The following is a 57,435-nucleotide window of genomic DNA, read 5'->3' on the forward strand; positions in this document are numbered from 1 at the left end:
GACATCGCGGCCTTCCGGGGTCTGGCCGATCGGATCCTTGGTCAGGTCCACGTTCAGGTCGCCCGCGATGGCATAGGCCACGACCAGCGGAGGCGAGGCCAGGAAGTTCGCGCGCACGTCGGGGCTGATGCGGCCTTCAAAGTTGCGGTTCCCGGACAGAACGGCGGTGGCGACCAGATCGTTGTCGTGGATCGCCTTGGAAATCGCCGGATCGCCCAGCGGCCCCGAATTGCCGATGCAGGTGGTGCAGCCATAGCCCACCAGGTTGAAGCCCAAGGCATCCAGATCCTCTTGCAGGCCTGCCGCTTCAAGGTATTGCCCCACGACCTGCGAACCGGGCGCCAGGGATGTTTTCACCCAGGGCTTGCGGTTCAGGCCAAGCTGGCGCGCCTTGCGGGCAACCAGTCCCGCCCCGATCATCACATAAGGGTTCGAGGTGTTGGTGCACGACGTGATGGCCGCGATCACCACGGACCCGTCCCTGATCGTGTAATCCGTGCCCTCGACCGGAGCCGTCCGCAGCGCGTCCCTGACCATCACCTCGCCATCGTCCTGCGCGCCCCCGCGATAGTCGGCGACCACCTTGCCGAAGGTCTGGGCCGAGTCGGTCAGCGGCAGGTAATCCTGCGGACGCTTGGGACCGGAAATCGCCGGCACGATGGTGCCCATGTCCAGTTCCAGCGTCGAGGAATAGACCGGGTTGTAATCCGCGCCGCGCCAGAAGCCGTTTTCCTTGGCATAGGTTTCGACCAGGCTGATCCGGTCCTCGTCCCGGCCGGTGTTGCGCAGATAGCGCAACGTTTCGTCGTCGATCGGGAAAAAGCCGCAGGTGGCGCCGTATTCGGGGGCCATGTTGGCGATGGTCGCGCGGTCGGCCAGCGGCAGGTTGTCCAGCCCCTCGCCATAGAACTCGACGAATTTGCCGACGACGCCGTGCTTGCGCAGCATCTGCACGACCTTCAGCACCAGGTCGGTGGCGGTGGTGCCCTCGACCATGCGGCCGGTCAGCTTGAAGCCCACGACTTCGGGGATCAGCATGGATACCGGCTGGCCCAGCATCGCCGCCTCGGCCTCGATCCCGCCGACGCCCCAGCCCAGCACGGCCAGGCCGTTGACCATGGTGGTGTGGCTGTCGGTGCCGACCAGGGTGTCGGGATAGGCGACCAGATCGCCGTTCTGGTCGGTGTCGGTCCAGACGGTCTGGGCCAGGTATTCCAGGTTCACCTGATGGCAGATGCCGGTGCCGGGCGGCACCACGCGGAAATTCTGGAACGCGTTCTGGCCCCATTTCAGGAACTGATAGCGTTCGATGTTGCGTTCGTATTCCAGATCGACGTTGCGCTGGAAGGCGCGGGGATTGCCGAACTCGTCGATCATCACCGAATGGTCGATCACCAGATCGACCGGGTTCAGCGGATTGATCTTCTGCGCGTCTCCGCCCAAGGCCTTGATGCCGTCGCGCATCGCGGCCAGATCCACCACCGCCGGAACGCCGGTGAAATCCTGCATCAGCACGCGGGCCGGGCGATAGTTGATCTCGCGCGGGTTCTTGCCGCCGAGGCTGGCCCATTCGCCGAACGCCTTGATGTCATCGACGGACACGGAAAAGCCGCCATCCTCGAACCGCAGCAGGTTTTCCAGCACCACCCTCAGCGCGGCGGGCAGTTTGGAAAAATCGCCAAGCCCGGCCTCGGTCGCGGCGTCGATCGAGTAATAGGCATATTCGCGACCGGCCGCGGTCAGCCGGCGGCGGGTCTTGGCGGTGTCGGTTCCGATCTGGATGGGCATGGGGGCCTCCCTGTCTGCAAAGGGGATGGGTCGGGCATGGATGCGCCTGCTTTGCCCCATGCCGCCATCCAGCGCAAGAGAGTTGCACGGTAATTTGTATGCAATCGCATACCATATTTGGCCGCCGTGTCGCGTCGGCCTGCATGGGGGTGCCGAAATGATTAACGAAGCCTTGATTTGTTCCCGCCCGGTGCGCGAGGCTAAGCAGGGAGGCGTGTTCACGACCAGGGATTCCCGAATGCTGGCTGCAACGGCCGCCTTTCGCAGCAGATGTCTGGCTGCAGCCGTGCTGTGCGGCCTTTTCGCCGGTTCGGCGGACATGGTCTTGGCGCAGGAAATCGGCCGTGACAGTCCGGCCGAGGCGGCCGGGGAACGCGGCGCCGTCGCCGGGCAACCCGACCCCGGCGCCGATCGTGACAACCCGCCCGTGATCGAGGCGCCGCACGATCCGGGACGATGGGCACCGTCCGCCGGCTATGCCCCGACCGAACTGGGCGGCGCCAACAGCTTTGCGGCCACGGACGTCCCCCCCATGGAAAGCTATGGCTTCAGCGATGCCGTGCCGGTGGTGGTCGAACTGTTCACCTCGCAGGGCTGTTCGTCCTGTCCGGCGGCCGATGCCATGCTGTCCGCGCTGGCGGACAAGGCCGACATCCTGCCCTTGTCCTATCATGTGGATTACTGGGACTATCTGGGCTGGGCCGACAGCTTTGCCCGGCCCGAGTTTTCGAAGCGCCAGGAAAGCTATGCCCGTGCGGCCGGCGAACATGCCGTCTATACGCCGCAACTGATCGTGGCGGGCAGCGATACCGCCCTGTCGCTGGGGCCTGCGCAACTGATGGGCCTGATCGACGCCAGCCGGTTCGCCCCCGCCCTGGTCAGCGTGCAGCGCAAGGCCACCCCCGAAGGCCAGGTCATCAAGCTGATGCCCTTGTCCGACCTGGGCGATCGGATCCAGATCCTGCTGGTCCGCTATGCCCCCCGGCGGACGGTCGATGTGACGGGGGGCGAAAACTATGGCAAGCGCATGACCTATGCCAACGTCGTGCTGTCGCTGGAGGTGCTTGCCGAATGGGACGGCGCGGCCCCCCTTCGCGTGACGGTCAAGTCCAGCGGGCTTGCCGATGACAGCTTTCCGGCCGACACGCGGCATGCGGTGCTGGTGCAGCGGGAACTGGGTCGCAGGGGACTGCCCGGCCCGATCCTGGCAGCCGTTCGGCTGGATTGACGGTCCCTCCGCAGGGGCTTGCCGCGCCGCGCGCGATCGGGGAAAACGGCCCTGCCCGATCTGAAAGGATGCCTGCCATGAAGGAACCGAAGCCCTGGGTGATCCCGGCCCTGGAATGGGGTCCGCTGATCCTGTTCTTTGCGGTCTTCATGCTGAACCGGGGCGGCGATGTCAGCCTGTGGGGCCGGGATTATTCACCTCTGGTCTTTGCGACGCTGCTGTTCATCCCGGCGATCCTGGCGGCGACGCTGATCCGCTGGCGGCTGACCGGGACGCTGGCGCCCATGCAGATCGCCACGCTGGTTCTGGTCGTGGTCTTTGGCGGGCTGTCCGTCTGGCTGAACGACCCGCGCTTCTTCAAGATAAAGCCGACCATCATCTATCTGCTGTTCGCCGGGCTGCTGGGATTCAGCCTTGTGACGCGGCGCAACTGGCTGGGGATGATCCTGTCCGAGGCGCTGCCCATGGACGCTGAGGGCTGGCGCAAACTGACCCTGCGCATGGCGATGATGTTCGCGGCCTTGGCGCTTGCCAACGAGATCGTATGGCGCACCATGTCCGAAACCGCCTGGGTCTATTTCAAGACCTTCGGAATGCCCTTTCTGATCTTTGCATTCCTGATGGCGAATGCGGGCCTGTTCAAGGCGCACGCGCTGCCTGCCGCCGAAAAGGACACGGACGGCTGAGATGGATGCGCGGACGGTGCTGCTGCCCGCAAGCCAGGCCCGGCTGGCGGTGTATCTGATCAACATGGACGGCGCCGACGAAAGAATGGCGGCCATGCAGGCCAAGCTGGCGAAGGCGAACCTGCCGTTCTTCCGGATTGCCGGCATCGACGGGAAGACGCTGCGCTATCCCATTCCCGAGTTCAGCGAGCGCAGCTACAGGTTGCTGCATGGCCGCCGCACATCCCCCGCGGAAATTGGCTGCTATCTCAGCCATGTCGCCTGCGCGCGGGCGTTTCTGGACAGCGATGCCGACCTGGCCCTGATCCTCGAGGACGACGTATCCTTTGCGCCCGATTTTCTGGACATCCTCGACCGGGCGGCGGGACAGCGCGACTTGTGGAACATCCTGCGGCTCAGCACGGTGAACGACGGGCGCAAGTTTGCGGTCCGCAGGCTGGGCCCTCGCCATGCGCTGGCCATCGCGCTGACGCGCGAAAAGGGGGCGGGCGCCTATGTCGTCGACCGCCGTGCGGCAGGCTGGATCGTCACCGATCTTGTGCCGATGCGGCTGGCCTATGACATCGCCTTTGACCTGGAGTATCTGGCGGGGCTACGTGCCTGCTTTGTGTTGCCGGTGCCCGCCAGCCAGGTGTCGGATCATCCGACCCAGATCCAGTCCACCCGTCTGGACTACAAGCTGCCGCGATGGCGGTATCTGACCGTGCTGCCGTATCGTGCATGGCTGGAACTGTCGCGCTTTGCCTGCCGGGGCTTGCGGCTGCTGGGCGCGCGCCTGCGATCAGGCGCGAAACGGCTGGGGCTGGGCAGGCCCGGCCAGCAGGCGTGACCATCGCGGCTCGATCCGGCCGGGCAGGCGGGTGCGCAGCATCGGCAGGGACAGCGCCCAGGGCTGGAACAGGGCGGTGCGATAAAAGTCGAACAACCCGCGCCGCAGATAGGGCGTCCAGTGCGACAGGCGCCGGGGATGGCGTTCCACCGGAAAACCCAGCCTGTCCAGCACGTCGAGGGTCGGTTGATCGTCGATCTGCACATCGACCCAGTTTGCCGCCGGGCGTGCCAGCCCGAACCCGATCGCGGATCGCCGGCCCCTGTCCAGCCATATCTCCATCGCGAAATCGAACAGGTCGTTCTCGCGCGAGGTGATGTTCAGCACTTCGGCCCGCCGTCCGGCCGGGCTGTCCAGCGCCGCGGCCGCCGTGTCCCGGAACTCGGCCCCGGCCAGCAGCACGATCCGGCCGATGCTGCCCGGATCGGCATGGTGAAGGGCCTGCAAGGCAACCCGCGCGCCCAGCGAATGCCCGATCAGGGCCACCGGCCTGCCGGTTTCCGCGGCGAGATCCGAAACAAGCGCTGCGACCCTGCGGCCCGCATCGCCCGCACGCCGATAGGCCCGGCCCAGCAGGCCCCGCGCCTCCCATCCGAAGGCAACGGCCAGCCCCTCGTCGTCACGTCCCGATCCGAATCCCAGGGCGCGCGGCCATGACAGGGTGCTGCCATGGGCCGGATCGGGGTCCAGCGACAGGATGTGCCGATGGGGATCGCATCGAAAGGCCGCCGGAGAATAGCGATAGCCGTGGATCATCACGACGATCGGGGCATGGGCGGGCAGGGAACGTCCATCCCAGCCCAGGGCGTCGGGCAGCGCGCGATCTGTAGCATCGACCTTGAGTACCGGCATGATGCGACTCCTGTGTCCTGAGCCGGAAATGGCCGAAGGGTGCAACATCGGCGTGAAAGAAGCGTTAAAGCTGCGTGACGGGCGTTGCCTGTGTCTGTCTTGCGCCAGCGGCGCAGGCTGGAACGCGCTGATCCGGGGCCAGACCTTTTTCGGCATTGAATTTTCCCTGTGATACCGCCTATGTTGCAACCATGCGCCGATGCGCCCACAATTTCGGGTTGCAGGCGCTCACAGTTTCGCAGCGCGGCACCTCTACCGGATCACAAGAACGGCGGCATGTGTCACGCGGAAAACCCCGCCCGTGATGCGCATCGTTGTGCGGCCGGGCGTATCGGACAGCGGCGCAGCGGCCTTGGCCCCGCGCCAGTTTCAAGGAACGACGCGATGACGCGCGCAAGGGACGGACAGGATCGGAACGGGGGGGCTGACAGCCCGTCCCGAACGACGGCCATGTCCCCTGCCGCGCCTGCGTCCCCATCACAACGCGGCCGGCCCCTGGGGGTGTCACTGGCACCGCCCGGCGCGCGGCTGCGCGAAAGACAAAACAATGGCAAAGAAAATGCTGATCGACGCCACCCATGCCGAGGAAACTCGGGTGGTCGTGGTGGACGGAACCAAGGTCGAAGAATTTGATTTCGAGACCGTAAACAAACGACAGATTTCCGGCAACATCTACCTGGCCAAGATCACGCGGGTCGAACCCTCGCTGCAGGCGGCCTTTGTGGATTACGGTGGAAACCGCCATGGATTCCTGGCTTTTGCGGAAATCCACCCGGACTATTACCAGATCCCGGCCGCCGACCGCGCGGCGCTGATGGCCGAGGAACGCGCCTATGCCGAGGCCCAGGAGGCCGAGGACAGCGCGCGTGCCAAGCGCCGTCAGGCAAAGGCCGAGCGCAGGGCTTCCGACGACGAAACCGTTCAGGACAGCGCCGAGCTGTCCGACGAGGACGCCGAGCGGGCCGATGACGCGGCTGCTGCCGAGGAAGACCGGCAGGCTGCTGGCGACGGGGCCGAGGACATGCCGTCCGAGGCCGCAGACAAGGACGACACCATCGAATCGGTCGGTGACGACGATGTGACCGAGGAGATCCACCGTTCCAAGAAGCCGCGGGCCCGCCGCTACAAGATCCAGGAAGTGATCAAGGTCCGGCAGATCATGCTGGTCCAGGTCGTCAAGGAGGAACGGGGCAACAAGGGCGCCGCCCTGACCACCTATCTGTCCTTGCCGGGCCGTTACTGCGTTCTGATGCCCAACACCGCGCGCGGCGGCGGCATCAGCCGCAAGATCACCAACGTCGCTGACCGCAAGAAACTCAAGGACATCGCGGCGGAACTTGATGTGCCGAAAGGGGCCGGCCTGATCATCCGGACGGCGGGCAGCCAGCGCACCCGGACCGAGATCCGGCGCGACTATGAATACCTGCTGCGGCTGTGGGAACAGATCCGCGACCTGACCTTCAAGTCCGTCGCCCCGGCGGCGATCTACGAGGAAGGCGACCTGATCAAGCGGACCATCCGCGATCTCTACAATGCCGAGATCGACGAGGTTCTGGTCGAGGGCGAGCGCGGCTATCGCACCGCCAAGGACTTCATGAAGATGATCATGCCGACCCACAGCCGGGCGGTGCAGCAGTACAAGGACCAGATGCCGCTGTTCGCGCGCTATCAGGTCGAAAGCTATCTGGCCGGGATGTTCAATCCGACCGTGCAGTTGAAGTCGGGCGGTTACATCGTCATCGGCGTGACCGAGGCGTTGGTGGCCATCGACGTGAACTCGGGTCGGGCCACCAAGGAAGGCTCGATCGAGGAAACCGCGCTCAAGACCAATCTTGAGGCCGCCGACGAGGTGGCGCGCCAGTTGCGCCTGCGCGACCTGGCCGGGCTGATCGTCATCGACTTCATCGACATGGAGGAACGGCGCAACAACGCCGCGGTCGAGAAGCGGATGAAGGACAGGCTGAAATCCGACCGCGCGCGGATTCAGATGGGCCGCATCTCGGGCTTTGGCCTGATGGAGATGTCGCGCCAGCGGCTGCGTCCGGGGATGCTGGAATCGACCACCCAGCCCTGCGCGCATTGCCACGGCACCGGCCTGATCCGGTCCGACGACAGCCTGGCACTGACCATCCTGCGCGCCATCGAGGACGAGGGCACCCGCAAGCGGTCGCGCGAGGTTCTGGTCAAGGCGCCGGTTGCGGTTGCCAACTTCCTGATCAACCAGAAGCGCGAGCATATCGCGGGGATCGAGGCGCGCTATGGTTTGTCGATCCGGCTCGAGGCCGATCCGGCCCTGATCTCGCCCGATTTTGCGATCGACAAGTTCAAGACCGCCACCCGCAACGTTCCCGAGGCCGGCGCTTCGGTCCTGTCCGTCGATGCCGACCTGATGGCCCAGATCGACGATGAGGACGAGGACATGATCGAGGAAGCGGTTTCCCCCGACGAGGACGAGGAAACCGCCGAGACACTGGCCGCCGAGGATGAGAATGGCGACGGCCCATCGCGCCGCCGTCGCCGCCGCCGCCGCAGGAAGGGAGGCGACCGGTCCCAGGACGAGGCCGCCGATGCGGGCGATGGTTCAGACGATGCCGGCGAGGATGCCGAGGCAGCGGATGCGGACGACGCCATGGATGCCGAGGGGAATGGCCGCCGCCGCCGCCGCTCGCGCCGCCGGCGCAATGGCGACCTGCCTCCGGCCGAAGGATTGCCCGAGGTCGTCGATCTCGAGGAACCCCCCCACCAGGCCGTCGAGGGCCTGCCCGGCCTGAATGCGCGGCCCGAAACGGCATGGGAGTCCGGGGCATCGGCGGAAGAGGGCGAGATCGTTCCCGTGACGGAACTCGCCGTCGAACCGCAGCCGGCCAAGGAACAGCCAATGCACGCGGACATCGTGTCCCAGCCGGTGCAGCCAGACACGACGGCCATTGCCGAGGCGGTTCTGCTTGACGCCACCACGGCCAGCGCGGGGGATCAATCCCCTGATCCGGTCGCAGAACCGGCACAGTCGGCCGAATCCAAATCGGCCGGGCCTGCCGCGCCCCTCGACCGCGAGCCTGAAATGGCCGAGGCCGATGCCGACCGCCCCAAACGCCGCGGCTGGTGGTCGGGCAACCGCTGAACCCGTGACGGGGCGCAGGATGACTGCGCCCCGCACACAAAGGCGTGACGCCATGCCCTATGGCCCGTGGCGTCCCAGCGGATAAGGTGCCGGTCATGCTGGGAATCGAGCTTGCCACCGCCGCCTTTCTGCCCGCCGCCCTGATTGCGCTGCTGGCGGGCATCCTGTCCTTTCTGTCGCCCTGCGTGCTGCCTATCGTGCCGCCCTATCTGGCCTATATGACCGGGGTCGGGGTGAACGGGCTGCAGGCGCGGGAACGCAGCGCGGTCTTGCCGGCCCTTTTCTTCGTGCTGGGCCTGTCCACAGTCTTTCTGGTGATGGGCTTTGCGGCCTCTGCCCTGGGTCGGACATTCCTGCAATACCAGGGCATCCTGTCCCAGATCGCCGGCGGGTTCGTGATCGTCATGGGCCTGCATTTCCTGCGGGTGATCCGAATTCCTTTTCTGGATCACGAGGCCCGCATCGACGCGGGCGCCCAGGACGGCGGCGCCTTTGGCGCCTATCTGCTGGGCCTGGCCTTTGCCTTTGGCTGGACGCCCTGCATCGGTCCGCAACTGGGCATGATCCTGTCGCTGGCGGCCACCGGGGGCGAAATGACCCGAGGCACTGCCCTGCTTGCGGTCTATGCCTTTGGACTGGGAATTCCCTTCCTGCTGGCGGCGATCTTCATCAACCGGGCCATCGGGCTGATGAACCGCGTCAAGCCCTGGCTGCACATCATCGAACGCGTGATGGGCGTGTTGCTGGTCATCGTCGGCGTCATGCTGATCACCGGAGCGTTCTCGGCCTTTTCCTATTGGCTGCTGGAAACATTTCCGGGGCTGGCTAGCCTAGGCTAGGGACAGGATCATTCCACCCGCGGCGCCCGTGGCGACCACCTCCCAAGCCGGCCTGTTCCAGCGCGCCAGCATCAGAAACAGGATTACCGCAAGGGCGAAATCGGCCCTGCGGGAAACCCCTGCGGTCATCACCGGGTCGTAAAAGGCGATGGTCAGGATACCCACCACGGCGGCATTCGCCCCCGCCAGCAGGTGCCGCGCCCAGGGCCGGGCGGAAATCGCCGCCCAGAAGGGCAGGGCCGCCGCCATCAGCAGGAATCCGGGCAGGAAGATCATCACCAGCCCGATCGCCGCGCCCGGCAAGCCTGCCGCGACCTGTCCCAGCCAGCCCGCCAGCGTGAACAGCGGCCCCGGCATGGCCTGTGCGGCACCATAGCCGGCCAGGATGCTGGCCTCGGGAACCAGTCCTTGCGATCCCGCGGCAAGCAGGGGCAGCACCACATGGCCGCCGCCGAACACCAGGGCGCCTGCGCGATAGAACAGGTCGGCCAGCCGCCAGCCTGTCCCGGCACCCGCCAGCAGCGGCAATCCGACCAGCAGCAGCGCAAAAACCGCCAGACAGGCGACCGCCCCGCGTCGTGACGGCCCGCGCAGCGTCTGACCCTGCGGGCCGGGCGCTCCGACCCCCAGAGCCAGTCCGGCAAGGCCGCCCCCGGTGATCACCGCAACCTGCGCCCCCGCCGTCATCGGCATCAGCGATAGTGCGGCCAGCGCCGTCAGGGCGATTGCCGCGCGCGGCCCGTCCGGCGCCAGACTGCGCGCCATGCCCAGCACGGCATGGGCAACCACCGCCGCCGCGGTGACCTTCAGTCCTGCGATCAGCCCCCCCGGCAGGCCCGTATCGGGCGGGGCGGTGCCCAGGATGGCGGCCAGCCCCACCATCAGCGCCGCCGAGGGCAGGGTAAAGCAGACCACCGCGACCAGCGCCCCCGGCAGCCCGCCGCGCTGCCAGCCCAGCGCGAACCCGGCCTGCGAAGAGGCCGGGCCGGGCAGGAACTGGCTCAGCGCAAGGATCTGGGCGAATGTCTCGTCGCCGACCCAGCGGCGCCTGACCACCAGTTCCTGCCGGAAATAGCCCAGATGGGCGATGGGTCCGCCAAAGCTGGTCAGGCCCAGCTTGAGAAAGGTCCAGGCGATGTCGCCAAGAATGCGGTTCATTTGCGCGATCCTGAAACGTTTGTGTGACCCCGGCATGACAGCGCCCGGCCTGCACCGCAGCGTGACCCGAAAAGCCGCGCAATCCCAGTAGCAACGGGCGGTTTTTCGCGCTATGCTGATCGGCAGACCCGGACAAACCGGGCATGACAAGAGGCAGTGACGGCGGTATTCCCATGACCGAGATGGTCTTTGGCACGGCGCCCATACGGGCGGGCGACCCGATTCTTCCGCGCTGGTGGCGCACTCTGGACAAATGGTCGCTGGCCTGCGTGATGGGGCTGTTCGCGGTCGGCATCCTGCTGGGACTGGCGGCCTCGGTGCCGCTGGCGGAAAAGAACGGCCTGCCGCGCTTTTATTACGTCCAGCGTCAGGCGGTGTTCGGCGGTCTGGCCCTGGTCACCATGCTGGTGATCTCGACCCTGCCGCCGCGCCAGATCCGGCGGATCGGGGTGCTGGGCTTTGCGGCGGCATTCGTGCTGCTGCTGCTGCTGCCCTTTATCGGGCAGGATTATGGCAAGGGCGCGACGCGCTGGCTGTCCATCGCGGGCATCTCGCTGCAGCCGTCGGAGTTCCTCAAGCCCGGTTTTGTGGCCATCTGCGCCTGGTTCATGGCCTCCGCGCAAGCGGTGGGGGGCCCTGCGGGCAAGACATATTCCTTTGTGGTGGCCGTCGTGGTGGTGGTCCTGCTGGCGTTGCAGCCGGATTTCGGACAGGCCTCGCTGGTGCTGTTTGCCTGGCTGGTGATGTTCTTCGTGGCCGGGGCGCCGATGCTGTTTCTGATGATCGTGACGGGGATGGCGCTGGGCGCGGGTGCCTTTGCCTATGGGGCGTCCGAACACTTTGCCCGCCGGATCAACGGGTTCCTGTCGCCCGACATCGACCCGCGCACCCAGATCGGCTATGCCACCAAGGCCATCCAGGACGGCGGCTTCTTTGGCGTCGGCGTGGGCGAGGGGTCGGTGAAATGGTCGCTGCCCGATGCGCACACCGACTTCATCATTGCCGTCGCGGCCGAGGAATACGGCACCGTCATGGTGCTGCTGGTGATCGCGCTTTACTGCACCATCGTCGTGCGGTCGCTGCTGCGGCTGCTGCGTGAACGCGATCCGTTCACACGCATCGCGGGGGCGGGGCTGGCCTGCGCCTTTGGCGTGCAGGCGCTGATCAACATGGGCGTGGCGGTGCGCCTGTTGCCTGCCAAGGGCATGACGCTGCCCTTTGTCAGCTATGGCGGCTCGTCGGTCATCGCCTCGGGCATCGCTGCGGGGATGCTGCTGGCCCTGACCCGCACACGGCCCCAGGGCGAACTGGCCGACATCCTGCGCAGGGGCCGCTGATGGCCGTTTCCGCGCAGGCACCCTTGGCCCTGATCGCCGCCGGAGGCACCGGCGGGCACATGTTCCCCGCGCAGGCCCTGGCCGAACTGCTGCTGTCCGAGGGCTGGCGTGTCCGTCTGTCCACCGACGACCGGGGTGCGCGCTATGCGGGCGATTTCCCCGACGCGGTCGAACGCAGCGTCGTGCGGTCGGCCACCATCGCGCGCGGCGGGCTGGTGGGCACGCTGACTGCGCCGCTGAAGATCGGCCTGGGCGTTCTGGCCGCGCGGGCCTCGTTCCGCAGGAACCGCCCCTCGGTGGTGATCGGCTTTGGCGGCTATCCGACCATTCCGGCCATGGCTGCGGCGGTCACGCTGGGCCTGCCGCGCATGATCCATGAACAGAACGGCGTCATGGGCCGGGTGAACCGCCTGTTCGCCCCCCGCGTGCAGCGGATCGCCTGCGGCACCTGGCCCACGGATCTGCCGGCGGGCGTTACAGGGCTGCACACCGGAAACCCGGTGCGCCAGGCGGTGCTTGACCATGCCGCCACCCCCTATGCCCCGCCGGGTGAGGGGCCGCTGCACCTGCTGGTGATCGGCGGGAGCCAGGGCGCGCGGGTCCTGTCCGACGTGGTGCCCGCCGCCATCGCCGCGCTGCCAGCCGACATGCGCCCGCGCCTGCGCGTCAGCCACCAGGCCCGGGCCGAGGATCACGACCGTGTCGCCGCCGCCTATGCCGATGCCGGGATCGCGGCCGAGGTGCAGCCGTTCTTCGCCGACGTTCCCGAACGGCTGGCCAGGGCGCATCTGGTCATCAGCCGGTCGGGCGCCTCGTCGCTGGCCGACATCACCGTGATCGGACGTCCCGCCATCCTGATCCCCTACGCCGCGGCCGCAGGCGATCACCAGACCGCCAATGCACAGGCCCTTGCCGAAGTCGGAGCGGCGCTGATCCATCCCGAATCGGTGCTTGACGCGCCCGGCCTGACGCGAGACATCCGCGCGATCCTCAATGACCCTGCCCGCGCCAGCCAGATGGCGGCGGCGGCCCTTTTCCTTGCCCGCCCGGATGCGGCGCGGCGCCTGTACGACCTTGTCACGGAGATAGCCCGATGAACGCCGCCACCAAACTGCCGCACGAACTGGGGCCGATCCACTTTATCGGCATCGGCGGCATCGGCATGTCGGGCATCGCCGAGGTGCTGCTGACGCTCGGCTATGAGGTTCAGGGCAGCGACGCCAGGAAATCCAAGATCACCGACCGTCTGGAAACCCTGGGGGCGCGCGTGTTCGAGGGCCAGCGGGCCGAGAATCTTGGACAGGCGGGCGTCGTGGTCATGTCCACCGCGATCAAGAAGGGCAACCCCGAGCTTGAGGAGGCGCGGCGCCGCGGCCTGCCCGTGGTCCGCCGGGCCGAGATGCTGGCCGAACTGATGCGGATGAAATCCAACATCGCCATCGCCGGCACCCACGGCAAGACCACGACCACGACCATGGTCGCGACCCTGCTGGACGCTGGCGGGCTGGACCCGACCGTCATCAACGGCGGCGTGATCCATGCCTATGGGTCCAACGCACGGGCGGGCGCCGGGGAATGGATGGTGGTCGAGGCCGACGAATCCGACGGCAGCTTCAACCGCCTGCCCGCCGACATCGCCATCGTGACCAACATCGACCCCGAGCATATGGAGCATTGGGGCAGCTTCGACGCGCTGCGCCAGGGGTTCCTGAACTTCGCCTCGGGCATTCCGTTCTACGGGCTGGCCGTCTGCTGCACCGACCACCCCGAGGTTCAGGCCCTTGTGGGCAAGCTGACCGACCGGCGCGTGGTCACCTTCGGCTTCAATGCCCAGGCCGACGTGCGCGCCATGAACCTGCGTTACGAGAACGGCATCGCGCATTTCGACATTGCCTTGCAGGGCGAAGGCCCGACCGAGACCGGCGATCTGGAAATGATCGAGGGCTGCACCCTGCCGATGCCGGGCGACCACAACGTGTCGAACTGCCTGGCGGCCGTTGCCGTCGCCCGGCATCTGGGCATCAAGAAGGCCGAAATCCGCGAGGCCCTGGCGAAATTCGGCGGGGTCGGGCGGCGCTTTACCCGCGTGGGCGACGTGGGCGGCGTCACCATCATCGACGACTACGGCCACCACCCGGTCGAAATCGCCGCCGTGCTGAAGGCCGCGCGCCAGGCCACAAAAGGCCGCGTGATCGCCGTCCACCAGCCGCACCGCTTTACCCGCCTGTCCAGTCTGTTCGACGATTTCTGCACCTGCTTCAACGAGGCCGACGTGGTCGCCATCGCCGAAGTCTATGCGGCGGGCGAAGACCCGATTCCCGGCGCCACCCGTGACGATCTGGTGGCGGGCCTGATCGCCCATGGCCACCGCCACGCCCGGGCGATCCTGGACGAGAACGACCTTGAACGTCTGGTCCGCGAACAGGCTCGGCCCGGCGACATGGTGGTCTGCCTGGGGGCGGGCACCATTTCCACCTGGGCCAACGGCCTGCCGGAACGGCTGCAGGGGCGGGCCGCGTGACGGCCGATCTTGTCATAACGGCGGCCATCGGCCTGGGATGGCTAGCGCTGGCCCTGTTGCAGCCCCGGTTGCATCCCCGGCAGCGGGCGCGGGCCTTCTGGGCGCTTGTGGGGGTGGGCATTCCGTTGCTGGGCTGGCTGACCCTGACCGGGGGCCCGATCGCCGGCGTGACGGGTCTGGCCCTGGGCATCGCCATGTTGCTGCGCGCCCCGCGCCGCCGGGATGTCAAGCGCCCCGCCCCGCCACTGGACTGACCGGCGGCCGATTTTGATCGGCACGCGGTGCCAAGGGCCGACGGCATCGGGCCGGCGGTTGACCAGGGCCACCCCGCTGGCTACCACCGTCTCCATGATGACCGACCTTCCCCCCGTTCGCGGCACCCTGACCCCCGACCGTCCCCTGGACGCCCTGACATGGCTGCGCGTCGGCGGCCCGGCCGACTGGCTGTTCCAGCCGGCCGACGAGGATGACCTGGCCGATTTCCTGCGCGATCTGGACCCTGCGGTTCCGGTCTTTCCGATGGGCGTCGGCAGCAACCTGATCGTGCGCGACGGCGGCATCAGGGGGGTGGTGATCCGGCTGGGCCGGGGCTTCAACGGAATCACCGTCGATGGCGACCGCGTGACCGCCGGCGCCGCCGCCCTGGATGCCCATGTCGCGCGGCGGGCGGCGGACATGGGGCTGGACCTGACCTTTCTGCGCACCATCCCTGGCAGCATCGGCGGCGCGGTCCGCATGAACGCCGGCTGCTATGGCGCTTATGTCGCCGATCACCTGATCGAGGCGCGGGCCGTTTCGCGCCGGGGTGACCGGATCGTCCTGACCCGCGACGAGTTGCGCTTTGCCTATCGTCATGCCGAGTTGCCCCCAGGATGCATCGTGACCGAGGCCATCTTTCACGCGATCCCCGGCGATCCCGATGTCTTGCATCGCAGGATGGCCGACCAGCTTGCGCGACGGGACGAGACGCAGCCCACCAGGGATCGCAGCGCAGGCTCGACGTTCCGCAATCCGGCGGGGTTCAGTTCGACCGGACAGGCCGATGATGTCCACGATCTCAAGGCCTGGTCGCTGATCGACCGGGCGGGCCTGCGGGGCCACAGTTGGGGCGGAGCGCAGATGTCGGAAAAGCATCCGAACTTTCTGCTGAACACGGGCGGCGCCACGGCGGCCGAACTCGAGGCCCTGGGCGAACTGGTGCGTCGCCGCGTGCTGGAGGACAGCGGCCACGACCTGCAATGGGAGGTGATCCGGATAGGAGATCCACAGCCGGGCTCAACCACGGATTGACAGGCGATTCAGCCAACAATCTTTGGCAGATAACCAGAATTGCTCTTTTGCGATTTGCGCGCATCCGCTATCCTTGACAGGCAAGCGCAGGATCGGGGCCAACCCGGCCGCGCGGGGCAGGACAATCCCGGACCAACCGGGGCGAAAGGCAAAACGTGGCGGGCAGGTCGAGCAGGACAGCCCATACCGTAGCCGTTCTGATGGGCGGACCCTCGGCCGAGCGAGAGGTGTCGCTGTCGTCGGGACGCGAATGCGCGAATGCGCTGCGGATGGCGGGCTATGAGGTGATCGAGGTCGAACTGGGCCCGGATCGCGGCGGCGATCTGGTGGCACGCCTGGCCGCCTTGCGCGCCGATGTCGTCTTCAACGCGCTGCATGGCCGATGGGGCGAGGATGGCTGCGTCCAGGGCATCCTGGAATGGCTCGACCTGCCCTATACCCATTCCGGCGTCCTGGCCTCGGCCCTGGCGATGGACAAGACCCGGGCCAAGGACGCGCTGCGTGGGGCGGGGCTGCCGGTGGTGGACAGCGTCATCGCCTGCGCGGCCGAAGTCCGCGCCCGCCATGTCCTGCCGCCACCCTATGTGGTCAAGCCGAACGACGAAGGCTCGTCGGTGGGCGTCTATATCGTCCATGACGGCGCCAACCAGCCGCCGCAGTTGGCCCCGACCATGCCGGCGCATGTGATGGTCGAAACCTATGCGCCCGGGCGCGAACTGACCACCGCCGTGATGGGCGACCGCGCCCTGGGCGTGACCGAGATCGTGACCGAGGGCTGGTACGACTATGCCGCCAAGTATTCGGTCGGGGGCTCGCGTCATGTGATCCCGGCGGACATTCCCACGGACATCACGGCCGCCTGCCTGGACCATGCGCTGCGTGCCCATCAGGCGCTTGGCTGCCGTGGGCTGTCGCGCACCGATTTCCGCTGGGATGACGCGCGCGGCCTGGACGGGCTGATCATCCTCGAGGTGAACACCCAGCCCGGCATGACGCCGACGTCGCTGGCCCCCGAACAGGCCGCCCATGCCGGGATCGACTTTCCGGCATTGATGCGGTGGATGATAGAGGACGCGCTGTGCCGGACGTGATCGACCACCGCCCGAACCGCCCCTCTCTGCCCGAGCGGATCAAGCGCGATCCGGCCCCCACGCGACTGCAATACCGGCTGGAACGCATGTGGCTGCGGCCGATCTGGCGGCAGGCCGTGCGGGTGGGCGTGCCGTCCTTTCTGATCGCCCTGACCGCCGGGCTTTGGCTGGCCGACGAGGATCGCCGCGCAACGCTGACCGGCGGCGTCCGGCAGGTGATGGACAAGGTGCAAAGCCGCGAGGAGTTTCTGGTTCGCACCATGACGGTCGAGGGCGCCTCTCCGGTCGTGGACAAGGCGCTGCGGGCGATGCTGCCGGTGGAGTTGCCGGCCTCCAGCTTTGACATCGACCTGACGGCCTTGCGGTTGCAGGTGATGCAGCTTGACGTGATCGAATCCATCGACCTGCGCATCAAACCGGGCGGCATCCTGTCGGCGGTGGTCAAGGAACGCGAGCCCGCGATCCTGTGGCGCCATGCGCGCGGCATCGACATTCTTGACCGGTCTGGCCACCGCGTCGCATCGGTCACGGCACGCGACGTGCGCGCGGATCTGCCGCTGATCGCGGGCGACGGGGCCGACCTGGCCGTCACCGAGGCCCTGGCCCTGATTGATGCCGCCGGGCCGATCCTGCCCCGCGTGCGCGGACTGGTCCGCCGGGGGGAACGCCGCTGGGATCTGGAACTGGATCACGGGCAGCGGATCATGCTGCCGGCGGACGGCGCCGTGATCGCCCTGCAGGCGGCGATGGCGCTGGAACGGTCGCAGGACATGCTGGGCCGCGACATCGTGGCGGTGGATTTGCGCAATCCGTCCCGCCCGGTGCTGCGGTTGGGGATCGAAGCGCGCAACACGCTGCGTCAGGCGCGGGGCCAGCCGCTGCTGGGACCGGACGGCAGGATCATTCAGGACGAAGAAAAGACGGAGGGTTGAGGGATGGCGGAACTGTACCAGACGCAGCGCGCGATGCGGAACATCCGCCGCGCCGCCCTGCAACGCGGCGTGATCGGCATCCTCGACATCGGCACCTCCAAGATCGCCTGTCTGGTGCTGCGTTTCGACGGGACGGGCACCTTTCGGGAAACGGACGGCGTCGGCCCCATGGCGGGACAGGCGAATTTCCGGGTGATCGGCGCGGCCTCGACACGCTCTCGCGGGATGCGCCGGGGCGAGATCGAGGTGATGGCCGAAACCGAACGGGCAATCCGCACGGTCGTGGCCGCGGCGCAAAAGATTGCCGGCGTGCGGGTCGATCACGTCATCGCCTGCCTGTCGGGGGGCCGTCCCGCATCCTATGGCCTGGCCGGGGACATCACGTTGGAGGCGGGGCGGGTTCACGATCACGATGTGGCGCGCGTTCTGGCAGCCTGCGACGCGCCCGATTTCGGCCGGGGACGCGAGGTGCTGCACGCCCAGCCGGTGAACTTTGCCGTGGACAACCGCAGCAGCCTGGGCGATCCGCGCGACCATGTCGGCAACAGGCTGTCCTGCGACATGCATGTGCTGACGGTGGACGGCGACGTGATCGGCAATCTGATCCAGTGCATCCGCCGCTGCGACCTGGAACTGGCCGGGATCGCCTCGGCCGCCTATGCCTCGGCCCGTGCCTCGCTGGTCGAGGACGAACAGGAACTGGGTGCGGCCTGCATCGACCTGGGCGGCGGTGGAACGGGCGTGTCGATCTTTGTCAAGAAGCACATGATCTTTGCCGACGCCGTGCGGATCGGCGGGCACCTGATCACGCAGGACATCGCGCAGGGACTGCGGGTGCCGCTGCCGGTGGCCGAGCGGCTGAAGACGCTCAGCGGCGGGGTCGAGGCCACCGGGCGCGACGATCGCGAGATGCTGGATCTGGGCGGCGCCGAGGCGTCCGGCTGGGACGGAGAACGCCGCTCTGTAAGCCGCGCGGACCTGATCGGGATTATGCGGCCAAGGGTCGAGGAAATTCTAGAGAATGCCCGTCAAGTTCTTGATGCGGCAGGGTTTGACCAGATGCCCAGTCAACAGATCGTGTTAACGGGTGGGGGCAGCCAGATCCCCGGCCTGGATGGTCTGGCTGCGCGCATCCTAGGGCCGACAATCCGCTGCGGCCGACCCCTGCGGATCGACGGGCTGGCCCACCAGTTCACCGATCCGGGCTTTGCCAGCGCGGTGGGTTTAGCGCTGTTCGCGGCACATCCCCAGGATGAATGGTGGGACTTCGAAATGCCCGCCGACAGTTATCCGACCCGCAGCCTGCGACGCGCGTATCGGTGGTTCAGGAACAACTGGTGATCGCCGTTTGGTTGCACAGGACTGCCCGTGCCGCCTGCAGCGGCATGGGCAGAATATCGCCGAAAACGGATGCAGATGCTGCCAGATTTTGCGGTTTTTGCGTGTTTTTCGGGTGACGCAAGACGGACCCCCGGCTAGGATCGGGGGGCGAAACGAGGGATTCGACGGGCGGCAGGTCATGACCCGATCGACACAGCAAAAACAGGCGGAATCATGAACCTCAATCTGATGATGAACGACGAAGACGAACTCAAGCCGCGCATCACCGTGTTCGGTGTCGGCGGCGCGGGCGGCAACGCGGTCAACAACATGATCGAGAAAAAGCTCGACGGGGTCGAGTTCGTCGTGGCCAATACCGACGCGCAGGCGCTTGCCGGATCGCGCGCGACCAGCCGCATCCAGATGGGCCCCAAGGTGACCGAGGGCCTGGGCGCGGGCGCCAAGCCCGCCATCGGCGCCAAGGCCGCCGAGGAAACGATCGAGGATATCGTCGATCACCTGATGGGCGCGCACATGTGCTTCATCACCGCGGGCATGGGCGGCGGCACCGGCACCGGCGCCGCGCCCATCATCGCCCAGGCTGCGCGCGAAATGGGCATCCTGACCGTCGGTGTCGTGACCAAGCCCTTTCAGTTCGAGGGCACCAAGCGCATGCGTCAGGCCGACGAGGGGATCGAGGCGCTGCACAAGGTCGTGGACACGCTGCTGATCATCCCCAACCAGAACCTGTTCCGCATCGCCAACGAAAAGACCACCTTCACCGAAGCCTTCGCCATGGCCGACGACGTGCTGTACCAGGGCGTCAAGGGCGTGACCGACCTGATGGTCAAGCCGGGCCTCATCAACCTCGACTTCGCCGACGTCCGCTCGGTCATGGACGAGATGGGCAAGGCCATGATGGGCACCGGAGAGGCTTCGGGCGAAAATCGCGCCCAAGAGGCCGCCGAACGCGCCATCGCCAACCCGCTGCTGGACGAGGTCAGCCTGAACGGCGCCAAGGGCGTGCTGATCAACATCACCGGCGGTTACGACATGACCCTGTTCGAGCTGGACGAGGCCGCGAACGTCATCCGCGACAAGGTGGACAGCGACGCCAACATCATCGTCGGCTCGACCCTGGACCCCGACATGGACGGGTCGATCCGCGTGTCGGTGGTGGCCACCGGCATCGATGCCGCGGCAGCCATGGCCGAGGTTCCGGCCCCCCGCCGCAGCATGGCCGAACCGCTGACCCAGAACCCCACGCTGGCGCAAAAGCCCGAACCTGCCGTCCCGCAGGCCGACGACCTGCCGCCCCGCCGCGTCGCGGCGCCCCTGGCCGAAACCCGTCCCGCGCCTGCGCCTGCGGCCCCGGCTGCCCGGACCGAGGACGACATGCCCGCCCCGGCCTATCAGCGCCGCGAACCGGCCCAGCCGATGATGCTGAACGTCAAGGACGACGCGGGCTTCATCGCGCCGCGTGCACCGCAGGGCACCGCGCCGCGCGGTCAGGCGTCGCCCGAAACGCTGGAGCGGCTGCGCCGCGCCGTCGAACACAAGGGCGAACGCCAGCAAGCGGCGGCGCAGCAGTCCGAGCCTGCCCGCAACCAGGGCCGCATGGCGGGACTTGGCCGGATGCTTGAACGGATGGCCGGTCACACGGATACCGCCGCCGCCCCCAAGCCGCCGGCGTCGTCCATCGCCGAACGCGTGAACGAACGTGTCGCCGTTCGCGCCCGTCAGCAGGAAACCGACTTCGACGATCTGGCCAGCCCCGATGCGGCCGGTGACAGTGTCGAAATTCCCGCCTTCCTGCGCCGTCAGGCGAACTGAAGCCGGTCACGAAACCAGCATCAAAAGGGCCGCCCTGCGCGGCCCTTTTTTGCTGCCGTAAAGGCAGGCGCATTCCCCTGCAACAATCCGCCCGCGATTGTTTCACACCGTCACAAATCGTTAATTGAACGCCCGGCGCCCCAGGACTAGGTGATGCGTTGAACCGTCAAATGTTTATGTCGGACAGTATCTCGGGCAGGGTGCCATGCAGGCGACAGTTGGTAAATCAGTGGTGTTTCAAGGGGTGGGACTGCACAGCGGCGCCCCGGCCCGGCTTGATATTCATCCCGCCCCGGCAGGGCACGGCATCGTCTTTCGCCGGGTCGACCTGACCCCCGCCGTGGACATTCCGGCACGGTGGGACAATGTGCTGCCGTCACGCCTGTGCACGCTGCTGAGCGATGGCAAGGGCGCGACGCTCTCGACGGTCGAACATGTCATGGCAGCCCTGGCCGGGACGGGCATTCACAACGCGCTTGTGACCGTCGACGGCCCCGAGGTCCCGATCCTCGATGGATCGGCCGCCCCCTTTGTGCGGGGCATCCTGCGCGCGGGGATCGTGCATCAGTCCGCCCCCCTGCGCGCCATCCGGGTTCTGCGCCCCGTCGAGGTGCGCGAGGCCGAGGCCTTTGCCCGGCTGGCGCCCGCCGACCATCTGGAAATCGACTTTCAGATCGACTTTGCCGACCAGGCAATCGGGCATCAGGAAAAGCGGCTGGACATGGCCAATGGTGCATTCCTGCGCGAACTGGCCGACAGCCGCACCTTTTGCCGACAGGCCGACGTGGACACCATGCGCCGCAACGGTCTGGCCCTGGGGGGCACCTATCTGAATGCCGTGGTCGTGGACGGCGCGCGCGTGCTGTCTCCCGGCGGGCTTCGCCATGCCGACGAGGCGGTGCGCCACAAGATGCTGGACGCCACCGGCGATCTGGCGCTGGCCGGGGCACCGCTGCTGGCGCGCTATACCGGGCACCGGGCGGGCCATGCCCTGACCAACCGCCTGTTGCGCGCGCTGTTCGCCGACCCGGCGAACTGGCGGTGGGAAACCTGCTCTCGCGCCCTCGAGAACCGCCTTCCGGGTGCGGGCGTCGCAGCCTATGACCTGGCGGAAACGGCCTGGGTCGCCGCCTGATCCGCGCGCCTGGGGCAATGTCGGATCATGGCGCGGGACGCGCGGGGAATTGCATGGATTGCCATTTTGCGCCCCCCGATGTTCTGTGCTAGAGCGTCCGGGCAGCCCGTCCCCTTGGGTCCGGCTGCAAGGAAGAAATCTTGGGCAGGGTGAAGATGGCGCGCTCGAAATTCTCGGCCTCCGTGATGGCGGCGGTCCTGGCGGGTCTGGTGCTGACGGGGTGCGGGCGCGGCGGCGGCAATGCCGAACGGCAGAACCTCGACCGTTTTACCGCCGAGGAAATCTACAAGCGCGGCGAGTTCGAGCTGGAAAACAGCCGCCGCCCCGAGGACGCGGTGTTCTATTTCTCCGAGGTCGAGCGTCTTTATCCCTATTCCGAATGGGCCAAGCGCGCGCTGATCATGCAGGCCTATTCCAACCACCGGGCCGAGAACTATGAGGAAGCGCGCAGCGCCGCCCAGCGGTTCATCGACACCTATCCCGGCGACGAGGACGCGGCCTATGCGCAGTATCTGCTGGCCCTGTCATACTATGATCAGATCGACGAGATCGGGCGCGACCAGGGCCTGACCTTTCAGGCGTTGCAAGGCCTGCGGTCCGTGATCGAGGAATATCCCGACAGTGAATACGCCCGCAGCGCGATCCTGAAATTCGACCTGGCCTTCGACCATCTGGCCGCCAAGGAGATGGAGATCGGGCGCTATTACCTCAAGCGCGGGCATTACGCGGCCTCCATCAACCGTTTCCGCGTCGTGGTCGAGGAATTCCAGACCACCAGCCAGACGCCCGAGGCGCTGCTGCGGCTGGTCGAGGCCTATCTGGCCCTGGGCCTGACGGACGAGGCGCAGACGGCGGGGGCGATCCTGGGCTACAACTTCCGGTCCTCGCCCTTTTACGAGGACGCCTATCGCCAGCTTCGCGGGCGCGGGCTGTCGGCCGAGGCGCGCGGCGACAACTGGCTGGCCAATGTGTATCGCCAGATGATCCAGGGGCGGTGGCTGTGATCACCCCCTGTGCCGGGTAACGGTCGCCATGCTGCGATCGCTGGATATCCGCGACATGCTGCTGATCGATCGGTTGGAACTGACCTTCGGTCCGGGCCTGAACGTGCTGACCGGGGAAACCGGGGCCGGCAAGTCGATTCTGCTGGACTGTCTTGGGTTCGTGCTGGGATGGCGCGGCCGGGCCGATCTGGTCCGCCAGGGGGCGCAACAGGGCGAGGTGACGGCCGTATTCGACCTGCCGGCCGCCCATCCCGCCCGCGCCGTGCTGGCCGATGCGGGGATCGAACTTGACGACGACGACCTGATCCTGCGGCGGGTCAATGGCGGCGATGGCCGCAAGACCGGCTATGTCAACGACCGGCGCGTTTCGGGCGAGGTGCTGCGACAGTTGTCCGAGACGCTGGTCGAACTGCATGGCCAGCACGACGACCGTGGCCTGCTGAACCCGCGCGGGCATCGTGCGCTGCTGGATGCCTTTGGCGCGATCGACCTTGGCCCGCTGCGCGCCGCCTGGTCCGCCCGACGCACCGCCCGCCGCGACCTTGACGAGGCCGAGGCCCGCCTGGCCGCTGCCCGCGCCGAAGAGGATTTCTTGCGCCACGCGGTCGCCGAACTGGACCAACTGTCCCCCGAGGCCGGCGAGGAGGCGGTGCTGGATACCCGCCGCCGCGCCATGCAAGGCGCCATCCGCATCCGCGAGGATGTGGCCCGCGCGCTGAAGATGCTGGGCGGCGACGGGGCAGAGGGCGCGATGCTGGACGCGACCCGCTGGCTGGAGGGCGCCGCCGACCGGGCCGAGGGACGGTTGGACGAACCACTGGCGGCCCTGTCCCGCGCCATGGTCGAGCTGGGCGAAGCCCATCGCGGGGTCGAGGATGCCTTGTCCGCGCTCGATGTGGACCCCTCCCGGCTTGAGGCGACCGAAGAGCGGCTGTTCGCCCTGCGCGCGCTTGCCCGCAAGCACAATGTCCTGGCCGACGACTTGGCCGGACTGGCCGACGACCTGCGTGCCCGCCTGGGCCGGATCGACGCGGGCGAGGCGCAGATCGCCGCCCTGCGCAAGCAGGTAGAGGCGTCCGAGGCGGCTTATGATGCGGCCGCCGCCGCCGTCACGGCCGCGCGGACCAATGCCGCGGCGGCCCTGGACCGTGCCGTGACCGCCGAACTGGCACCGCTCAAGATGGAGCGGGCGGTGTTCCAGACGCTTGTCACGCCCGGCGAGCCGGGGCCGGACGGACGCGATGACGTGGCCTTTACCGTCGCCACCAATCCCGGCACCCCTTCGGGGGCCTTGGACAAGATCGCCTCGGGCGGGGAACTGTCGCGGTTCCTGCTGGCGCTCAAGGTCTGTCTGGCGCGGGGCAACGATGCGCTTGTGCTGATCTTCGACGAAATCGACCGGGGCGTGGGCGGGGCCACGGCCGATGCGGTGGGGCGGCGGCTGAAACGGCTGTCCGAGGATGCGCAGGTTCTGGTCGTGACCCATTCGCCCCAGGTCGCGGCCCTGGGGGCCAATCATTTCCGTGTCGCGAAATCCGTGCAGGATGACATGACCACATCGACCGTGACCGCGCTCGACCCCGGACAGCGGGTCGATGAGATCGCCCGGATGCTGTCGGGCGACCGCATCACCGAGGCCGCGACCGGCGCCGCGCGCGCCCTGCTGGGGGGCTGACAGGCGACCCGGCGCCGTTCAGGCCGGGATCACCTTGTCCAGAACCGTCCGCAGCCGCGCCACCGTGCCGTCCACGTCCTTCAGCTTGTCCAGTCCGAACAGGCCCAGCCGAAAGGTCGAGAACCCGTCGCCCTCGTTCACCGCAAGCGGCACCCCTGCGGCGATCTGCATTCCCTGGGACGCGAACTTCTTGCCGTTCTTGATGTCGGGATCGTCGGTATAGCTGACCACGACGCCGGGCGCGGCGAATCCCGGCGCCGCGACCGACCGGATGCCCCGTTCGGCCAGCATGTTTCGCACCGCCCGGCCCAGCCGCCATTGCGCATCCCGCGCGGCATCGAACCCCATCTGGCGCGTTTCCTCCATCGCGTCGCGCAGGACCATCAGGGCGTCGGTCGGCATGGTGGCGTGATAGGCATGGCCGCCATCTTCGTACGCCGCCATGATCGCGCGCCATTTCTTCAGATCCAGGGCGAAACTGTTGCTGTCGGTCTGGGCCAGCCGTTCCGCCGCGCGTTCCGACAGCATCACCAGACCGGCCGCCGGGGATGCCGACCAGCCCTTTTGCGGGGCCGAGATCAGCACGTCCACCCCTGTCGCCACCATGTCCACCCACACCGTTCCCGATGCGATGCAGTCCAGCACCATCAGCGCGCCGACCTCGTGCGCGGCATCCGACAGCGCCCGGATGTAATCGTCGGGCAGAATCAGCCCGGCCGAGGTTTCGACATGGGGGGCAAAGACCGCCTCGGGACGGGCGTCGCGGATTTTCGCCACCACCTCGTCGATGGGCGGGGGCGCATAGGCGGGCTGCGGTTCGTTTCCGGCGGGGCGGGCCATCACCACGGTCGTGTCGCGCGCAAATCCGCCCATGTCGAAGATCTGGCTCCAGCGATAGCTGAACCAGCCGTTCCGGACGATCAGCGCATGACCGGTGCCGAACTGGCGCGCGACCGATTCCATCGCATAGGTGCCGCCGCCCGGCACGATGGCCACCTGGGACGCGCCATAAACCTCGCGCAGGCTGGCCGACAGGTCGCGCATCACCTGTCCGAACCGTTGCGACATGTGGTTCAGCGACCGGTCGGTGAACACGACCGAGAATTCGTCCAGACCATTCGGGTCGATATGGGGGTGAAGATGGGGCATCGCAGTCTCCTGTCCAGTCGTGCGCAGCCTAACCGTCCCCGCGCCCCGCGGCCAGACCGCCAAAGGCCGCAGGCGCGCGCCCCCTTGCGGCCCCCCCGTCCGGGCGACTACCTTCATGGCAACAGCAACATCGCAGGTTTTTCATGCGCATCGGCATCCTTCAATGCGGCCAGGCGCCCGTCGAACTGAGGCAGGACATGGGCGATTATCCCGACATGTTCGTCCGGCTTCTGGACGGGCGGGGGTTCGATTTCCGCACCTGGCATGTCGAGGCGATGGAGTTTCCCGCATCCGTCCACGACGCCGACGGCTGGCTGCTGACCGGATCGCGCCATGGCGCCTATGAGGATCACGATTTCATCCCCCCGCTGGAACGGTTCATCCGCGACGCCTATGGCGCGGGCGTGCCCCTGGTCGGCATCTGTTTTGGCCACCAGATCATCGCGCAGGCGCTTGGCGGCACCGTCGTCAAGCATCCGGGCGGCTGGGCGGTGGGCACGCAGGACTACGATTTCGGGGACGAAGCGGTGCGTCTGAACGCCTGGCACCAGGATCAGGTCGTGGTCTTGCCCCCCGACGCACAGGTCGCGGGGCGCAGCGAATTTTGCGAAAATGCCGCCCTGGTCTATGGCGACCGGGCCTACAGCGTGCAGGCGCATCCCGAGTTCACGGATGATTTCATCCAGGGGCTGATGGACAAGCGCGCGCCCGGCGTGGTGCCGCAACCTTTGCTGGACCAGGCGGCGGATCGGATGGGCGAACCGAAAGCATCGGACGCCATCGCCGACCGGATCGAGGCCTTCTTCAGGCAACCCCGCGCTGTCGCCAAAGGTGCCGCATGAGCGACTGGATCGAAAGGCTTCCCCAGGCGGCCCGCGATTTCGTGGCCGGCCGGCGCCTGGACGAGGTTGAATGCATCCTGGCCGACATCGCGGGCGTCGCGCGCGGCAAGGCCATGCCCGCGTCTAAATTCGCGCGGCAGGAGAGATTCTATCTGCCGAATTCGATCTTTCTCCAGACGATCACGGGCGAATGGGCGGACAATCCTGCGGGGGCGTTCACCGAACCCGACATGATCCTGACCCCCGATTTCAGCACCGCGACCGCCGCGCCCTGGACCGCCGACTGGACCTTGCAGGTCATCCACGACGCCTATGATCAGCAGGGCAAGCCCGTGCCCATCGCGCCGCGCAACGTGTTGAAACGGGTTGTCGGCCTGTATCGCGAACGCGGCTGGACGCCGGTCGTGGCACCCGAGATGGAGTTCTTCCTGGTCGCCCGCAACATCGACCCCAACCAGCCGATCATTCCGCCGATGGGCCGCACGGGGCGGCGGGCGGCGGCCAAGCAGGCCTATTCGATGAGCGCGGTCGACGAATACGGCAAGGTCATCGACGACATCTATGATTTCGCCGAGGCCCAAGGGTTCGAGATCGACGGCATCCTGCAGGAAGGCGGTGCGGGACAGGTGGAAATCAACCTCAACCACGGCGATCCGGTGGCCCTGGCTGACGAGATCTTCTACTTCAAGCGCCTGATCCGCGAGGCCGCGCTGCGCCACGACTGTTTCGCGACCTTCATGGCCAAGCCGATCGAGGGCGAGCCCGGCAGCGCCATGCACCTGCACCATTCCATCATCGACAGGGCGACCGGGCGGAACATCTTTTCGGATGAAAAAGGAGCCGAGACACCGGCCTTCCTGCACTTCATCGCCGGGATGCAGAAGCACCTGCCTGCGGCCATCGCGCTGTTGGCGCCCTATGTGAACAGCTATCGCCGATACGTCCCCGACTTTGCAGCGCCGATCAATCTGGAATGGGGCCGCGACAACCGCACGACCGGCCTGCGGGTTCCGATCTCGTCGCCCGAAGCGCGGCGGGTCGAAAACCGGCTGGCCGGGATGGACTGCAACCCCTATCTGGGAATCGCCGCAAGCCTTGCCTGCGGATACCTGGGTCTGATCGAAGGCGAGAACCCGCGCGGCGAATGCCTGGGCGACGCCTATATGTCGTCGCAGGACGAACTGCCCTACAACCTGGGCGATGCGCTGGACATCATGGCCGACAGCACGCCCATGCGCGGCGTTCTGGGCGAGGATTTCACCGCCGTCTATGAGTCCGTCAAGCGCAATGAATACAAGGAATTCCTTCAGGTCATCAGCCCCTGGGAACGCGAACACCTGCTGCTGAACGTATGAAGCTGCTTTATGCCAACGACCGGCGCGGAGAATATCCGCCCAGCGTCTATGCCGATACCTGTGCGGCTCTGGACCGTTTCGTCCCCCTCAAGGGGGAAACGCGGGCCGATGTGGCCGTGATCGGCGCGGGATATACAGGCCTCTCCGCCGCCCTGCATCTGGCGCGGGCGGGGCGTGATGTGGTGCTGGTCGATGCGCATCGGGTGGGCTTTGGCGCATCGGGGCGCAACGGCGGGCAGATCGGGTCTGGCCAGCGGCAGGAGGTGGACTGGCTGGAACGCCACTATGGCCGCGACACCGCCCGCCGCCTGTGGAACCTGGCCGAGGAGGCCAAGGCGCTGACCCGCGCGCTTGCTGCCGAATCGGGCGTGCCGGTCCGCGACGGGGTGGCCCATGCCTGTCGGACCGGGGCCGAGGTCGAACACAGCGCCCGGATGGCCGCGCATCTGGCGGCGCATTACGGCTATGACAAGGTGCAGCCCCTGGACCGCGATGCCTTGGCGGCGCATCTGGGCAGCGATGCCTATGCTGGCGGCGACGTGGACCGGGGCGCAGGGCATGTGCAGCCGCTGGCCCTGGCGATCGGCATGGCGCGGCTGGCGGTTGCGGCGGGGGCGCGCATCCATGAAGGCACGCATGTTCATCGGATCGACCACGGCACGGCTACCGGCAAGACCCGTGTGCTGTGCGACACCGGCAGGATCCTGTGCGATCACGTCATCCTGGCGGGCAACGGCTATCAGGGCCGGCTGGACGCGCGGGTCGCGGCGCGGGTCATGCCGATCAACAACTATATCGTCGCGACCGAACCTTTGGGCGACCGCTTCCCCGAAATCCTGCCGCAGCATACCGCCGCCGCCGACACCAAGTTCGTGGTGAACTACTGGCGGCTGGACGACGACCGGAGGTTGATCTTTGGCGGGGGCGAAACCGTCAGCTATCGGTTCCCCCGGGACATCGCGGCCCTGGTCCGTCCGCACCTGCTGTCGGTCTATCCGCAACTGCGCGACGTGGCGATCACCCATGCCTGGGGCGGCACGCTGGCGATCACCATGAACCGGATGCCCCATTTCGCGCGGCCCGCGCCCAACTGCCTGTCGGCCGGCGGCTATTCCGGGCATGGGGTCGCGCTGGCGACGCTGACGGGCCGGCTGATGGCGGATGCGGTGGCGGGACAGTCGGACGGGTTCGACACCATGGCCGCGATTCCCACGCGGCCCTTTCCGGGCGGTTCCATGCTGCGCGGCCCGCTGTTGGTGGCGGGCATGGCCTGGTACGGGCTGCGCGACAGACTGGGGTTCTAACCGGCAGGGGTTTCTAGCGCGCGGCGGCAATCCGCTGCCGCTGGAGGGCGGAATCGCGATCCGTCACCCCCAACAGACCGGAGACCAGTCGGATGGTGCTTTCTTCGTCCTTGTCGCGATGGTTGTCGCTCAGGGCGACCTGCCACATGGCATGGATGATCGCTGCCCGATCCTCGGGCGAGACGCGATCCTTGATCAGCCGCGTAAAGCGCACGGTGTCGGGCGCCTCGGCCTCGATCATCTCGGCCACCGACCGGCGCTCGGCGGCATCGGCAAGGTCAATCCCGTGCATCCGCGCCAGAACGTCGTCAATCCGGCCCTTTTCGGCGGCATTGTAATGATCATCGGCGCGCGCCACCCGCACCAGCAGGGCGGCTATCGCAACCTCGGCATCCTCCGGAGCCAATGGCATTGGCTCGGCATCATCCGAGAAAAGACGAGAGAGAAGATTGCGGAACATGCAACCAGTGTAGCCTTTCGGTCGCAGTGTTCAAGGAAGAAGGGCCAAACTGCTTTTTATTAAACCCGTCTTGTCAGACCCGTCGCGGCCGGCCATCGGTCAATAGACCTGCGGGACATACAGGTCGCGCGACAGCACGTCGCGTTCGTAATCGGGGTTGAAGACCCGATCGGGCAGGGTGATGTCGTCGTGAGGAACCTCGTCATAGGGGATCAAGCTCAGCAGGTGGCTCATGCAGTTCAGCCGGGCGCGCTTCTTGTCGTTGGCCGGCACGATGTGCCAGGGCGCCTCGGGGATGTTGGTGCGCTCCAGCATGTCCTCCTTGGCCTTGGTATAGGCTTCCCAGCGGATGCGGGATTGCAGGTCCATGGGCGACAGCTTCCACTGCTTCAGGGGGTCGTGGATGCGCATCAGGAACCGCAACTGCTGTTCCTCGTCGGTGATCGAGAACCAGTATTTCACCAGCGTGATCCCCGACCGGACCAGCATTCGTTCAAATTCGGGAACGTCCTGGAAGAACTGCTCGACCTCGTCCTCGGTGGCGAAACCCATGACGCGCTCGACGCCGGCGCGGTTGTACCAACTGCGGTCGAACAGCACGATCTCGCCCCCGGCGGGCAGGTGTGGAACATAGCGCTGAAAATACCACTGGGATTTTTCGCGGTCTGACGGTGCCGGCAGCGCGACGGTGCGCACGACGCGGGGGTTCAGCCGCTGGGTGATGCGCTTGATCGCGCCGCCCTTGCCCGCTGAATCGCGGCCCTCGAAGATCACGACGACCTTTTTTCCGGTATGGGCGACCCAGTCCTGCAGCTTGATCAATTCGGTCTGCAGGCGCAGCAATTCGCGGAAATACAGGCGGCGGTCCATCTGGTCGGGCCGCTTTTCGCGATAGATGCGCCGGATCTCCTCGGACAGAAACGCGTCCTCGAGTTCGTTCTCGTATTCCTCGTCCAGGGTATCCAGAAGCTCGGCTTCCAGCCAGTCCTTGGGTTCCTGCGTCATGGTCTGCTCCGGCTGCGGTGGGGTCCGTCTAGGACGGAAATGTAACGGATTTGCAGCAACCAAGGCCGTGCTGCCGGTCCATCGGCCTAGGTTTCTGACCGGCCGTGATTCGGGCCGCGATCTGGACCGCGATCCGGGCCATGATCCGGGCTGGGGTCAGGCTCGGGCATTTCCGGCATGGCCTTGCCGCCCTCGGCCCGGTCGCGTTCCAGCGCGGCGCGTCCCAGCATCATCAGCGTGACCGGCGTGGTCAGCACGATAAATGCGCCGATCACGAATTCATGGACAACGGCACGTCCGTCGATGAACGTGAACAGCAGGGCCGAGGCGATGATGATCGCGCCCGTGCCCCAGCTTGTCGCCAGGGTCGGGGCATGAAGCCGGTCATAGAAGCTCTGCAGACGCAGAACGCCCGTCGCACCGATCAGCGTCAGGGTCGATCCCAGCACGACCAGGGCGGCGATGGGAATGGCCAGAGCCAGCGGAACGTCGGCAAGGGCGGTCATTCGATCACCTCGCCGCGGGACAGGAACTTGGCCAGCGCGACCGAGGTCACAAAGCCCATGATGGCGATCACGGTCGCCGCCTCGAAGAAGAAGGCCGTGCCCAGCCGCATCCCCGTGACCAGCAGCAGCAGCATGATCGCCACATACAGCGCATCCAGCGCCAGGACGCGGTCCTGCGCGCGGGGACCCCACAGGATGCGCAGACCCAGAAGCACGCCGGCCAGGGCCAGTGCGACCTGCGCATAGGCAAGGGCGATGATCAGGATCGTCGCGCTCATTCAAAGATCTCCATCAGCATGGGTTCGTAGATGTCGCAGATGATATGGCGGTAATGCCCGGCCTCGGCGCCATTGAAGATGTGAACGGTCAGGATGCCACTGTCCGACCCGTATTCCACCCAGGCGGTTCCGGGGGTCGCCGTCAGGATTATCGCCAGCAGCGCCAGAGCGTTGGGATTGGTGATGTTCAGGCGGACCCGCAGGAACGCCGACTTCCGGCCGCTGCGCCCCTCGGTCAGCAAAAGGCGCGCGACCGTGAGGTTCGACCAGACGATGTCGCTGAACAGCGTCCAGGCCAGCCGCGGCATGACGTCCCAGCGGCGCACCCGCGGCCTGGGGGAATGCAGCGCCGAATAGGCCCATCCCGCCACCAGCGACAGGACGGTTCCCAGCAGGAGATAGCCCAGTGAAAATCGCGTCAGCATCAGCCACAGCAGGATCAGGAACAGCGACAGGACGGGGTGGGGAAACAGCCGGGTCACGGTTGGTCCCCCTCGGTCGCGGCGGCGGGGCGATCGACCGCCCGCGGGGTTGCAAAGACACCATAGGAATAGGCGGTCGTGTCGTGCAGCGCCCGGGCCGTCCCCAAGGCATAGCGCAGCACGGCATCCGCCTGAAGGCTGGTCAGGCCAAGCACTGCCAGCAGTCCGATGATCGGCGCCATTTCCAGGGCCAGGACACGGGGCAAGGCGATGTCGCCGGACCAGAAGGTCTGGATGCCGATGCGCAGCAGCCCGATCAGCGTGGCGAAACCCGACAGGATCAGCAGGGCCACGAAACCCCAGGCCAGGCCCGAAGGCAGCGCGGACTGGCCGATCAATCCCTGGATCATCGCCACCTTGCCGATGAAGCCCGGCAAGGGCGGCAGTCCCGCCAGCATCACCACCAGCAGCACGAAGCTGATGCCCAGGACCGTCATGGCGGCTGGAATGCCCATGGCCGTGTCCGGCACCTCGGTCAGATCCAGATCGTCGATGCCATAGGCATCGGCCGTCAGCGCCAGCATGGCGGCGATTCCGCCGTCCTCGCGATTCATGGGTTCGATCAGCAGGAACAGCGCACCGGTCGCCAGAACGGAGACCAGCATGTAATAGAGCGCCCCGGCCAGCATCGCCGGGCCTCCGCCTGCCAGCGCGAACCCCGTGACGCCCAGCACCGTCCCCGACGAGATGATCACCGAATGCGCGGCCATCCGCCCCAGGGCCTGCGCGGCCAGGATACCCAGCAGCCCGAACAGGATGGTGGCCATGCCCAAGGCGATCAGCACGCCTGCCCCGAATCCCGCCGACGGGCCGCCCGCCTCGCCGAACAGCAGCATGGACAGCCGCAGGATCGCATAGACGCCGACCTTGGTCATGATCGCGAACATCGCGCCCACCGGCGCGGCGGCGGCCATATAGGCGGTGGGCAGCCAGAAGGACAGGGGCCAACTGCCCGCCTTGACCAGAAAGGCCATGGCCAGGATCGCGATGCCCGCATGCAGCAGGGGCCGATCCTCGGACGGCAGGGCGGCGATCAGGTTCGCCAGATGCCCCATGTTCAGCGTGCCCGTGACGCCATAGATCAGCGCCACGCCGATCAGGAACAGCAGCGACGCGGCCAGGTTGACCGCGATATAATGCATTCCCGCACGCACCCGAAGCTGACCCGATCCGTGCAGCAGCAGCCCATAGGACGCGGCCAGCAGGATTTCGAAGAACACGAACAGGTTGAAGATGTCGCCGGTCAGGAACGCGCCGTTCAGCCCGACCAGCAAAAACTGGAACAGCGAATAATAGTGCGGCCCCTGCCTGCCCCATCCCGCGCGCGCATAGACCAGCGACGGGATCGCCAGCACCGCCGTCAGCACCAGCATCATCGCGGCCAGCCGGTCCAGAACCAGCACGATGCCATAGGGCGCGCGCCAGTCGCCCAGCAGATAGAAGCTGATATCCTGGTTGGCGGCAAAGTCGCCACTGGCCTTGGCGCGGACCACCAGCTCGATCGCGACCAGCAGTTGCGCCACCACCGACAGGATGCTGAGCCAGAACTTTCCGCCGCGCTGCCGGTCGTCGTAAAGCAGCATCATCGCCCCCGCGACGAACGGGATCAGGATCGGGGCGATGATCATGTGCTGGGGCATCACCGGCTGCGTTCCTTTCCGTCGACATGGTCGGTGCCCGTCAGCCCGCGCGACGCCAGCAGCACCACCAGAAACAGCGCCGTGGTGGCAAAGCTGATGACGATCGCCGTCAGCACCAGCGCCTGCGGCAGCGGATCGGCATACAGCGTGGGATCGACAAAGCCCCCCTTGGGCATGATCGGCGGCGCCCCCGGCGTCAGGCGTCCCATCGAGAAGATGAACATATTGACCGCATAGGACAGCAGGCACAGCCCGACGATGACCTGAAAGCTGCGCGGCCGCAGCACCAGCCAGATGCCCGAAGCGGACAGCACGCCGATGGCAAGGGAAAGGATGATTTCCATCAGGATGCCTCTTTCCGAAGGTCCGCCGCGTCCTCCAGATCCTGTTCGCGAATCCGGCCGGCGCGCAGCGACTGGTGCGCCACCGCGACCAGCATCAGCACCACCGCGCCCACCACCGTCGCAAAGACGCCGATGTCGAACAGCAGGGCGGTAGCGGCCGGAACCTCTCCGATCAGGGGGATGTCGATGTATCGGGCGTGGGCCGTCAGGAAAGGATAGCCAAAGACCCAGGCCCCCATGCCCACCGCCACAGCGCCAAGCAGGCCGAACCCCATCCAGCGGATCGGCAGAACGGTGATGCGCGATTCCACCCAGCGGACATTCGTGCCGATATACTGGATCAGAAAGGCGATGGCCAATGTCACCCCCGCTGCGAATCCGCCGCCCGGAAGGTCGTGGCCGCGAAAGAAGAAATAAGCCGACACCACGATCAGCAGCGGGAACATCCAGATCATGATGACGGACGGCACGTGCAGATAATCGTCCAGCGACGGGCTGTCGACGCGCATCTGCTGATAGGGCGGGGCGATGCTTTCGGGGGCGGGGCGGAACCGGCGCAGCAGCGCATAGACCGTCAGCCCGACGATGGCCAGAACGGCGATCTCGCCAAAGGTATCGAAGGCGCGGAAATCCACGAGGATCACGTTGACGGTGTTCGTGCCCCCGCCTTCGTAATAGGCGTTGCCCAGAAACCAGTCGCCCACGTTGCTGATCAGGGGCCGCGTCATGACTGCAAAGGCCACGGCCGCCATGCCAAGCCCGCCGATGGCGGCAATCACAAGGTCCCGGCCTCGGCGGACCTTGGCGGGCAAAAGGGTATCCTCGACGATCTCGGACCGGCGCTTGGGCAACCAGCGCAGGCCCAGCAGCAGCAGAACCGTCGTCACCACCTCGACCAGAAGCTGCGTCACTGCAAGATCGGGCGACGAGAACCAGGCATAGGTCAGGCAGGTCACGGCCCCCGCCCCGCCCAGAAGCACAAGCGCGGCAAAGCGGTGATACTTGGCCTGCCAGGCCGCGCCGATGGCGCACAGCCCGCCCACCACCCACAAGAGGCCAAAGGCCAGGTTGGGCGCGTGCAGGCGAAGGTCGGGGGCAAAGCTCAGCACCCCCCATAGCGATGCCATGGCCGCGCCGATGGCCGCCAGAACCAGCAGGCGCATCTGCGGCTGAAGCGATTCGGTGGCCAGCCAGCGCAGCGCCAGCCGCGGCAGGCGCCAGGTCAGGCGGAACAGGATCGTTTCATAGACGCGCTGCCCGCGAATGCGGTGGATCAGGGGCGGACCCTCTGGCCCGCGGGCGATGGCCCCGGCGCCCAAGGCATAGATCAGGGCGCCTGTGCCAAGCGCGATCACCGACAGCATCAGGGGTGCATTGACCCCATGCCAGATTGCGATCGTGTAATAGGGCATGTCGGCGCCAACCACCGACCGCGCGGCGCTGTTGATGACCGGCCCCAGCGTCAGGGCCGGAAACATGCCCACCAGCAGGCAGATAAAGACCAGCAGTTCCACCGGACGGCGCATCCAGGCGGCCGGCTCGTGCGGGGTTTTGGGCAGAGACGTGGATCGGGGACCAAAGAAGACGGTGGCAATGAAGCGCAGCGAATAGGCAACCGACAGGGCGCTGGCCGTCACCGCAAGATAGGGCAGGGCATTGTCCAGCCAGGTGCCGTTGTGCCAGTCCACCGATTCGGCCAGAAACATTTCCTTGGACAGGAACCCGTTCAGCAGCGGCACCCCCGCCATGGCCGCCGCCGCGACGATGGCCAGCGTGGCGGTGAAGGGCATGGGCCGGAACAGCCCGCCCAGGCGCCGCATGTCCCGCGTGCCGGTTTCGTGGTCCACGATCCCTGCGGCCATGAACAGCGATGCCTTGAAGACCGCGTGGTTGCAGATGTGAAAGATCGCCGCCAGGATCGCGCCGGGACTGCCCAGACCCGCCAGGGTCACGATCAGGCCCAGATGGCTGATGGTGGAATAAGCTAGCAGCCCTTTCAGATCGTGGCGATAAAGCGCAATCACCGCGCCCAGCAGCAGCGTGACCACGCCCGCCCCGGTGACGGCAAAGAACCACGCCTCGGTTCCGCCCAGCACCGGACTGAAGCGGATCAGCAGGAACACCCCTGCCTTGACCATGGTGGCGGAATGTAGGAAGGCCGACACCGGCGTCGGTGCGGCCATGGCGCCGGGCAGCCAGAAATGGAACGGGAACTGCGCCGACTTGGTAAAGGCCGCCAGCAGGAACAGCGTCAGGATCGGGCCATACAGCGGGTGGCCGCGCACCGCGTCGCCCGACCGCAGGATCGTGCCCAGGTCATGGCTGCCCGCGGCATAGCCCAGCATCAGCATCGCGACCAGCAGGCACAGCCCGCCCAAGGCAGTCACGGTCAGCGCGGTCCGCGCCCCGTCGCGCGCCGCCGCGCCGCCATGCCAGAACCCGATCAGCAGGAACGACATGATCGAGGTCATTTCCCAGAACACGACCATGACCAGCACGTTGCCCGACAGCAGGATCCCCTGCATCGCGCCGGTGAAGGCCATCATCAGCGCCAGGAACCGGGGCAGCGAATCCGAGTGCGCCATGTAATAGTGGGCATAGATCACCACCAGCACGCCGATTGACAGGACCAGCGCAGCGAACAGCCAGGCAAATCCGTCCAGCCGCAGCGCAAGGTCCAGGCCAACCGACGGCACCCAGTCAAGCCGTGCATCCAGAACCTCGCCCGACTGGATGGCGGACAGGAATCCCGCCAGAACGCCAAGGCCCGCGATCAGCGATACGACCGAAAACGCCGTGGCGGTGCGGCGCGCGTCATGGGCCAGGGTGGACAGGATCAGCGCGGTCGCAAAGGGCAGGAAAGCCAGCACCAGGAACAGATTGTGTTCGGCCATGCGTGCCCCGCCCTTTCCCAAGCTGCTGCGCCCTGTGTCCCGAACATGCCTGTGCCGGGCCTTGTTTCGCAAACAACCGGAAACAGGTAGGACCAGCCATTCGGGAGCCTTACCCGAATGCCTTTCGCCCTGTCCGAGTTCAAGGCCGCATCGCCGGAAAAGGCCCGGTCCGGCCCCAACTTTCCCGTTATCGGATTGAACGGCGGATCGTCAGACCTCGACCTCGATGCGTCCCATGGGGTGCGAACAGCAGGCCAGGATATAACCCTCGGCGATGTCCTCGTCGCTGATGCCGCCGTTGTGGACCATGTGCACCTCGCCCGAGACCTTTCTGATCTTGCAGGTGCCGCACAGGCCAAAGGTGCAGCCGGACGGGATGTTCAGCCCCGACCGTTTCGCCACCGCCAGCACGGTGTCGGTTTCTGCGCAGGGGGCGGTGACGCCGCTGCCGGCAAAGACGATCTGCGCCCTGGCGCCCTCCTCGGGGGCGATATCGTCGATGACGGGGGCATCGGCCTCGGTCTTGATGGGGGCGCCGAAGCTTTCCTGATGGTAATGGTCCATGTCATAGCCCAGCGACACCAGCATGTCGCGCACCGACTGCATGAACGGTTCCGGCCCGCAGCAGAACACCTCGCGCTCCAGGTAATCGGGGGCCATCAGACCCAGCATGATCTGGTTCAGCCGTCCCAGATAGCCGGTCCAGGCGGTGAAGGGGTCGTTTTCCTCGACCGTGAATCGCAGTTGCAGGCCGGGCACCCGGTCGGCGAACTGTTCCAGCCTGCGCCGGAAGATGATCTCGGACGGCGCGCGGGCGGCGTGCACGAACACGATGTCCGGCATCTCGCCCGAATCCCAGGCCCAGGTGGTCATCGACATCATCGGCGTGACACCGGACCCGGCCGAGATGAACAGATGCTTTTTGGCGGGATGGCGGTGGCTGGAAAAGATCCCGGACGGGCCATAGGCCTTGATCCGCATTCCCGGACGCAAATGGTCCAGCATCCAGCGGGTCGCCAGCGACGTGCGCTGCGCCTTGACCGTGACCGAGATCGACAGCGGCCGCGACGGGCTGGAACTGATCGTATAGGTGCGCTGGACATTGCCGCCCGGCAGCGGCAGGTCCAGCGTGACGAACTGTCCCGGCTGGTAATCGAACCACGCCCCCGACGGCGCCCGGAAGGTGAAGGTGGCGGCGTCCGCGGTTTCGGGAACCACCATCGCGCATTCCAGCGGTTCGTCGTCGGACCACGGCTCGGCGGTCCAGTTCAGGCGTGGCTTCGTCATTGGCCCCGTTACTCCGCCGCGACGCTTGTCGGGGTCAGCCGGCGGGCCATCAGGCCGCAATACCAGTCGATCAGATGGATCACCCCGGCCTCGTGCGCGGGCGAATAGGGGCCGGGCTGATAGGCCGGCGACAGGATGCCCTTCTGGTTTTCCTCGACCACCCGGCGATCCTCGTCGTTGGTGTTCAGCCACACCTCGGTCAGGGACTTGAGGTCGTAATCCTTGCCCTCAACCGCGTCCTTGTGGACCAGCCACTTGGTCGTGACCTCGGTTTCGGTTGGGCTGATCGGCAGGATGCGGAAGACGATGGCGTGGTCTGGCAGGAAGTGGTTCCAGGACGACGGGAAGTGATAGAACATCAGGCTGCCCGCGTCATTCCACGGGATCGAGCCCATGCGCTGCGAGACCGCCGCCTTGCCCGACATGGTGAAGCTTTCCTGATTGTCCATCAGCGGCACGCGGGCCATGCGCCATTGCATGTCGGGCGTGTTCACGAAGCGTGCCGGCAGATTGGCGGCGTCGCAGCGCGCCCAGTGGTCCAGAATCTCGGGGCTGGCCGAGTTCGGCCCCTCCATCACCGTCATCAGCGGATCGTCCGAATAGGTGCGGCACAGCGAGGGGTGCGAGCCGCTGCAGTGATAGCATTCGCGGTTGTTTTCCATCACCAGCTTCCAGTTGCCCTTCTCGACGATGGTCGAGGAAAAGGCCACCTTGCTGTCGGCCAGTCCCGACGGCAGGACATAGCGCGTCAGGTTCGCGGCCAGATCGTTGATGGCGGGCGGGATCTGCGCCAGGCAGATAAAGACCATCCCGCCCAGATCGACGCAGTGGACAGTCTTCAGCCCGTATTTGCTGGCGTCGAACCCGTCGCCCATGTCGCGCGCATACAGCAGCTTGCCGTCCAGGTCGTAGGTCCACTGGTGATAGGGGCAGACCAGCCTGGGATTGGACCCGTTGGTCTTGGCGCACAGCCGCTGGCCGCGATGGCGGCAGACATTGTGGAACGCCCGCACCCGCCCGTCGCCGCCGCGCACCACGATCACGGGATAGGCGCCGACGTTCAGCGTCACGAAATTGCCGGTCTTGGGAATCTCGCATGAGGGCAGGGCGAAAAGCCATTCGCGATACCAGATCTGTTCCAGGTCGTCCTGGAATGCCTGCTGCCCGCAATACAACTCGCGGGGCAGGGAAAAGCCGGGGATGCGTTCTGCGATCAGGCTGGCGGTCGAGAGGGTGTTCATGTCTGGACCCATGGAGGTGCTGGCTGCTATGCCCGCAGAATAGCGACAGCCGGTCGCGATTGTGGCCGAATTGCGACATCGCGCGGCGCGAAAAAGACATGCCGCCTTGCGGGATCGTCCGTCGGATCTGCCGTGGCAAAAAGTTTTCCACAGCAAATTTGCTTCTTGCTCTGGAAATGTGACACATGCTCTGGAACCAGTCTGCCGATCCATATATTGTTGCTGTGGTCGCGCCGCTGACCAGATAATGTGAATGAACAGCTTGTGGTTGTTCTGCAACAACGGAAAAGAGCGTGTGATCCTTCGGGTTCCAAGCCGTTTGCAAGCCCCTGGCTGGCGCGGCAATCTGACCCGGACCGCAAAGGGCCGAAGCGGCCGTGACATCGAAAACGACACCGGCCAGCGGGTCCGGGACACCAGGCTTGCGATGATCGCGGGCCCGATCCCTGACGCATGCCGCCCGGCAACAATGAGGAGCAGGACATGACCATCATCGTGTATTCCAAACCCGCCTGCGTGCAGTGCACCGCCACGACCCGCGCCCTTGATGCGCGCGGCCTGTCCTATGATGTGATCGACCTGACCGAGGACGATCAGGCGATGGAACGGGTGACGGCGCTGGGCTATCGCCAGGCCCCTGTGGTCATCGCGGGGGACGCGCATTGGGCAGGGTTCCGGCCCGACATGATCGGCCAGTTGGCCTGACCGGCGCATGGCGGGTGTGGTCTTCTTCTCCTCGGCCTCGGGCAACACCGCGCGGTTTGTCGCGCGTCTTGGCCTGCCCGCGCTGCGGATTCCGATCCGGCCTGCCGAACCGATGCCGGCCATCGAGGCGCCTTTCGTGCTGATCTGCCCGACCTATTCGGACGGGCAGGGGCGGGGCGCGGTGCCAAAGCAGGTGATCCGGTTCCTGAACGATCCCCGCCGACGCGACCTGCTGCAAGGTGTGATCGGCGCGGGCAACCGCAATTTCGGCGCGACCTTTGCGCTGTCGGCCCGTGTCATCGCCGACAAATGCACTGTGCCTGTCCTGTGGCGATTCGAACTGGCGGGGACCGACACCGATATTCAAAAGGTCCGTGCGGGCCTGCAACACTTCCGGGGGATGGAATGCTTGACGGTTTGAAACCGGAACTGGACTATCACGCGCTGAACGCGATGCTGAACCTGTATGATGCCGACGGCCGCATCCGGTTCGACGCCGACCGCATGGCCGCCCGGCAGTATTTCCTGCAGCACGTGAACCAGAACACGGTGTTCTTCCACAATCTGGACGAAAAGCTGCGCTATCTGGTGGACGAGGGCTATTACGAGCCCGAGGTGCTGGACCAGTATTCCAAGAATTTCCAGCGGGCCATCTGGGATGCCGCCTATGCCCGCAAGTTCCGGTTTCCGACTTTCCTGGGCGCGTTCAAGTATTACACCAGCTATACTCTGAAGACCCGCGACGGCCAGCGTTACCTGGAACGCTACGAGGACCGGATGGTCATGGTCGCGCTGACGCTGGCGCGGGGCGACGAGGCGCTGGCCATGCGTTTCATGGAGGAAATGCTGTCGGGCCGTTTTCAGCCCGCGACCCCCACCTTTCTGAACGCGGGCAAGAAGTCGCGGGGCGAGCTGATCTCGTGCTTCCTGCTGCGGATCGAGGACAACATGGAGTCCATCGGCCGATCCATCAATTCCGCGTTGCAACTGTCGAAACGCGGCGGCGGGGTGGCGCTGATGCTGACGAACCTGCGCGAGGCGGGCGCCCCCATCAAGGGGATCGAGAACCAGTCCTCGGGCGTGATCCCGGTCATGAAGCTGCTGGAAGACAGCTTTTCCTATGCCAACCAGTTGGGCGCGCGGCAGGGCGCCGGGGCGGTCTATCTGAACGCCCATCACCCCGACATCATGCGCTTCCTCGACACCAAGCGCGAGAATGCGGACGAGAAGATCCGCATCAAGACGCTGAGCCTGGGCGTGGTGATCCCCGACATCACCTTCGAACTGGCCAAGAAGAACGCCGACATGTATCTGTTTTCGCCCCATGACGTGCAAAAGGTTTATGGGGTGCCGTTTTCGGACATTTCGGTCACCGAGAAATACGCCGAGATGGTGGACGACAAACGCATCAAGAAGCGCAAGATCAACGCCCGCGAATTCTTCCAGACCATCGCGGAAATCCAGTTCGAATCCGGCTATCCCTACATCATGTTCGAGGACACGGTGAACCGCGCCAACCCGGTGCACGGGCGCATCACCATGTCGAACCTGTGCAGCGAAATCCTGCAGGTGAACGAGGCATCCGAGTTCAACGAGGATCTGAGCTATTCCCGCCTGGGCACTGATATTTCATGCAATCTGGGTTCGCTAAACATCGCGGCGACCATGGACGGCCCGGATTTCGGCGCCACCATCGAGGCCGCGATCCGCGCGCTGACCGCCGTGTCGGAAATGTCGGCCATCGACGCCGTGCCGTCGATCCGTCGCGGCAACGACGAGGCCCATGCCGTGGGCCTGGGCCAGATGAACCTGCACGGGTTCCTGGCGCGCGAGAGGATCCATTACGGGTCGCCCGCAGGAGTCGAGTTCACCTCGGTCTATTTCGCGGCCGTGGCGTTTCATGCGATCCGGGCCTCGAAACTGCTGGCGCAGGAGCACGGCCAGACCTTCAAGGATTTCGAGAAATCGAAATACGCCGACGGCACCTTTTTCGACAAATACATCGACCGGGACTGGCTGCCCACGCTGCCCGATGTCGCGCGGGTGTTCGATGGCGTGACCCTGCCCACCCGCGACGACTGGGCCGCGCTGAAGGCCGATGTGATGGCGCACGGGCTGTATAACCGCAATCTTCAGGCGGTGCCGCCGACCGGGTCGATCAGCTATATCAACAACTCGACCAGCTCGATCCACCCGATCGTCAGCAAGATCGAGATCCGCAAGGAAGGCAAGATCGGCCGGGTCTATTACCCCGCCGCCTTCATGTCGAACGAGAATCTGGAATACTATCGCGACGCCTACGAGATCGGCCCCGAGGCGATCATCGACACCTATGCCGCCGCGACCGAGCATGTGGACCAGGGCCTGTCGCTGACGCTGTTCTTCCCGGCCGAGGCGACCACCCGCGACATCAACCGCGCCCAGATCTATGCCTGGAAGAAGGGTATCAAGACGATCTACTACATCCGCCTGCGGCAGACCGCGCTGGAGGGGACCGAGGTCCAGGGCTGCGTGTCCTGCACGTTGTAAGAACCGCCGCGCCGGGGGTGTCACACCCCCCGGACCCCCATCGGATATTTGAGCCAAAGTGAAAGGGGTTCTTCGCCATGAAGGATCAGCAGATGCAGGCGGTCGCACGCGCGATCAACTGGAACCGCCTGGACGACGAGAAGGATCTGGAGGTCTGGAACCGGCTGACGGTGAACTTCTGGCTGCCGGAAAAGGTGCCGCTGTCCAATGACGTGCAAAGCTGGGCGACGCTGCGCCCGGCGGAACGGGAACTGACGATCCGGGTCTTTACCGGGCTGACGCTGCTGGACACGGTGCAGAACACCGTGGGCGCGCCGTCGCTGATGCCCGACGCGATCACCCCGCACGAGGAGGCGGTGCTGTCCAACATCGCCTTCATGGAGGCGGTTCACGCGCGGTCCTATTCCTCGATCTTCTCGACCCTGTGCCTGACCAGGGAGGTGGACGAGGCGTTCCGCTGGGCCGAGGAGAACCCGCATCTGCAAGCCAAGGCGCGGCTGATCCTGGACGAATACAAGGCCGGGGCCGATCCGCTGAAGCGCAAGATCGCATCGGTCTTTCTGGAAAGCTTCCTGTTCTATTCGGGCTTTTATCTGCCGATGTACTGGTCGTCGCGCGCCAAGCTGACCAACACCGCCGACCTGATCCGCCTGATCATCCGCGACGAGGCGGTGCATGGATACTATGTCGGCTACAAGTTCCAGCGGGGGCTGGAGCGTGTGGACGAAGCGCGGCGGGCGGAACTGAAGGACTTTGCCTTTTCGCTGATGTTCGAGCTTTACGACATCGAGCAGAAATACACGGCCGAACTTTACGACGGCATCGGGCTGACCGAAGACGTGAAGGCATTCCTGCATTACAACGCGAACAAGGCCTTGCAGAACCTTGGTTATGAAGCCCTTTTCCCGCCCCAGGTCTGCGAGGTGAACCCGGCGATCCTAGCTGCGTTGTCGCCCGACAGCGAGAACCACGACTTCTTCAGCGGGTCCGGGTCGTCCTATGTCATCGGCAAGGCGGTCGCGACCGAGGACGAGGACTGGGATTTCTGAAGCCCGCGCAGGACTGCGGGGATCATGTCGGGCAGGTCGTCGGCGATCAGGCCGGGGCCAAACAGGCGCGCGGCCTGGGCGTGAAGCCACACCGCCAGGGCGGCAGCCTCCAGCGGTTGCTTCTGGCGTGCCAGCAGGCCAGTGATGATGCCCGCCAAAACATCGCCCGCACCTGCGGTGGCCAGCCATGGCACATCGTCGGCGCGATGGATCACGGCTTCTGTAACTTGATGCGTGGACACAGGCCTACCTGAGGGCACGGCTATCACCGTGTCCGGCCCTTTAAGAAGAACGACGGCCCCGGATCGGTTCGCGGCATCCTGTGCCGCCGCAAGCTTGGAATAGCGGGCGTCTTCCTGAAGGCGGATTGCCAGATCGGGGAAAAGCCGTCCGAACTCTCCCATGTGGGGGGTCATGACCACGCGTTCGTGCATAAGCTTGAACAGTTCACGGGGATCGTCGGCAAAGGCCGTCAGCGCGTCGGCATCCAGAACGGCTGCCCGGCGCGACTTCAGGATCGCCGGAACCATGTCTTTGGCGCGCCCCGTCCCCAGGCCCGGCCCGGCGCAAATGGCACGAATGCGTTCGTCACGAAGCACGTCTTCCAAGGCCAAGGGCGTGTCGATGGGATGCGTCATCAGGGCATCGGGTGGCATCGGCGCGATCGGTTCCGGCGGACACAGGGTGACCAATCCTGCGCCGATCCGCAAGGCCGCCCGTCCTGCCAGTCGCGCCGCGCCCGCCTGTCCGCCTGCCAGAATCAACGCATGGCCATGGCTGAATTTGTGACCCGGCGGCTTCCGGAGGGACTCCCACTGCGGGAAAGCGACCTTGATGATGGCCCTGGAACCATGCAAGCCGATATCGACAATTTCGACACGGCCGCAATATTCGGGTCCATCGGCGAGCAGATGGCCGGGCTTGAGGCTGTGGAACGTGATGGTCAATTCGGGCAAAGGAATTGCCGATGCGCCCATAAGGGGCTGTCCACGGATCAGCGGATTGCCCGTGTCGAGATCAAGGCCGGACGGGCAGTCCAGCGAGACGATGGCAGGCGCATGGTGCCCCCAGACACCCGCATGAAGGCAGGTCGTCTCCTTCAGGACAAGCGCCAACTCTCCCGTCGGGGGACGTGTCAGCCCGGTTCCGAAAACCGCATCAATCACGAGGTCTGGTGGAAATTCGCGATCTTTCATGACGTCGCATGTCAAGGCTGAAATCGGGCCAAGTTGCAGCCAAAGATGACCCATCGTGCGCGCGTCCAGGGGCATGTGGCGTGGCCCGATTGCCGCCCCGACCCGAACGTCCAGACCTGCATGATGCAGGTGGCGGGCCACGACAAAGCCGTCACCGCCGTTGTTCCCCGGCCCGCAAAGCACCAAGGCGGTCCTGGCTGAAGGATACTGGTTCAGGATGATCCCTGCCGCCCCCGCCCCCGCCCGTTCCATCAGGTCCAGCCCCGTCACCGCGCCGCTGGCCATGGCTGCGGATTCGATGGCGCGCATTTGGGCGGTCGTCAGGACTTCGGTGCCGTTCAGCATGGTTTCTGCCTTTTTATTAACCTAACAGCACAAAAAACAGGCAGTCTATCCTGCCGCATCGGAAAGCGCGTGCAATCCGCCCCGCGCCCCGTTTACCCATACGATGAAACCCGCCAATCAGGCTTCAGGCAAGCCGCGAGGAAGGATCATTGCGATGAAGAAGGTCGAGGCGATCATCAAGCCGTTCAAGCTGGACGATGTGAAGGAGGCGCTTCAGGAAGTGGGCGTGCAGGGTCTTTCCGTCACCGAGGTCAAGGGCTTTGGCCGCCAGAAGGGCCACACCGAACTGTATCGCGGCGCGGAATACGTGGTGGACTTCCTTCCCAAGGTCAAGATCGAGATGGTCCTTCCCGATGACCAGGTGGAAGCCGCAGTGGACGCCATCGTCAGCGCCGCCCGCACCGAAAAGATCGGCGACGGCAAGATATTCGTTTCGTCTGTCGAGCAGGCAATCCGCATCCGCACGGGTGAAACCGGCGACGACGCTGTCTGATCACAAGAACAGCCATCCCAACAGGACTTTCGTGCCCGGCGCCATGACGACCGGGCCGCATTCACGAAGAAAGGGAAGAGATGAAAGTCAATGACGTCTTGAAGCTGCTCAAGGACGAGGAGGTCTCTTATGTGGACGTCCGCTTTACCGATCCCAAGGGCAAGCTTCAGCATGTGACACTGGATGTGGATCTGATCGACGAGGACTTCTTCGAGGAAGGCTTCATGTTCGACGGATCGTCCATCGCCGGGTGGAAGTCGATCGACCAGTCCGACATGAAGCTGATGCCCGATCCCGCCTCGGCCTATATCGACCCGTTCTATGCCGAAAAGACCCTGTGCGTGCACTGCAACGTGGTCGAACCCGACACGGGCGAGGCCTATGCCCGCGATCCGCGGGGCACCGCCGTCAAGGCCGAGGCCTATCTGAAATCGTCGGGCATCGGCGACGCGGCCTATTTCGGACCCGAGGCCGAGTTCTTCATCTTTGACGACGTGCGTTATCAGGTCACGCCGCAGAAGGTATCCTACCAGATCGACGCGACCGACGCCGCCTGGAACACCGACACCGAATACGAGATGGGCAACCAGGGCCATCGCGCGGGTCACAAGGGCGGCTATTTCCCGGTCAACCCCATCGACGCGGCCCAGGACATCCGCGGCGAGATGCTGTCCACCATGAAGCGGATGGGCATGAAGGTGGACAAGCACCATCATGAGGTGGCCTCCGCGCAGCACGAACTGGGGCTGATCTTCGGGTCGCTGACCGAACAGGCCGACAACATCCAGAAATACAAATACGTCATCCACAACGTGGCCCACGCCTATGGCAAGTCGGTGACGTTCATGCCCAAGCCCATGAAGGGCGACAACGGGTCGGGGATGCATGTCAACATGTCGATCTGGAAGGACGGCAAGCCGCTGTTCGCGGGCGACAAATATGCCGACCTGAGCCAGGAGGCGCTGTATTTCATCGGCGGCATCCTCAAGCACGCCAAGGCGCTGAACGCGCTGACCAACCCTTCGACCAACAGCTACAAGCGGCTGATCCCGGGTTTTGAGGCGCCGGTGCTGCGGGCCTATTCCGCCCGCAACCGGTCGGGCTGCGTGCGGATTCCGTGGACGGAATCACCCAAGGCCAAGCGCGTCGAGGCGCGTTTCCCCGATCCGGCGGCCAACCCCTATCTGGCCTTTGCCGCGCTGCTGATGGCGGGCCTGGACGGGATCAAGAACCGGATCGATCCAGGCCCCGCGTCGGACAAGGATCTGTACGACCTGCCGCCCGAGGAACTGGCCGAAATCCCGACCGTCTGCGGTTCGCTGCGCGAGGCGCTGGAAGAACTGGAAAAGGACATGGACTTCCTGCTGGCGGGCGATGTGTTCACCCGCGATCAGTTGGACGCTTATATCAAGCTGAAATGGGAAGAGGTCTATGCCTATGAGCATACCCCCCATCCCATCGAATACGCGATGTATTATAGCTGCTGACAGCCGGGGACAGTGATCGGGAAAGGCGCCCTGCGGGGCGCCTTTTTTCCTTGCGGCTGCCCTGTTCAGTCCTCGGTCGCGATGTCGACGCTGTGGCTGCCTGACTGGGATCCCGCCAGCCGCATCGACCCCGTGACCGGCGCCACGTCGCCATAGTCGCGGCCATAGCCGATGGTGACGTGATCTGCGCCCACGAAACAGCGGTTCGTCGGGTCGTATTCGCACCATCCGGCCTCGGCGCCGGTCCAGGCCCGGACCCAGGCGTGCATGGCATCGGCACCCTCCAGCCGGGGCCTCCCGGGGGGCGGGATCGTGCGCAGAAAGCCCGACACATAGGCCGCCGGAATGCCCAGCGACCGCAGACCCGAGATCATGATCTGCGAGAAATCCTGGCAGACCCCGTGCCGCCCGGCAAACGAGTCGGCAATGGGGGTGTCCACCTCGGTCGCGCGGGCGTCGAAACGCATGTGGCCGTGGATCGCCCGGCCCAAGGACTCGACCTGCTGGCGCACGGTCCGGGCCTCGGCGCAGGCGGCGCCGGCAAAGGCCGCGATATCGGCGGCCAGCGGAATGCGCGGCGAGGCGCGCAGGAAATGCAGCGGAGAATGGGGACCAAGATCAGCGATCTGGTCCAGATCGGCGGCAAGGCTGCGGGCAGCGGCGGACAGGTCCAGTTCGGTTTCCTCGGCCAGCCGCAGCACCCGGCCGGTCATGTCGAATCGCACCTGCGTCAGGCCGGCCGGCAGGGCCAGTTCCGTCACCTCGTTGCCGAAGAAATCGACAAAGCCGCCCCGTTCCGTGGGCAGCGGGGTCACGGCGATGCGGGTCTGCTGGACCTCCTGCAGGCCGGGCAGGTCGGCCGGGCTAATGCGCAGCAATTGCCGCCCCGCGCCGGTCGGCCGGGCAAAGGCATAGCGGATGGACAGGCGCAGGCGATACAGCATCAGTGGAAATAGGTCGTGGTCAGGACATCGGACAGGCTGGCAAGGCGGGCACGCAGGTCCCACAGCGCCTCGGTCGTCAGGGCATCGGGATCGCTGGTGGCAAGATCGGCATGCAGGCGCAAGGCCTGGCGGGCCAGCGGCGACAGGGCGCCGTCGGTATTCGCGGCGGGCAGCAGGTCCACCTGTTCGCGCAGGCAATCGACCTGATAGCGCAGCGCGCGGGGGTTCATCGGGTCCAGCGCCAGAAGGTCGATTACCGTTGCGCGCGACGCGTTCAGCACGAAGCGGCGGCGATGGGTCAGAACGCTGTCGCCAACCTCGATCGCCAGATCCAGCGCCCCCTCGGGCGCCTTGGGATCGCACAGCACCGCCAGCAATGCGGCCATGCTCATGGCGCGTTCGTGCAGCCGGCCGATGGTCAGGAACCGCCAGCCGACAAAGCGATACATGTTTTCATGCACAAGGCCCGAGATACCCGCCAGCTTGCGCAGCAGCGCGCTGAGCGCGCGGGCCGCGTCGTCGCCGGGCGCCACCTGCGGGGCCATGCGACGGGCGCTGCGGTCGATGTCCAGCAGGGCCGACCATGCGTCGGGGGAAAAGCGGTCGCGGACGTTGCCGGCGCTGCCGATGGCGGCGGCCAGATTGTCCAGAAGCCGCCGGGGAATGGCCGCGCGCGGATCGATTCCCATCTGCCGGAACAGGGGGTCGAAGCCCGGCAACAGGTCCGATCCGGATTTGCCCGATTCCGCCAGACGGGTGTGATAGGCCCGCATCAGGCGCACCACGCCTTCGGCCCGTTCGACATAGCGGCCCAGCCAGAACAGATTGTCGGCCGCGCGGGCGGGCAGGCCGCCGGGCAGGGGCCGGCTGTCGGCGGCGGCCCCCATCGGGCGGGTCATGGTGATGACCGGCACCCGCCCCCGGCCCGGCACCCAGACATCCGCCGCCGCGCCGCCGTCCTGCATGGCGATGGCCGAGGCATCCGGTCCCGTCCCGATCCGGGCAAATCCGCCCGGCATGACCGCCCAACCGCCGGGGGTGCGGGCCAGATAGACGCGCAACGTCATGGGGCGCGGCACCAGGACGCCATCCACGAGGGCGGGGGTCGTGGACAGGGTGACGGTCTCTTGCGCCACAAGATCGCCGCCGCGCGCCGACAGCATCCGGTTCAGTTCCTCTGGCGTCAGGCTGGATGCACGGGTTAGGTCGTCGCTGGGGTCAAAGGGCAGGCGCGTGGTCAGGGCATCGGCCAGCACCATGCGCCCCGGCGCGTCGCGCACGGCGGCCCGCGCCGTCGCATTGCCGCACCACCAGGTCGCGATATTGGGCATGGCCAGCGGCCCCCCCGCCAGATCGGGCGCCAGCTTGGGCAGGAACGCCATCAGCGCGCGGGTTTCCAGAATGCCCGACCCCAGGGCGTTGACCATGGTGACAGAGCCCGCGCGCAGGGCGGCCATCATGCCCGGCGTGCCGATGCGCGAGGCCGAGTCCAGTTCCAGCGGGTCGGCGAAATGCCCGTCCAGCCGCCGCCAGATCACCTCGACGGGCCGCAATCCCTGCACGGTGCGCACCATCAGCCGCCCGCCTGCCACGCACAGGTCATCGCCTTCCAGCAGCAGGAAGCCCAGGTATCGGGCAATATAGGCGTGTTCGAAATAGGTCTCGTTCATCGGGCCGGGAGTGAGGATCGCCACCCGGCTGTCGGGGTCATGGTTCTGTTCCTGCAAGGCATCGCGGAAATCGCGAAAAAATCCTGCCAGGCGATGGACGTTCTCGTCGGGAAACAGTTCGGAAAAGGCCCGCGTGGTGGCGACCCGGTTTTCCAGCGCATAGCCCGCCCCCGAAGGCGCCTGCGTCCGGTCGGCCAGCACCCACCACTTGCCATCCGGGCCGCGCCCCAGTTCGAAGGCGAGGAAATGCAGGAAATGCCCGCCGCGCGGCCGGATGCCCACCATCGGTCGCAACCATTCGGGATTGCCCGCGATCAGTGCCGCCGGCAGCCGCCCCGAAGCCACCAGGTCGTTCGGGCCGTAAAGATCGGCGATCAACCGTTCCAGCAGGTCGGCGCGTTGACGCAGCGCCTGGCCGATGTCCTGCCATTCGTCCTCGGCCAGCAGGACGGGGATATGGCTCAGCGGCCAGGGACGCTCGACCGATTGGCCGGCGCCGTACTGGCGATAGAACACACCGCTGTCCAGCAGATAGCGGTCGGCGCGCGACAGGTCGCGGGCCAGGCGTTCGTCGTCCAGCCGGTCAAGATGCGCGACCAGCCGCCCCCACAGCGGTCTGATATTTCCGTCGGGTGCCATCATCTCGTCCGGGACACCGGGCAGGGGGCGATAGCCCGCTGTCCGCGATGTCCGCACGGAATGCGCCCGTTCGCCCGCCATCACACCCCCGGCGCGCGGCGCAGATCCAGCGTCAGCGGGAATTCGCGGTGGATGCGTTCGGCCCTGACCGCATGGCCATGGCCGGGGCGGTGGCCGTGGGGCGCAAAGCGCGCCAGCCTGCGGGCCTCGGCCTCGTTTCCGTTCACCGGGAAGGTGTCGTAATTGCGCCCGCCGGGATGGGCGACATGATACACGCAGCCCCCCAATGGGCGGTTCGACCAAGTGTCGAAGATGTCGAATGTCAGCGGCGCATCGACGGGCAGGACCGGGTGCATGGCGGACGCGGGCTGCCACGCCTTGAAGCGGATGCCCGCCACGGATTCGCCCCCGCCCGCGTCGGTCAGCGGTGCCGGGCGCCCGTTGCACAGCACCTGATATCGCGACGGGTCCGCCGCCGACAGCTTGACCTGCAACCGTTCGATCGAACTGTCGGTGTATCGCACCGTGCCCCCAATGGCGCCAGTTTCGCCCAGGACGTGCCAGGGTTCCAGCGCCTGGCGCAGTTCCAGGTGCACCCCCTCGTATTCGACCTCGCCGCAGAAGGGAAACCGGAACTCGGCCTGGGCCTTGAACCAGTCCTGCTGCATGGGAAAGCCGTGGTCGGTCAGGTCGCGCAGCACATCGCGGAAATCGGCCCAGACGAAATGCGGCAGCATGAAGCGGTCGTGCAGCGCCGTGCCCCAGCGGGTCAGATCGCCGGTGGCCGGCGTCTTCCAGAACCGCACGATCAGGGCGCGCAGCAGCAGTTGCTGGGCAAGGCTCATCCGCGGGTCGGGCGGCATCTCGAAGCCGCGGAACTCGACCAGGCCCAGGCGGCCGGTGGGACCGTCGGGGGAATACATCTTGTCGATGCAGATTTCGGCGCGATGCGTGTTGCCGGTCACGTCGGTCAGGATGTTGCGCAGCAGCCGGTCGGTCAGCCAGGGCAGGGGCGGCGTGCCGCGATCCGGCGAGGGGATCTGCGCCAGCGCGATTTCCAGTTCGTACAGCGAATCGTGCCGCGCCTCGTCGATCCGGGGCGCCTGCGAGGTGGGGCCGATGAACAGGCCCGAGAACAGATAGGACAGCGAGGGATGCCGGTTCCAGTGCAGGATCAGGCTGGCCAGCAGGTCGGGACGGCGCAGGAACGGACTGTCGTCGGGGGTGGCGCCGCCCACGACCACATGATTGCCCCCGCCGGTGCCGGTATGCTTGCCGTCGATCATGAACTTTTCCGCGCCAAGCCGCGACTGGCGCGCGTCCTCATAGACGCCCTGGGTGATTGCCACGCAATCGTCCCAATCGGCAGCGGGGTGGATGTTCACCTCGATCACGCCGGGGTCGGGGGCCACGCGGATCACGTTCAGGCGCGGATCCTGCGGGGGCCCATAGCCCTCGACATGGACCTTCAGCCCCAGCCGCAGGGCCGCGGCCTCGACCGCGTGCAGCAGGTCCAGGTATTCCTCCAGCGTGGCGACCGGCGGCATGAAGACGCACAGCCGCCCGTTCCTGGGTTCGACCGACAGCGCGGTCCGCACCAGCCCCTCCAGTTCGTGGGTGCCTTCGCCTGTCGGATAGGGCTGGCCCTGCTGGCTGACATCCTGCACCGGACCGGTCTGCACGAAACTGGCCATCGCCTGTGACTTTCGATGCGGGGCCACCGGCGCGGGGTCCGGCAAGGGCGCGCGTTCCGCCGCCGGATCGGCGGGATTGATATAGGGATAGACCGACGGCGGCAGCCAGGGCAGCGCGTTCAGCGGCAGGCGGTATCCCACCGGGCTGTCGCCGGGGACCAGGAACACATGGCTCCGCCGCAGCCGCCAGCGTTCGGAATACCATTTCAACCCTGCCTTGGACTGCCAGCTTTGCACCGGCAGCACAAAGCCGGTGGGCGTGGTCAGGCCGCGGTCGAAGACGGCGGCGATGCGGTGGCGCGCCTCGGGGTCGTCCAGCCTGGAATTTTCGGGCGTGACATTGGCGGGCAGGTTCGCCTCGCGGACCAGCCATTCGGCGGGATCCTCATAGGCGGGCATGACGTTTTCGTCGGAAACGCCCAGTTCGGCGGCCATCTCGCGCAGCAGTTCCTGCGCCTGCAGGGGCGTCACGGCGGCATCGTCCGATTCCTGCGCGATCAGGTCGGGGTTCTGCCAGACGGGCTGCCCGTCGCGGCGCCAGTACAGCGAAAAGGTCCAGCGAGGCAGCGTTTCGCCCGGATACCATTTGCCCTGGCCGTAATGCAGGAAACCGTTTGGGGCGAACCGGTTGCGCAGCTTGCGGATCAGCACGTCGGCGCAATGTCGTTTGGTGGGGCCGACCGCATCGGTGTTCCATTCGGCGGATTCGAAATCGTCGATGGATACGAAGGTCGGCTCTCCGCCCATGGTCAGGCGCACGTCGCCGTCGCGCAGGGCCGCATCGACCTGATGGCCCAGCCGGTTCAGGTCGGTCCAGGCATCGTCGCTGAAGGGCTTGGTGATGCGCGGATGTTCGGCCACGCGGCGGACCTGCATGTCGAAGTCGAAATCGACCTCGGCAAAGCTGGCCATGCCGCTGATGGGGGCGCAGGACCGGTAATGGGGCGCGGCGGCCAGCGGGATATGGCTTTCCCCGGTCAACAGGCCGGAGGTCGGGTCCAGCCCGATCCAGCCCGCGCCGGGCAGATACACCTCGGCCCAGGCGTGCAGGTCGGTGAAATCCTGTTCGGTCCCCGAGGGGCCGTCAAGCGCCTTGAGGTCGGGCTTCAACTGGATCAGGTATCCCGACACGAAGCGCGCGGCAAAGCCCAGGTGGCGCAGCGCATTGACCAGCAGCCAGCTTGAATCGCGGCAGGACGCGCTGCGCAGGGCCAGCGTTTCCTCGGGCGTCTGCACGCCGGGCTCCATTCGGATGGTATAGGTGGTCTCGGCCGCGATGCGCGCGTTCAGCGCCACCAAGAAATCGACGGTGCGGGTCGCGGTCCGCGGGATGCTGTCCAGCAGCTTTTGCAGCAGCGGGCCGGCCGGTTCGATGGCACGGTAGGGGACCAGTTCCTCGGCCAGTTCGGGGGCATAGTCGAAGGGCCATTCTTCCGCGCTGTCCTCGACGAAAAAATCGAACGGGTTATAGACGGTCATGTCCGCGACCAGATCGACCTCGATCTTCAGTTCGCGGACGGGTTCGGGAAAGACGAACCGCGCCAGCCAGTTGCCGAACGGGTCCTGCTGGTGGTTCACGAAATGGCCTTCGGGCGTGACCTTCAGCGAATGCGAGATGACGCGGGTGCGCGAATGGGGCGCGGGACGCAGCCGGATCACCTGAGGGCCAAGGACCACCGGACGGTCGTATTTGTAATGCGTCAGGTGATAGATGCTGGCCTTGATCGACATGCGTGCTGCCTCGTTGGTCTTTTTCGCAGATTACACAATGTGAATGGCGGCGCGAGAAAGAAAGGGCGCCCGGCGGCAGGGAACCGACAGGACGGACTGTGCCTAGGATTTGCGCATCGCGGCGGACAGGCGGTCCCATTCGGCATGGCTGCCGGGAATCCCCAGGCGCAGCCAGTGGCGGGAATAGGGAAAGCGCCGCGACCAGACATGCCCTGCCGCCAGCCGATCCTGCGCCGCGGCGGCATCGGGTGTGTCATACAGCCGGAACAGATGCGTGCCCCCCGCCGGCCGCCACCCCGCACCCACGGCCATGCGGTCCAGGCGCAACGCAGCCTCGGCATGATAGACGACCGTGTCGTCGGTCCAGGCGCGGTCGGCCATGGCCTGTGCGCCCACATGCAGGGCAGGCCCGCTGACCGCCCATGGCCCCGCCGCAGCCGACAGGCGGTCCAGCAGGTCCGGCACCGCGACGACAAATCCCAGCCGCAGCCCGGCCAGGCCCCAGAACTTTCCGAAACTGCGCAGGATCAGCGCGTTGTGCGGCAGGGACGGGATCAGCGACAGATCCGGCCGGGCGTCCGCGAAACTTTCGTCGACCACCAGATGGCCGACCGTTCCGGCCAGGCGCGCCAGCGTTTCGGGCCGCCATTCCCGGCCGTCGGGGTTGTTGGGATTGACCACCACCGCCAGATCGGCACCCGCCATCTCCATGATGCCGGGGCAGTCGGTCACCTGCCAGCCGCCCGCCCGCAGACTGGCCGCGTGTTCGTTATAGCTGGGCGCCAAGACGGCGGCGCGCCCGGCGGGCCACAGGCGCGGGATCGCCTGGATCGCGGCCGAGGCCCCGGCCATCGGCAACACATGCGATGGCGCGCAGCCGAACCACCCGGCGGCAGCCCGCCGCAACCGGTCCGTGGCCGAGGCCGTCGGCAGCGACTGCCAGACCTGCGGCGGCAGGGTGCCGAGCGGCCAAGGGCGGCGATTGATCCCGGTCGAGAGGTCGATCCAGTCGCCCGCGCCATACCGCGCCGCCGCCCTGTCGATGTCGCCGCCATGATCGCGCGCCATAAAACCGTTGTTCCCTGGCCAGTGCCGTCTGTGGGCTTAGCGCGCGCGCATGTTTTCCACAATCTTTTCGGGAATTTCGCTTTACAGACGTGCAAATCGCCCCCACGGTGCTGGGCAGGGACAGACGGGCCGACGGGTTCCGCTTGTGATCTGAACAACAAGGGGCAGCGGCATCGTATCGCGTCCCATCCGAGGCAGGATGCAACGATGGCAAGAACGGAAGCAGTTTTTCCGCACGACGGCATTCACCCCATCGACATCGTCGAGGCGGTGGCAGCCCATCACGACTGGGATTTCGACCGGTTGGCCGACGACCAGATCGCCATGACGATCCAGGGGCAATGGCGCAGTTATTCGCTGACCCTCGCGTGGTCCGCGCAAGAGGCTGTGTTGCGGCTGATCTGTTCGTTCGAACTGGACCCGCCTGCCGACCGGCTGCCCCTGATCTATGAAACCCTGAACCTGGCGAACGATCAGGTCTGGGACGGCGGTTTTGCCTTCTGGTCGCGCCAGCGGCTGATGGTCTGGCGCTATGGTCTGGTCCTGGCCGGGGATGCGGTGGCCTCGACGGAACAGGTGGACCGGATGATCGCGAATGCGCTGATTTCCTCGGAACGCTTCTATCCCTCGTTCCAGCTTGTCGCCTGGGGCAATACCGGTCCCGCCGCCGCACTGGACATCGCCATGGGCGAGGCCTACGGACGGGCATAAGGGGCGTTTGCGCCCTGCGGCGACGGGGGGACGGATGGCCGATTTCGACGATATCAACGAACGCGGGCTGGTGCTGGTCGGATGTGGCCGTATGGGCGGCGCGATGCTTCGCGGCTGGCTGGCGCGCGGGCTGGAACCCGGCGCCGTCACCGTGATCGACCCCCGCCTTGCGCCCGAATGGCAGAACAAGGGCCTGCGCGTGAATGCGGCGCTGCCCCAGCGACCGGCGGTTCTGGTGCTGGCGGTCAAGCCGCAGATGATGGCCGATGCGCTGGGCGGCGTCCCGACACTGGCGGACACGCTGGTCCTGTCGGTCGCGGCCGGCACCACCATCGCCACCTTCGAGGCAGCCTTTCCCGGTGCCCCCATCGTGCGCGTCATGCCCAATACCCCCGCCGCCATCGGCCAGGGCATCAGCGCCCTTATCGGCAACGGCCATGCGACGCCCGCCCATCTGGATCTGGCCGAAACGCTGATGGGCGCCGTGGGCCGCGTCGTCCGTCTGGACCACGAGGATCAGATGGATGCCGTCACCGCGCTGTCGGGCAGCGGCCCGGCCTATGTCTTTCACCTGATCGAGGCGATGGCCAGGGCGGGCGAGGCACAGGGCCTGCCCGCCCCCCTGTCGCTGGACCTGGCGCGGATGACCGTGGCGGGGGCGGGGGCGCTTGCCGTCCATGCCGACGAGGACCCGGCGATCCTGCGCGAAAACGTCACCTCGCCGGGCGGCACCACCGCCGCGGGTCTGGCCGTGCTGATGGACCCCGACACCGGCCTGCCGCCGCTGATGGCGCGCACGGTGGCCGCCGCCGCCGAACGCGGGCGCGAGCTGGGACGGGCGGCGCAATGACCATCAGCTTTGACGATTTCCAGAAAGTCGATATCCGCGTCGCCACCATCACCCGCGCCGAACCCTTCCCCGAGGCGCGAAAGCCCGCGATCAAGCTGTGGCTGGACCTGGGCGATCTGGGGGAACGCAAGTCATCGGCCCAGATCACGCGGCATTACCGGCCTGACGACCTGATCGGCACGCAGGTGCTGTGCGTCGTCAATTTTCCGCCCCGCCAGATCGGCCCGGTCCGGTCCGAGGTTCTGGTGCTGGGCGTCCCCGACCCCGAGGGCGAGGTCGTGCTGATCCGCCCCGACCAGTCTGTTCCCAACGGCGGAAGGATGTTCTGATGCGCGTGCTTGTCACCCGTCCCATGACCGAACGCGCCACCCGGGCCATCCGTGACCGGTTCGACGCGACGTTCCGCGACAATACGCCCTTGACGGAATCCGAGGCTGCGCAGGCCCTGCGCGACCATGATGCCATCATCCCCACGCTGGGCGACGCCTTTACCGCCACCTCCTTTGCAGGCCAGCCGCGCTGCCGGATTCTGGCGAATTTCGGGGCGGGCTATAACCATATCGACGTCAAGGCCGCGTCGGCGGCAGGCATCGTCGTCACCAATACCCCCGATGTCGTGACCGACGCCACCGCCGACATCGCGCTGACCCTGATCCTGATGACGGTGCGCCGCGCAAGCGAGGGCGAACGGCTGCTGCGGGCCGGCGAATGGCCCGGCTGGAACCCCACGCAGCTTTTGGGCGGCGATGTCAGCGGGCGGACGGTGGGCATCGTCGGCATGGGCCGGATCGGCCGGGCCATCGCCCGTCGCTGCCATTTGGGGTTCGGGATGGACGTGGTATTCTTCAATCGCAGCCCGGTCGCGGATCTGGATTTCCCGGCCCGCCAGATGTCCAGC

General features: G+C 66.3%; 50 protein-coding genes (2 of these 50 only partly in view). 31 read left to right on the forward strand and 19 right to left on the reverse strand.

What is annotated here, in order from left to right; all coding sequences use genetic code 11:
• Positions 1-1,788: the 5' portion of an aconitate hydratase AcnA gene (gene acnA, locus EYE42_RS06810; protein WP_130990566.1), read on the reverse strand. 936 nt of this gene lie to the left of the window's left edge; only the first 1,788 of its 2,724 coding nucleotides appear in the window; its start codon is at positions 1,786-1,788; its stop codon lies off the left edge, out of view.
• Between the two features lie 238 nt (positions 1,789-2,026).
• Here acnA and EYE42_RS06815 point away from each other — a divergent pair, with 238 nt between their 5' ends.
• From EYE42_RS06815 to EYE42_RS06825, 3 genes are all read left to right on the forward strand, one after another.
• Positions 2,027-3,016 carry a DUF1223 domain-containing protein gene (locus EYE42_RS06815; RefSeq protein WP_246020621.1) on the forward strand — a complete coding sequence of 330 codons (990 nt, stop codon included), beginning with the start codon at positions 2,027-2,029 and terminating at the stop codon, positions 3,014-3,016.
• Positions 3,017-3,093: 77 nt separating this feature from the next.
• Entirely contained in the window at positions 3,094-3,702 is a 609-nt protein-coding gene (locus EYE42_RS06820; protein WP_130990568.1) for an inner membrane-spanning protein YciB, read from the forward strand.
• Position 3,703: 1 nt separating this feature from the next.
• Entirely contained in the window at positions 3,704-4,531 is an 828-nt protein-coding gene (locus EYE42_RS06825) for a glycosyltransferase family 25 protein (RefSeq protein ID WP_130990569.1), read from the forward strand.
• On the opposite strand, the gene EYE42_RS06830 is transcribed toward EYE42_RS06825, so the two are convergent.
• On the reverse strand, positions 4,484-5,383 hold the full coding sequence (locus EYE42_RS06830) for an alpha/beta fold hydrolase (protein ID WP_130990570.1): 900 nt from the start codon (positions 5,381-5,383) through the stop codon (positions 4,484-4,486). The genes EYE42_RS06825 and EYE42_RS06830 overlap by 48 nt on opposite strands.
• On the opposite strand from EYE42_RS06830, the gene EYE42_RS15980 reads away from it, so the two are divergent.
• The 3 genes from EYE42_RS15980 to EYE42_RS06840 all read left to right on the forward strand — a co-directional run bounded on the left by EYE42_RS15980 (position 5,382) and on the right by EYE42_RS06840 (position 9,343).
• A complete protein-coding gene (locus EYE42_RS15980; RefSeq protein WP_165455732.1) occupies positions 5,382-5,555 on the forward strand; it encodes a hypothetical protein in 174 nt (57 codons plus the stop codon). The genes EYE42_RS06830 and EYE42_RS15980 overlap by 2 nt on opposite strands.
• Positions 5,556-5,930: 375 nt before the next feature.
• The gene (locus EYE42_RS06835) at positions 5,931-8,504 is read left to right on the forward strand and encodes an Rne/Rng family ribonuclease (protein WP_130990571.1); all 2,574 of its coding nucleotides are present in this window, start codon (positions 5,931-5,933) and stop codon (positions 8,502-8,504) included.
• A gap of 95 nt (positions 8,505-8,599) precedes the next feature.
• Positions 8,600-9,343, forward strand: a complete 744-nt coding sequence (locus tag EYE42_RS06840) for a cytochrome c biogenesis CcdA family protein (RefSeq protein ID WP_130990572.1) — start codon at positions 8,600-8,602, stop codon at positions 9,341-9,343.
• On the opposite strand, the gene chrA is transcribed toward EYE42_RS06840, so the two are convergent.
• Positions 9,335-10,501, reverse strand: coding sequence for a chromate efflux transporter (gene chrA, locus EYE42_RS06845; protein ID WP_211657908.1), 1,167 nt, complete (start codon positions 10,499-10,501; stop codon positions 9,335-9,337). The two genes, EYE42_RS06840 and chrA, sit on opposite strands and share 9 nt — an antisense overlap.
• Positions 10,502-10,674: 173 nt before the next feature.
• On the opposite strand from chrA, the gene ftsW reads away from it, so the two are divergent.
• The 12 genes from ftsW to recN all read left to right on the forward strand — a co-directional run bounded on the left by ftsW (position 10,675) and on the right by recN (position 24,639).
• The gene (ftsW, locus tag EYE42_RS06850) at positions 10,675-11,838 is read left to right on the forward strand and encodes a putative lipid II flippase FtsW (protein WP_130990775.1); all 1,164 of its coding nucleotides are present in this window, start codon (positions 10,675-10,677) and stop codon (positions 11,836-11,838) included.
• Positions 11,838-12,935, forward strand: a complete 1,098-nt coding sequence (locus EYE42_RS06855) for a UDP-N-acetylglucosamine--N-acetylmuramyl-(pentapeptide) pyrophosphoryl-undecaprenol N-acetylglucosamine transferase (protein ID WP_130990574.1) — start codon at positions 11,838-11,840, stop codon at positions 12,933-12,935. The genes ftsW and EYE42_RS06855 overlap by 1 nt, the downstream gene beginning before the upstream one ends.
• Positions 12,932-14,359: a UDP-N-acetylmuramate--L-alanine ligase gene (murC, locus tag EYE42_RS06860; protein ID WP_130990575.1), complete on the forward strand. Its 1,428-nt coding sequence runs from the start codon at positions 12,932-12,934 to the stop codon at positions 14,357-14,359. The genes EYE42_RS06855 and murC overlap by 4 nt, the downstream gene beginning before the upstream one ends.
• Positions 14,356-14,613: a DUF2484 family protein gene (locus tag EYE42_RS06865; RefSeq protein ID WP_165455733.1), complete on the forward strand. Its 258-nt coding sequence runs from the start codon at positions 14,356-14,358 to the stop codon at positions 14,611-14,613. Before murC ends, EYE42_RS06865 begins: the two co-directional genes overlap by 4 nt.
• A 94-nt stretch (positions 14,614-14,707) precedes the next feature.
• Positions 14,708-15,649: a UDP-N-acetylmuramate dehydrogenase gene (gene murB / locus EYE42_RS06870; protein WP_130990776.1), complete on the forward strand. Its 942-nt coding sequence runs from the start codon at positions 14,708-14,710 to the stop codon at positions 15,647-15,649.
• A gap of 200 nt (positions 15,650-15,849) precedes the next feature.
• Entirely contained in the window at positions 15,850-16,740 is an 891-nt protein-coding gene (locus tag EYE42_RS06875; RefSeq protein WP_246020650.1) for a D-alanine--D-alanine ligase, read from the forward strand.
• Entirely contained in the window at positions 16,728-17,672 is a 945-nt protein-coding gene (locus tag EYE42_RS06880; protein ID WP_246020623.1) for a cell division protein FtsQ/DivIB, read from the forward strand. The genes EYE42_RS06875 and EYE42_RS06880 overlap by 13 nt, the downstream gene beginning before the upstream one ends.
• Before the next feature lie 3 nt (positions 17,673-17,675).
• Entirely contained in the window at positions 17,676-19,013 is a 1,338-nt protein-coding gene (ftsA, locus tag EYE42_RS06885) for a cell division protein FtsA (protein WP_130990578.1), read from the forward strand.
• Between the two features lie 213 nt (positions 19,014-19,226).
• On the forward strand, positions 19,227-20,825 hold the full coding sequence (gene ftsZ, locus EYE42_RS06890; protein ID WP_130990579.1) for a cell division protein FtsZ: 1,599 nt from the start codon (positions 19,227-19,229) through the stop codon (positions 20,823-20,825).
• A 205-nt stretch (positions 20,826-21,030) separates the two neighbouring features.
• Complete coding sequence (gene lpxC, locus EYE42_RS06895) at positions 21,031-21,960, forward strand: UDP-3-O-acyl-N-acetylglucosamine deacetylase (RefSeq protein ID WP_130990580.1); 930 nt, start codon at positions 21,031-21,033, stop codon at positions 21,958-21,960.
• Between the two features lie 185 nt (positions 21,961-22,145).
• Positions 22,146-22,964 (forward strand): outer membrane protein assembly factor BamD, encoded by an 819-nt coding sequence (locus tag EYE42_RS06900; RefSeq protein WP_425466557.1) that lies wholly within the window; start codon positions 22,146-22,148, stop codon positions 22,962-22,964.
• A gap of 28 nt (positions 22,965-22,992) precedes the next feature.
• Entirely contained in the window at positions 22,993-24,639 is a 1,647-nt protein-coding gene (gene recN, locus EYE42_RS06905; RefSeq protein WP_130990581.1) for a DNA repair protein RecN, read from the forward strand.
• A gap of 18 nt (positions 24,640-24,657) precedes the next feature.
• Here the strand turns inward: recN and EYE42_RS06910 are convergent, their stop codons facing one another.
• Positions 24,658-25,788 carry an aminotransferase class V-fold PLP-dependent enzyme gene (locus EYE42_RS06910; protein ID WP_130990582.1) on the reverse strand — a complete coding sequence of 377 codons (1,131 nt, stop codon included), beginning with the start codon at positions 25,786-25,788 and terminating at the stop codon, positions 24,658-24,660.
• Positions 25,789-25,931: 143 nt separating this feature from the next.
• Here EYE42_RS06910 and EYE42_RS06915 point away from each other — a divergent pair, with 143 nt between their 5' ends.
• The 3 genes from EYE42_RS06915 to EYE42_RS06925 are packed head-to-tail and all read left to right on the forward strand — an operon-like array spanning position 25,932 to position 29,289.
• A complete protein-coding gene (locus EYE42_RS06915) occupies positions 25,932-26,630 on the forward strand; it encodes a type 1 glutamine amidotransferase (protein WP_130990583.1) in 699 nt (232 codons plus the stop codon).
• On the forward strand, positions 26,627-27,985 hold the full coding sequence (locus EYE42_RS06920; protein WP_130990584.1) for a glutamine synthetase family protein: 1,359 nt from the start codon (positions 26,627-26,629) through the stop codon (positions 27,983-27,985). Before EYE42_RS06915 ends, EYE42_RS06920 begins: the two co-directional genes overlap by 4 nt.
• On the forward strand, positions 27,982-29,289 hold the full coding sequence (locus EYE42_RS06925) for an NAD(P)/FAD-dependent oxidoreductase (RefSeq protein WP_130990585.1): 1,308 nt from the start codon (positions 27,982-27,984) through the stop codon (positions 29,287-29,289). Before EYE42_RS06920 ends, EYE42_RS06925 begins: the two co-directional genes overlap by 4 nt.
• A gap of 13 nt (positions 29,290-29,302) precedes the next feature.
• On the opposite strand, the gene EYE42_RS06930 is transcribed toward EYE42_RS06925, so the two are convergent.
• The 10 genes from EYE42_RS06930 to EYE42_RS06975 form a co-directional block, all read right to left on the reverse strand.
• Positions 29,303-29,701 carry a tellurite resistance TerB family protein gene (locus tag EYE42_RS06930; protein ID WP_342772698.1) on the reverse strand — a complete coding sequence of 133 codons (399 nt, stop codon included), beginning with the start codon at positions 29,699-29,701 and terminating at the stop codon, positions 29,303-29,305.
• Positions 29,702-29,848: 147 nt separating this feature from the next.
• Positions 29,849-30,754, reverse strand: a complete 906-nt coding sequence (ppk2, locus tag EYE42_RS06935; RefSeq protein WP_130990587.1) for a polyphosphate kinase 2 — start codon at positions 30,752-30,754, stop codon at positions 29,849-29,851.
• A gap of 86 nt (positions 30,755-30,840) precedes the next feature.
• On the reverse strand, positions 30,841-31,260 hold the full coding sequence (gene mnhG, locus EYE42_RS06940) for a monovalent cation/H(+) antiporter subunit G (protein ID WP_130990588.1): 420 nt from the start codon (positions 31,258-31,260) through the stop codon (positions 30,841-30,843).
• On the reverse strand, positions 31,257-31,538 hold the full coding sequence (locus tag EYE42_RS06945; RefSeq protein ID WP_130990589.1) for a K+/H+ antiporter subunit F: 282 nt from the start codon (positions 31,536-31,538) through the stop codon (positions 31,257-31,259). The genes mnhG and EYE42_RS06945 overlap by 4 nt, the downstream gene beginning before the upstream one ends.
• Entirely contained in the window at positions 31,535-32,020 is a 486-nt protein-coding gene (locus tag EYE42_RS06950; RefSeq protein WP_130990590.1) for a Na+/H+ antiporter subunit E, read from the reverse strand. Before EYE42_RS06950 ends, EYE42_RS06945 begins: the two co-directional genes overlap by 4 nt.
• Positions 32,017-33,663, reverse strand: coding sequence for a monovalent cation/H+ antiporter subunit D (locus EYE42_RS06955; RefSeq protein ID WP_130990591.1), 1,647 nt, complete (start codon positions 33,661-33,663; stop codon positions 32,017-32,019). Before EYE42_RS06955 ends, EYE42_RS06950 begins: the two co-directional genes overlap by 4 nt.
• The gene (locus EYE42_RS06960) at positions 33,660-34,004 is read right to left on the reverse strand and encodes a Na+/H+ antiporter subunit C (RefSeq protein ID WP_130990592.1); all 345 of its coding nucleotides are present in this window, start codon (positions 34,002-34,004) and stop codon (positions 33,660-33,662) included. The genes EYE42_RS06955 and EYE42_RS06960 overlap by 4 nt, the downstream gene beginning before the upstream one ends.
• Positions 34,004-36,898, reverse strand: coding sequence for a monovalent cation/H+ antiporter subunit A (locus EYE42_RS06965; protein WP_130990593.1), 2,895 nt, complete (start codon positions 36,896-36,898; stop codon positions 34,004-34,006). The genes EYE42_RS06960 and EYE42_RS06965 overlap by 1 nt, the downstream gene beginning before the upstream one ends.
• 210 nt (positions 36,899-37,108) lie before the next feature.
• Complete coding sequence (locus tag EYE42_RS06970; protein WP_130990594.1) at positions 37,109-38,185, reverse strand: FAD-binding oxidoreductase; 1,077 nt, start codon at positions 38,183-38,185, stop codon at positions 37,109-37,111.
• An 8-nt stretch (positions 38,186-38,193) separates the two neighbouring features.
• Positions 38,194-39,426: an aromatic ring-hydroxylating oxygenase subunit alpha gene (locus EYE42_RS06975; RefSeq protein WP_130990595.1), complete on the reverse strand. Its 1,233-nt coding sequence runs from the start codon at positions 39,424-39,426 to the stop codon at positions 38,194-38,196.
• A 483-nt stretch (positions 39,427-39,909) separates the two neighbouring features.
• On the opposite strand from EYE42_RS06975, the gene nrdH reads away from it, so the two are divergent.
• From nrdH to nrdF, 4 genes are all read left to right on the forward strand, one after another.
• Complete coding sequence (gene nrdH / locus EYE42_RS06980) at positions 39,910-40,131, forward strand: glutaredoxin-like protein NrdH (protein WP_130990596.1); 222 nt, start codon at positions 39,910-39,912, stop codon at positions 40,129-40,131.
• Positions 40,132-40,138: 7 nt separating this feature from the next.
• Positions 40,139-40,552, forward strand: a complete 414-nt coding sequence (gene nrdI / locus EYE42_RS06985) for a class Ib ribonucleoside-diphosphate reductase assembly flavoprotein NrdI (protein WP_130990597.1) — start codon at positions 40,139-40,141, stop codon at positions 40,550-40,552.
• Positions 40,537-42,660: a class 1b ribonucleoside-diphosphate reductase subunit alpha gene (gene nrdE, locus EYE42_RS06990; protein WP_130990598.1), complete on the forward strand. Its 2,124-nt coding sequence runs from the start codon at positions 40,537-40,539 to the stop codon at positions 42,658-42,660. Before nrdI ends, nrdE begins: the two co-directional genes overlap by 16 nt.
• Positions 42,661-42,737: 77 nt before the next feature.
• A complete protein-coding gene (gene nrdF, locus EYE42_RS06995; RefSeq protein ID WP_130990599.1) occupies positions 42,738-43,709 on the forward strand; it encodes a class 1b ribonucleoside-diphosphate reductase subunit beta in 972 nt (323 codons plus the stop codon).
• On the opposite strand, the gene EYE42_RS07000 is transcribed toward nrdF, so the two are convergent.
• On the reverse strand, positions 43,658-45,250 hold the full coding sequence (locus EYE42_RS07000; protein WP_130990600.1) for an NAD(P)H-hydrate dehydratase: 1,593 nt from the start codon (positions 45,248-45,250) through the stop codon (positions 43,658-43,660). The genes nrdF and EYE42_RS07000 overlap by 52 nt on opposite strands.
• A gap of 154 nt (positions 45,251-45,404) precedes the next feature.
• Between EYE42_RS07000 and EYE42_RS07005 the strand changes: the two genes are divergently transcribed.
• On the forward strand, positions 45,405-45,743 hold the full coding sequence (locus tag EYE42_RS07005) for a P-II family nitrogen regulator (protein WP_130990601.1): 339 nt from the start codon (positions 45,405-45,407) through the stop codon (positions 45,741-45,743).
• Between the two features lie 80 nt (positions 45,744-45,823).
• Positions 45,824-47,230 carry a type I glutamate--ammonia ligase gene (gene glnA / locus EYE42_RS07010; protein ID WP_130990602.1) on the forward strand — a complete coding sequence of 469 codons (1,407 nt, stop codon included), beginning with the start codon at positions 45,824-45,826 and terminating at the stop codon, positions 47,228-47,230.
• Between the two features lie 65 nt (positions 47,231-47,295).
• Here the strand turns inward: glnA and EYE42_RS07015 are convergent, their stop codons facing one another.
• The 4 genes from EYE42_RS07015 to cobD all read right to left on the reverse strand — a co-directional run bounded on the left by EYE42_RS07015 (position 47,296) and on the right by cobD (position 54,976).
• Complete coding sequence (locus EYE42_RS07015) at positions 47,296-48,174, reverse strand: transglutaminase family protein (protein ID WP_130990603.1); 879 nt, start codon at positions 48,172-48,174, stop codon at positions 47,296-47,298.
• Entirely contained in the window at positions 48,174-50,564 is a 2,391-nt protein-coding gene (locus EYE42_RS07020) for a circularly permuted type 2 ATP-grasp protein (protein ID WP_130990604.1), read from the reverse strand. The genes EYE42_RS07015 and EYE42_RS07020 overlap by 1 nt, the downstream gene beginning before the upstream one ends.
• Positions 50,564-53,908, reverse strand: coding sequence for a transglutaminase family protein (locus EYE42_RS07025; RefSeq protein ID WP_130990605.1), 3,345 nt, complete (start codon positions 53,906-53,908; stop codon positions 50,564-50,566). Before EYE42_RS07025 ends, EYE42_RS07020 begins: the two co-directional genes overlap by 1 nt.
• A gap of 102 nt (positions 53,909-54,010) precedes the next feature.
• Positions 54,011-54,976, reverse strand: a complete 966-nt coding sequence (cobD, locus tag EYE42_RS07030) for a threonine-phosphate decarboxylase CobD (protein WP_130990606.1) — start codon at positions 54,974-54,976, stop codon at positions 54,011-54,013.
• A gap of 207 nt (positions 54,977-55,183) precedes the next feature.
• Here cobD and EYE42_RS07035 point away from each other — a divergent pair, with 207 nt between their 5' ends.
• The 4 genes in view from EYE42_RS07035 to EYE42_RS07050 are tightly spaced (at most 34 nt apart) and all read left to right on the forward strand, a layout consistent with a single transcriptional unit that may run on beyond the window.
• Positions 55,184-55,687 carry a type III secretion system chaperone family protein gene (locus tag EYE42_RS07035; RefSeq protein ID WP_130990607.1) on the forward strand — a complete coding sequence of 168 codons (504 nt, stop codon included), beginning with the start codon at positions 55,184-55,186 and terminating at the stop codon, positions 55,685-55,687.
• A 34-nt stretch (positions 55,688-55,721) separates the two neighbouring features.
• Entirely contained in the window at positions 55,722-56,537 is an 816-nt protein-coding gene (gene proC / locus EYE42_RS07040) for a pyrroline-5-carboxylate reductase (RefSeq protein ID WP_130990608.1), read from the forward strand.
• Positions 56,534-56,866, forward strand: coding sequence for a tRNA-binding protein (locus EYE42_RS07045; RefSeq protein WP_130990609.1), 333 nt, complete (start codon positions 56,534-56,536; stop codon positions 56,864-56,866). The genes proC and EYE42_RS07045 overlap by 4 nt, the downstream gene beginning before the upstream one ends.
• A protein-coding gene (locus EYE42_RS07050; protein WP_130990610.1) for a 2-hydroxyacid dehydrogenase crosses the window boundary here: on the forward strand, positions 56,866-57,435 show its 5' portion. Its footprint extends 378 nt past the window's final position; only the first 570 of its 948 coding nucleotides appear in the window; its start codon is at positions 56,866-56,868; its stop codon lies beyond the right edge, outside the window. Before EYE42_RS07045 ends, EYE42_RS07050 begins: the two co-directional genes overlap by 1 nt.

This window comes from Paracoccus subflavus (assembly GCF_004310345.1).
Taxonomy (GTDB): Bacteria; Pseudomonadota; Alphaproteobacteria; order Rhodobacterales; family Rhodobacteraceae; genus Paracoccus; species Paracoccus subflavus.

Excerpts from the sequence above, each read along its gene's own strand:
- EYE42_RS06815 (WP_246020621.1), top strand. The coding sequence starts at position 2,027 with ATGCTGGCTGCAACGGCCGCCTTTCGCAGCAGATGTCTGGCTGCAGCC.
- EYE42_RS06820 (WP_130990568.1), top strand. The coding sequence starts at position 3,094 with ATGAAGGAACCGAAGCCCTGGGTGATCCCGGCCCTGGAATGGGGTCCG.
- EYE42_RS06825 (WP_130990569.1), top strand. The coding sequence starts at position 3,704 with ATGGATGCGCGGACGGTGCTGCTGCCCGCAAGCCAGGCCCGGCTGGCG.
- EYE42_RS15980 (WP_165455732.1), top strand. The coding sequence starts at position 5,382 with ATGATGCGACTCCTGTGTCCTGAGCCGGAAATGGCCGAAGGGTGCAAC.
- EYE42_RS06830 (WP_130990570.1), bottom strand. The coding sequence starts at position 5,383 with ATGCCGGTACTCAAGGTCGATGCTACAGATCGCGCGCTGCCCGACGCC.
- EYE42_RS06835 (WP_130990571.1), top strand. The coding sequence starts at position 5,931 with ATGGCAAAGAAAATGCTGATCGACGCCACCCATGCCGAGGAAACTCGG.
- EYE42_RS06840 (WP_130990572.1), top strand. The coding sequence starts at position 8,600 with ATGCTGGGAATCGAGCTTGCCACCGCCGCCTTTCTGCCCGCCGCCCTG.
- chrA (WP_211657908.1), bottom strand. The coding sequence starts at position 10,501 with ATGAACCGCATTCTTGGCGACATCGCCTGGACCTTTCTCAAGCTGGGC.
- ftsW (WP_130990775.1), top strand. The coding sequence starts at position 10,675 with ATGACCGAGATGGTCTTTGGCACGGCGCCCATACGGGCGGGCGACCCG.
- EYE42_RS06855 (WP_130990574.1), top strand. The coding sequence starts at position 11,838 with ATGGCCGTTTCCGCGCAGGCACCCTTGGCCCTGATCGCCGCCGGAGGC.
- murC (WP_130990575.1), top strand. The coding sequence starts at position 12,932 with ATGAACGCCGCCACCAAACTGCCGCACGAACTGGGGCCGATCCACTTT.
- murB (WP_130990776.1), top strand. The coding sequence starts at position 14,708 with ATGATGACCGACCTTCCCCCCGTTCGCGGCACCCTGACCCCCGACCGT.
- EYE42_RS06875 (WP_246020650.1), top strand. The coding sequence starts at position 15,850 with ATGGGCGGACCCTCGGCCGAGCGAGAGGTGTCGCTGTCGTCGGGACGC.
- ftsA (WP_130990578.1), top strand. The coding sequence starts at position 17,676 with ATGGCGGAACTGTACCAGACGCAGCGCGCGATGCGGAACATCCGCCGC.
- ftsZ (WP_130990579.1), top strand. The coding sequence starts at position 19,227 with ATGAACCTCAATCTGATGATGAACGACGAAGACGAACTCAAGCCGCGC.
- lpxC (WP_130990580.1), top strand. The coding sequence starts at position 21,031 with ATGCAGGCGACAGTTGGTAAATCAGTGGTGTTTCAAGGGGTGGGACTG.
- EYE42_RS06900 (WP_425466557.1), top strand. The coding sequence starts at position 22,146 with ATGGCGGCGGTCCTGGCGGGTCTGGTGCTGACGGGGTGCGGGCGCGGC.
- recN (WP_130990581.1), top strand. The coding sequence starts at position 22,993 with ATGCTGCGATCGCTGGATATCCGCGACATGCTGCTGATCGATCGGTTG.
- EYE42_RS06910 (WP_130990582.1), bottom strand. The coding sequence starts at position 25,788 with ATGCCCCATCTTCACCCCCATATCGACCCGAATGGTCTGGACGAATTC.
- EYE42_RS06915 (WP_130990583.1), top strand. The coding sequence starts at position 25,932 with ATGCGCATCGGCATCCTTCAATGCGGCCAGGCGCCCGTCGAACTGAGG.
- EYE42_RS06920 (WP_130990584.1), top strand. The coding sequence starts at position 26,627 with ATGAGCGACTGGATCGAAAGGCTTCCCCAGGCGGCCCGCGATTTCGTG.
- EYE42_RS06925 (WP_130990585.1), top strand. The coding sequence starts at position 27,982 with ATGAAGCTGCTTTATGCCAACGACCGGCGCGGAGAATATCCGCCCAGC.
- EYE42_RS06930 (WP_342772698.1), bottom strand. The coding sequence starts at position 29,701 with ATGCCATTGGCTCCGGAGGATGCCGAGGTTGCGATAGCCGCCCTGCTG.
- ppk2 (WP_130990587.1), bottom strand. The coding sequence starts at position 30,754 with ATGACGCAGGAACCCAAGGACTGGCTGGAAGCCGAGCTTCTGGATACC.
- mnhG (WP_130990588.1), bottom strand. The coding sequence starts at position 31,260 with ATGACCGCCCTTGCCGACGTTCCGCTGGCTCTGGCCATTCCCATCGCC.
- EYE42_RS06945 (WP_130990589.1), bottom strand. The coding sequence starts at position 31,538 with ATGAGCGCGACGATCCTGATCATCGCCCTTGCCTATGCGCAGGTCGCA.
- EYE42_RS06960 (WP_130990592.1), bottom strand. The coding sequence starts at position 34,004 with ATGGAAATCATCCTTTCCCTTGCCATCGGCGTGCTGTCCGCTTCGGGC.
- EYE42_RS06965 (WP_130990593.1), bottom strand. The coding sequence starts at position 36,898 with ATGGCCGAACACAATCTGTTCCTGGTGCTGGCTTTCCTGCCCTTTGCG.
- EYE42_RS06970 (WP_130990594.1), bottom strand. The coding sequence starts at position 38,185 with ATGACGAAGCCACGCCTGAACTGGACCGCCGAGCCGTGGTCCGACGAC.
- EYE42_RS06975 (WP_130990595.1), bottom strand. The coding sequence starts at position 39,426 with ATGAACACCCTCTCGACCGCCAGCCTGATCGCAGAACGCATCCCCGGC.
- nrdH (WP_130990596.1), top strand. The coding sequence starts at position 39,910 with ATGACCATCATCGTGTATTCCAAACCCGCCTGCGTGCAGTGCACCGCC.
- nrdI (WP_130990597.1), top strand. The coding sequence starts at position 40,139 with ATGGCGGGTGTGGTCTTCTTCTCCTCGGCCTCGGGCAACACCGCGCGG.
- nrdE (WP_130990598.1), top strand. The coding sequence starts at position 40,537 with ATGCTTGACGGTTTGAAACCGGAACTGGACTATCACGCGCTGAACGCG.
- nrdF (WP_130990599.1), top strand. The coding sequence starts at position 42,738 with ATGAAGGATCAGCAGATGCAGGCGGTCGCACGCGCGATCAACTGGAAC.
- EYE42_RS07000 (WP_130990600.1), bottom strand. The coding sequence starts at position 45,250 with ATGCTGAACGGCACCGAAGTCCTGACGACCGCCCAAATGCGCGCCATC.
- EYE42_RS07005 (WP_130990601.1), top strand. The coding sequence starts at position 45,405 with ATGAAGAAGGTCGAGGCGATCATCAAGCCGTTCAAGCTGGACGATGTG.
- glnA (WP_130990602.1), top strand. The coding sequence starts at position 45,824 with ATGAAAGTCAATGACGTCTTGAAGCTGCTCAAGGACGAGGAGGTCTCT.
- EYE42_RS07015 (WP_130990603.1), bottom strand. The coding sequence starts at position 48,174 with ATGCTGTATCGCCTGCGCCTGTCCATCCGCTATGCCTTTGCCCGGCCG.
- EYE42_RS07020 (WP_130990604.1), bottom strand. The coding sequence starts at position 50,564 with ATGGCGGGCGAACGGGCGCATTCCGTGCGGACATCGCGGACAGCGGGC.
- EYE42_RS07025 (WP_130990605.1), bottom strand. The coding sequence starts at position 53,908 with ATGTCGATCAAGGCCAGCATCTATCACCTGACGCATTACAAATACGAC.
- cobD (WP_130990606.1), bottom strand. The coding sequence starts at position 54,976 with ATGGCGCGCGATCATGGCGGCGACATCGACAGGGCGGCGGCGCGGTAT.
- EYE42_RS07035 (WP_130990607.1), top strand. The coding sequence starts at position 55,184 with ATGGCAAGAACGGAAGCAGTTTTTCCGCACGACGGCATTCACCCCATC.
- proC (WP_130990608.1), top strand. The coding sequence starts at position 55,722 with ATGGCCGATTTCGACGATATCAACGAACGCGGGCTGGTGCTGGTCGGA.
- EYE42_RS07045 (WP_130990609.1), top strand. The coding sequence starts at position 56,534 with ATGACCATCAGCTTTGACGATTTCCAGAAAGTCGATATCCGCGTCGCC.